A 47,149-nucleotide genomic window follows, 5' to 3' on the forward strand; every position below is an offset into this window, starting at 1 on the left:
TAGGACAGCTGGTTTGCGATCTCGGACGTGTCCAGCCCATCCGCCAGCAGCCGCAATACTTCTACTTCTCTGGGTGCCAAGCCGGTAAACATGATTCCGCGCGGCCCCAGGACGTGCCGCTGCAGTTTGCCGACCTGGTCCAGGAGACGGCCGAGCAGATCCGGAGGTACGCTGCCTTCACCGGCAGCGGCGGCCGTGATCACTGCCACCAGGCGGTCCGGTGTCGCTTCGCTGCGACGGACCAGGCCAACCACCCCGGTTTCAACTGCCTTGACGAGGTCGCCGTCGTCGAGGTGGCCCGCCACGAGGACGGCGCGGGACAAACCGCGCCGCTGCACAATGCGGAGCAGCGTCAGTGCGTCGTCGTCCACCGAGTCCGTTACGACGACGACCACCTGCGCCGGCTCAGCGTCGTTCGCCCTGACCACCCGCACTTCGGGGCGCGCCCGCAGCTCGCTGGCCACGCCCGCCTCGGAGATCGGGTCACGCGCGTGGACCCGGACAGTTATTGGTTCCATGAATCCTCCCATCGAGAATGCGGGGCTGACTGGGTGGGGCACGGTCTGCCGTACTTGCCTGTTCCATCCCGCTAGATCGACCATAGCGGGCGGTGCTCTTCGTGCAGTCAACACAGGCTCAACGGGCAGCAGCAATGCCCGCAAGTCCGGCCGACGGTGGTGCTGTGCCCCCGCGCGTCCCCCATAACCTCAGAGTACGGATGAGGACCTTTCGCCGTTGGACGCAGAGTAGGTCCGCAAGGAGGAGCCATGAGCACCACTGCAACACTGGATTCGCCGCTGGTCAGCCTTGAGCCCGGTGCCAGGGCGACTGTTCCGCTTCACATCCGCAACGACGGCGAAATCGTCGAGGAGTACAGGCTCCAAGTTGTGGGGCCGAGCGGCTCCTGGACGGAAGTGGTGCCCGGAATCGTGTCCCTCTACCCGGGCCAAGACGCCACCGCCTCCGTGGAGTTCCGGCCGCCGCGGTCCTCCGAAGTCCCGGCCGGGGAATTCCCCTACGCGGTGCAGGTGCTGCCGACCGAGCATCCGGAGGACGCGGTTTCTCCTGAGGGCATTTTCCAGCTTCTTCCGTTCCACGAGACGGCGGCTGAACTGCTGCCCCGGCAGTCCCGGGGGTGTTTCGGCGCCCGGCACCGGGTCGCCGTAGACAACTATGGAAATGTGCCCATCACCGTCACCCTCACCGGTTCCGATCCAGGCGATTTGCTACATATTTCCATGCGTGAGCCGACTCTGACCATTGCTGCCGGAACTGTCGAATTCCCCCGTGTTCGAGTGCGCGCGCGAAGAACGATCTGGCGCGGGATGCCTGCCGTGCACTCTTTCACGGTGGCTGCCAAACCGGCGGACGGCCCCCCTGTTGTGCTGGATGGAACCCACTTGCAGGAGCCTGTCCTGCCGCGGTGGATCGTCAAAGCCGTGCTCATCCTTATGCTTTTCGTCTTGATCCTGGTGGCCCTGTCGTTTGTGCTCCGCGATCCTCCCGGGGTAACCCGGGCTGCCGGGGTGAACGACCCCGTAGCATCGGCCAGCCAGACATCCGCTGCGCCGGTTCGGCTGTAGGCGCCCTATGCCTACTGGGCCAGCTCTCCGCGCAGGAGACACCGCGCTCTGCCCTTTGTTCGACGGCCCCAAACCGCATGCCGGCGGACCCGTCACCCCGGCCGCGGCCGTGGTGACCGTTCTCATCGGGGGGATGCCGGCCGCAGTCGCCAATTCCATTCCCGGTGGCATCGTCTGCGTTTCCCCTGCACCGAACGGCATCGCCAGCGGCAGCCTGACCGTGATGATCGGCGGCTTTCCCGCCGCTCGTGTGGGCGACCTGAGCCTGCACGGGACACCCATTGCTCCGGGTCCGGGGTGCCCCACCGTCATCATCGGCGGATGAGCACGGCCGCTGACGGACCCAGCCCGGCGGAGAACCGGACTAGGAAGAACATGGCGAAGCAGTCGGAGACGGGGTCACCCCTTGAGTCTCTGCCGGCCCCGCTCCGAGTGTCGGCGTCGTCTGAGGCACGGCGCATTCCTTCGGCTCGAGTCCTGCGGCCGTTACACAGGAAGCCGGACTCCCGCCAGATTCCACTGGTGCACACGTCACACACCCCGAGGGACTCCCGTCAGGTTCCAAGGTTGGGCACGTCACACATGGTGCCTGCGTTCCGTTGGGCTCGGCCGCCGGACACGTCACACAAGATCCAGGGGGTCCGTCGGGTAAGGCCGCCGGACAGGTCACGCACGGCGCAGGAGACCCGTCGGGCCCCGGCGGCGGACACGTCACACAGGTTGCCGGTGTTCCATTCGGCGCTGCCGACGAACACGTCACGCATGGCGGCGGCGGCGTGCCTGGTACCGCCGTTGGGGACGTGCAGGCTGGTGTCGGGGACTGCGTAGTCTCAGTGGGGGTCGGAGTGGGCGTCTGAGTGGACTCTGTCGGTGTCGGAGTGGACGACTCACTGGACCCAGTCGGCGGCGGACTAGGCGACTCACTGGACCCAGTCGGCGGCGGACTAGGCGACTCACTGGACCCAGTCGGCGGCGGACTGGGCGCAGTGGCGGAACCGGAGGACTGAGCGGTCTGCTGAGCAAAGGGATCAAGCGGCCCTGTGGGCGGGCCACAGCCCGCAACGCCAAATTGGAGCAGGATGAGCAACCCGATGCAAGCAGCGCATCCACGACGAGTACCCATATTGTGTCCCGCTCCGCTCGTAGACGGTTCGCCTGCTGAAATCCCTGCGCGAAAGGGGTCTGGCCCACTACGCATCCAGCTTGCGGTTCGCACCCGACTGAAGCACGCCTCGGCGGGGCACACTTTCGGGCAGACTTGACGGCCGTAATGTTTGAGACCGCGGACGGCTTGAGCCGCTGCCTGGTCGGGCCGCACAGTAGGTGACTGGTCCGCCGTCGGGCGTAAGCTCGTGCCATGGCGAGATACTTCGATGTGCACCCCGAGAACCCCCAAGCGCGTTCCATCCTCCAGGCGGTAGAGATCGTGCGCTCAGGCGGCCTGATCGTTTACCCCACAGATTCCTGCTATGCCCTCGGCGCGCAGCTGGGAAGCAAGGAGGCGCTGGACCGAATCAGGAGCATCCGCCAACTCGATAACAAACACCACTTCACGCTCGTCTGCAAGGACTTCGCGCAGTTGGGCCAGTTCGTCCAGATCGACAACGATGTCTTCCGCAGGATCAAGGCCGTCACCCCCGGCAGCTACACCTTCATCCTGCCCGCCACCCGGGAGGTCCCCAAGCGGCTGCTGCACCCGAAGAAGAAGACAGTCGGCGTGCGCATCCCGGACAACCACGTGGTCCAGGCACTTCTCGCCGAGCTCGGCGAACCCCTGCTGTCCAGCACGCTGCTGCTACCGGACGAGGAAGAGCCTCTTACGCAGGGGTGGGAGATCAAGGAGCGCCTGGACCACGTAGTGGATGCCGTGATCGATTCCGGCGACTGCGGTGCTGAGCCAACCACGGTGATCGATTTCTCCAGCGGCGTCGCGGAAGTCGTCCGGCGCGGCATGGGCGATCCTTCCCGCTTCGAGTAGCGGAAGACGCCCGGCGGCGACGGCACAGCGTACATTGCGGGCCGGGTCCGCTGCGGGCTGGGTGCGGTGCCGGCTAATCGTGGCGAGCTAGGCGGATTCCGCCGCGCTCGTCTGCCGGTTCCGCAGCCACCGACGGACGAGGTCGATGGCGGCGACGAGCCCGGCCAGGGGCGAGAGCACCGCTGCGGCATAGACGAACATCATCCAGGTCAGGGTGGTCACCGGGGCCTGGCGGGTGCTCAGGAGCGACAGTCCGCCGAAGAGGCCCAGGATCCAGAACAGGATGACCCCGGACAGCACTGCAGCTGCGGGGAAGTACTCGTTCGTGACGACTTTCTTCAAGGTTTCCATGGGCCCTCCTCACACCCGGCGGTGGGACTGCCCGCCAGGGTCATTCCAAGTATGGGGCCCGGCACGACGGAATTTCCCGAGAATCCCGGCCACGTGACCAAGCTAACTCCTCGTCCCGGCGGTGGCAGCCTTTTGTGCCCTTCAAATTGGCGCTGCCGGCCCGCCGGGGACGGGGATGCGGGGCGTCAGACCGCGGCCCGGACGCGCTGGAGGAAGGAATCAAGCACCCGTCCGGCATTCTCATGCATGCGCCGCGACTCCGCCGCCGGAAGCTGCCGGCTCTTGGGCGCGTTCAACCGCTCACCCAGGTAGAGCAGCGCCGCCAATACCTCGGAGAGTTCGGAATTACTTTCCGCACGCTGGCGCAGGAGCCGCAGATGAGCCTCCTGCAGGGCCGGGCCCGGGGTGCAGCCAAGATCGCGGTCAAAGAGCCTGCGGCAACGGTCATACGCCGCCAGGCCTTCCGCCGGCAGGCCGGCCTGTTCATAGGCTGTCACCAGAACCGTCCAGGCCCGCTCGTTCAAGGGTTCCGCCCGAATGGCAGCCTGAACCAGGTTGACGGCCTCGTCCGGTTTGTCCAGCAGGGCCGCCGTTTCGGCCGCGAGGATCTGCAGCGCCACTTTCTCGGCTGCATGGCGTGCGCGAGCCTCTTCCGCCCAGTCAGAGGCGAGCTCGAACCCGAGCAGTGGCTCGGCGGAAATCTCCAGGGCCTCGAGCATCAAAGGGTACGCCTCATCCGGAGCCAGCTCACCGGCGTCGCGGACCAGTCCACGGAACCGGAACAAATCCAGATCCACGAGGGTGGGGTCCAGGACGTAACCGCTGTTGGCCGTGCGGAGCGGACCGGTCTTGGTCTGGCCTGGCTGTATGGCACGCCGGATACCGCTGATATAGCTCTCGAGCGTCGCCACGGAGCCATCACTCGCGCCGGCGCCCCAGAGAAGATCGATCAGGCGGGTCTTGGACACGGGCGTGCCAAGGTTCAGCAGAAGAATTTCCAGTATGTGCCGGGGTTTGCATCCCCCCATGTCGGCGGCCGTCAACGCCACGCCGTCCCGGCGCACTTCGAATGATCCGAATAGGCGGACCGAAATGGAGGGTGTAATTTCCGTTGGGCTATCCACGATGTTCTCCGATTTCCCCAGGTAAAACGAACTCAATCGTCTGCGAAGAGCCGGATCAACATCGAAACCAGGCCGTACTGAGACACTGTTCCCTCCGGCTTTCCAATGACACCGTGACACGCCCGGCCGGGCGCAACAAGGCATGCCGCTACCCGATCTTTCGCCCAAAGAAAGACGGGTACAGGCGTCAGTACCGTTGAGTAAGGACGTGGAGCGGCGGGCAGGTATTTGCGGCGCCAAACAAGTAATTCCGCGGGCGGCCGCAATTTGGACCCAAGTAGTTAAGCAGGGCAGGAATTCGGCCTCGGCGGGACTATTTCAGCGGGTAAAATCGCCCTCTCTGGGCGGGATTTTCCCTACTGGTTGTCGGTCATCTCCGCGGGCACCGCCACCAGCCTGAGGTCCGAGCCGTCACGGAGCACGGCAAGTTCCAAGGGCTCCCCGATCGCTTCGGCGAACAGCAGTTTCTGCAGGCTCTCGGCGTTGGACACGTACATCTGTCCGACCTTCAGGAGGATGTCGCCGGCCCGGAGCCCGGCGCGCTCGGCCGGCGACCCCGGCAGGACTTCGACCACAAGCAGGCCCTCCCTGCGGCCTGTCCGGACGACGGCGCTTGGCTGCAGCTGGATCGGCGTGTTAACCAGACCCAGGTACGCCCGGCGGACACGGCCGTCCTTGAGCAGCGAAGCAATGATCCGCCGGGACGTGGCGTTGATTGGAACCGCCAGGCCGAGCCCGACTCCGGCCACGGCGGTATTGATGCCGACGATCCGGCCGCGGGCGTCCGCCAGCGCCCCGCCTGAACTGCCGGGGTTGAGGGCCGCGTCGGTCTGGATGACGTCCTCGATCACGCGCCGGCTCCGCCCGGACCAGACGGGGATGGAACGGCCAAGCCCGCTTACCACGCCGGCGGTGACGGAGCCTGCGAGCCCGAGCGGATTGCCCACGGCGATAACCAGCTGGCCGACCCGAAGGGATTCGGCGTCGCCCATTTCCGCCGGCGCCGCCGTGGGCGCCCTGCCATGGACCACGGCAAGATCGGAGAGCGGGTCGGCGCCCACCACGTCAACAGCCGTGCTGGTGCCGTCGGCGAAGACGGCATGGCCGGACTGGGCGCCGCCCACCACGTGGGCATTCGTGAGCAGATACCCGTCCGAGGTGAACAGCACGGCCGAACCCGCACCGACCCTGAGCCTGCCGTTGCGCCCGTTGCCGGTCATTTCGAGCGCTGCGACGTGCTGTGTGACAGCCTCGGCCACGCGGATGACCGTTGCGGAATAGGAATCCAGGGGGTCTTCGGACACCTCGGATCCGGATACCCTGCTGATGGACGCGGCCACTGTGCACCTCCTGCAAACCGGTACTCATCCAAGTCAACCACCGCCGCCCCGGCAGTAGTCCTGGAGTGCCTACGCCGTCAGAGAAATACGCCGGATGAAGCGGCTGCGGAGCAACAGTTCAGCCCGGCGCGGATCCACGGCTAGGCTCGGACGTAGATCCGCCCGACAGCCCAGGAGAACCTACGTGACACCAGCGTCCGCTTCCCCCGCTCCGCTGCCCCCGCCGGGCCTTACCTGGGGCATCAAGCGCAGCTTCATGGATTACATCTCGGGACTGCCTGACGGTGCCGTCTCCGCGGCCGACGGCGCCACGGTGACCGCGTCCGGGGAGTTCTGTTTCGCCCCCGCCGGCTCCGAGTACGACCCCGCCAGCGGCACGGGCGTGCTGCGCTTCCGCGGCGATGTCCGCGTTGCCGGACACCACGGAATGATGTTCGTCCGGCTGCTGGATCCGTGGGTCGAGTTCACGACCGGGCACGGGGTCCTGTCCATCAGCACGGGCGACGGCGGCGGGACGGACCGCTTGGATGTCGGCACCCTGCGTACGGCCGCGCCCCGCAACATGGAAGGGTTCCTGGTCTGGGAACGCGTCGAGGTGGCCGTATCCCAGGCCGGTTCGGAACTGTTCGACGGCCAGTACGCCGACGGCCAGGCGATGGACCCACTCGTCATCCGGGTGCCTGCGTAAGCCGGACGACGCCCGGGGATACGTGGCTCCTGCACTGGGCACCGGTCCGTCCGTCTGCAAGGATGTCAACTGTCGCGGCGCCGTCGGGGGCCGAAGTTCGTCAAAGGAGACCTCCATGGTTGAACCCGCCCTGATCGATCAAGAGGCCCGCCGGCATGTGCTCCAGGCGTTGGCGCCGGGCACAGGAATCGGGTGGGACGGGCCGGACCGGGCGGTCTTCGAAGAGCGCTTCGACCGCCATTTCCCGGCCCTGTTCCGGTTGTTCCACGATCTCTACGGCGCACGGCACGATTGGTTGGATCAGCTCACGGAACTCGTAATGCAGTCCGCCCGGTCGTGGGCCGAGAGGCCGGCGGAGCTCAAGAGCCTCGACGCCGAACGGGAACACAACACCGGCTGGTTCCAGGCCAACACCATGCTCGGCGGCGTCTGCTATGTCGACCGGTACGCCGAGGACCTGGCGGGTGTCCGCGCCCGGATCCCCTATTTCAAGGAACTGGGCCTCACCTATCTGCACTTGATGCCGTTGTTCCTGGCCCCCGAACCGCACTCCGACGGCGGCTACGCCGTCTCCAGTTACCGCGACGTCAATCCTAAGCTCGGCACCATGGCCCAGCTGCGTGAGCTTGCCGCCGAGCTGCGGGCGAACGGCATCAGCCTCGTCGTCGATTTCATCTTCAACCACACCTCCGACGAACACGAGTGGGCCCGGAAGGCGGCCGCGGGCGACCCGTCGTACAGCGACTACTACTGGATCTTCCCGGACCGGTCGATGCCGGACGCGTTCGAGCAAACTGTGCGCGAAATCTTTCCGGACGACCACCCTGGTTCTTTTGTCGATTTGCCGGACGGACGGTGGGTCTGGACCACCTTCCACACGTTCCAATGGGACCTCAACTACTCCAACCCGGACGTCTTCCGGGCCATGGCCGGCGAAATGTTGTTCCTGGCCAACCAGGGCGTGGACATTCTCCGGATGGACGCCGTGGCCTTCATTTGGAAGCAGCTCGGCACGCCCTGTGAGAATCTGCCCGAAGCCCACACGCTGCTGCAGGCGTTCAATGCCGTGTGCCGGCTGGCCGCGCCGTCGCTGCTGTTCAAATCCGAGGCGATCGTCCACCCCGATGAGGTGGCCCGGTACATCGACCCCGCCGAGTGCCAGCTCTCCTACAATCCCCTGCAGATGGCCCTGATCTGGGAGGCGTTGGCCACCCGCGACGTTTCGCTCCTCAACCAGGCCTTGGAGCGTCGTCACAATATCCCGGACGGCACGTCCTGGGTCAACTACGTCCGCAGCCACGACGACATCGGTTGGACGTTTGCGGATGAGGACGCCGCCGAGCTGGGCATCAATGCCTTCGAGCACCGGCGGTTCCTCAATTCCTTCTACGTGAACCGTTTCCCGGGAAGCTTCGCCCGCGGCGTGCCCTTTCAGGACAACCCCCGCACCGGCGATTGCCGGATTTCTGGCACCACGGCGTCGCTGTGCGGGTTGGAGAGTGGAACAGCTGCGGCGGTGAACCGGATCCTGCTGGCCCATTCGGTGGCTTTCAGCACCGGGGGCATTCCGCTGCTGTATCTCGGTGACGAAGTGGGACAGTCCAACGACTACCAGTACGCCGTCGAGGAAGGCCACGGAACGGACAGCCGCTGGGTGCACCGGCCGCACTACCCGGCCGACGACTACGCGCAGCGTGCGGACCAGGAAACCCCCGCCGGGGCGGTCTACGCCGGGCTGCGCCGGATGATTTCCGTACGGTCCGTGACGCCGGAACTGGCCGGCACCCTGCTGGTCGGGTTCGCCACGAACAACCCGGGTGTCCTGGGGTACCAGCGTCCGGGAGATGGAGCGCTGGTCCTCGCGCTGGCCAACTTCACCGACAGCCCGCAGCAGGTAGCGGCTGTGACGTTTTCCGGCTTCGCGGCCGGCGCCGTGGACATCCTGACCGGCGCCCGGCTGCGCCTCGACGCGGGGCTTGTCCTGCAGGCCCAGCAGTTCCTCTGGCTCCGGGTAACGCCCCGGCCGTGAGGTCCTGGTCCGCGGCTCATCGGCCTGACGGGCCGGGACCTAGCCGTGGTGGTCAAAAGTTGCGGCGTAGCGAAGGAATGTCGTGTCCGGCCGCACACTGGTTGAGGAGAGCGTGCGGCCGGAATCTATGGACGAACGGCCCCGTGATGGCCGGCGGCCGACCTTCTTCGGCCTATTTCCACTGTCCCGCATCCGGCTGAGAATGGACTGAGAGCATCCTATTCCGGGGGGACCGTGCGCGCCCGCGGACCGCTCCGGCCGCCGCCGGGGGTGTGGGCCCGGGCGGGAGACCACGGCAATGCCGCCGTGATGGTTGTCCGGATCCGCGTATTGACGCATTCTTGGAGCATGGCAGTGGGCAAACGAGCCTCATCCAGCCGTTCCGGCAGGGGCGAGATCCGTTGGGGCGTGCGGAAGCAGTCGACGGCGGTCGCCGTCGGGGTCGTTGCCGTGGCACTGCTGCTCGGCGGTGTGGTCCTCCTTATCCTGCTGCAGGCATCCCTGGCGCGATCGAGCGACGCCGCAGCCCAGCAGAAGGCGCTGGACGTGGTCGCCGAAATGGAGGATATGGACGTCGCGGATGCCCGCGCCTACATCGTTGATACAGCGCATGCCGGCCAGTTCGTCCAGGTGTTGGATACCGCCGGGTACGTATTGGCCAGCTCGGATCCCGAGGTCGCCAACGCCCCGCTCTCAGCCCAGCGGCCCGGCCCGGGCCAGACCATGACGCAAGACGTCTCGAGCCTGCCGAGCATCGGGGACACCGACGATTACCACATCGTCACCGTGGGAGCACGGACCGGCACGCTGAGCTATACGGTGGTGGTGGCCCAGGCCTCACAGATACAGGCCGACACCCTTTCCACGGTCGCGTGGTTCATGCTGGGAGCCACGCCGCTGCTTCTGGTCACCGTGGCAGCGTCCGTGTGGCTCCTGGTGGGGCGTTCCCTCCGCCAGGTGGAGCGGATCCGTGGCCAGGTGGCCCGGATCAACGCCGAGCGGCTGGATGGGCGCGTTGATGTGCCGCCCACCAACGACGAAATCCAGGCCTTGGCGCTGACCATGAACACGATGCTGGACCGGCTGCAGGCCTCGGACAGTGAACAGCGCAGGTTCGTCTCGGACGCCAGCCACGAGCTGCGCAGCCCGCTGGCCACGCTGAGGGCCGGAATCGAGATCGCCGCTGCGGACCCGACCGGGGCGATGTGGCTGCAGATGAAGGATGTCCTCGCCGAGGAGACGTCCCGCATGAGCTTCCTCGTGGAGGACCTGCTGACGCTGGCCAAAGCCAATGATGGCGGCCCGAAGGTGGAGCAGAAGGACGTCGATCTTGACGACGTACTGGACCAGGAGATCCGCCGGCTGCGGTCCACCAGCCGGAACCAGATCACAGTGGAGCTCGTTCCGGCACGGATCCGCGGCGACGCCCACCGGCTGGCGCAGGTCCTCCGGAACGTCCTGGACAACGCCGACCGCCATGCCCTGTCCCGGGTTGCCGTGAACCTGCACACCGCCGGGGACCGGGTCGTCATCACGGTCGACAACGACGGCGACCCCATTCCGGAGGCGGACCGGGAGCGGATCTTCGAACGATTTGTCCGGCTCGACGGCAGCCGCTCCCGGGAGGGCGGTGGCAGCGGACTTGGCCTGGCCATCGCAGCGGGAATTGTGGCAGCCCATCATGGGAGCATCCGGCCGACGGACGGACCAGCAGGTTACTGCAGGTTTGAGATGGCCTTTCCCCTTCCGGAACCTACGCAGACTGCGGAGCCGGTGGACGTCATTCCTCGCGAATCCCGGCGGCACGGGGTCCAGGGATCGGGTCGGCGCTGAGCAGGTAGCCCATGCCGCGCACGGTGGTCAGGGTGTGGATTCCGAACGGGACATCGATCTTGCGCCGAAGGTAGCCGATGTAGACCTCCACAACGTTGTTCGCGCCCTCGAAAGCCGGATCCCAGACGTTTTGCAGGATCTCCGCCTTTGAGACGATCTGGTCGTGCCGTCGCATCAGGTAGTGCAGGAGCCCGTACTCCCTGGCCGTGAGGCTGATGAGGGTATCGCCGCGGCGCACACTGTGGCTGACGGGGTCCAGCGACAAGGTGCCAAGAGTCATGATGACGGGCCGGGCTGGTGCTCCGCGCCGGATCAGCGCCCTGATCCGGGCCACCAGGACCAAGAAGCTGAACGGCTTGGTGAGGTAGTCATCAGCGCCCAGGTCGAAGGCATCGGTCTGGTCGTATTCGCCGTCTTTGGCCGTGAGCATCAGAACCGGGGTCCAGACTTTGCGTTGCCGCAATTCCTTCAAGACGTCATAGCCGTTCATCCGCGGCAGCATGAGGTCCAGAAGGATGGCATCGTACGCGTTCTCCAGCGCCGCAGAGAGTCCCCGCACGCCGTCGTGGGCGACGTCGACCACGAACCCCTCATTCTTCAGTCCGCGGCGCACTGTTTCCGCCAGGGCATGCTCATCCTCGACCATCAGAATCCGCAATCCGGCCCCCTCCCTTTGAGCCAGTATGGCCCTTGATGGGCCGGGCTGGAAGGAATCCGGTGCGTCTAGTGAGAGGGTGGTGCTAATTGCCGTCCGGTTAGGCCTGCGGGGCCGGCCCGAACAGCCAGCCCGAGACATCGCTGCGCAGGATCACATGGGGTCCTCCGGTGGAACTGACACTCCCGTTGGGGACGTAGTAGCCGCGCCCGGCCCCGGGACCGCCGGCGGCGCGGTCGATCGCGTCGGTGAGGCGCCGGGTCAGGTGCCCACTGGGGCCCAGGGACCGCAGTTCATTGAGTTCGTCCTGCGTGAGCCGTCCCAGCACTGCAGCGATATCGGCCATGGTGAATCCCTCCCGACGAATGGTGCGGATGGTGCCCAAGGTGGATGGTCCCTAAAGAATCAGGCTAGGGCACGCAAATTAACAGCACGTGACGCCCCGGTGACCAGTGGCGAACGAAGCGTGCAGGGCAGCGCCGCGGGCGGGCGCCTCCGGGTGTCGCGAGAGTCACTGCCACGACTCCCCCGGTCCCCAGCATTTACACGGCGTCATGCTGTACCGTTCAATCCCGGAGATCCGGAGATCCGGATCTCCGGAGAGACACTGAATCACACCCCCAGCAACTGAAATGAGTACCACCAGGTGGCAACCGATTATGACGAAGTACGCTCCGACGTCGCGGAATCCCGCAACGCTTCCCTGGAGGCGCTCCGTTCGGCGAATGCGCCTGACGCCCGCAGCGTTGTCCGCGAACTCGACGAGGCCGATACCTCCGAAGGCGTGGAGCTTCCGGGAGCAGATCTTTCCGGCGAGGAACTGACCGTCACGGTCATTCCGCAAAAAGAGGATGAGTTCACCTGCTATTCCTGTTTCCTGGTGCGGCACCGGTCCCAACTGGCCAAGGAGAAGGCCGGCCACGCGTACTGCGCCGACTGCCTCAGCTAGCCCCCGGCAGGAGGCCCAGCCAGGCAGGAGAATTCGAACCTGGCAGGTGAAGTTCCGGCACGCTGCGCTACAGTGTCGGCCGTCCGCCGACTACACTGCTGTCACATGCTTCACAATAGTGTCAGGAGGTAGCCGGACATGACCCGCCGGGGCCAGGTCGGCTACGCTCCTTGATTGACGATGCGGCGAGTGCCGGCACGTGGCCGGAGGCTGAGTATGCGTAAGTCCAACAGCAGGTTGGCGGACCCTGCTGCTGCGTCGTCGTCGGCCCCCGCAAATTCCCCGGGACGTTCCCACGCTGGGGCGGCTGAGCCGGCAGATGGACCGACGGGCCCGCGGACGCGGATCGGGATGCCCGCCCGCCCGCGGAGCCTGCAGCGTGAATGGTCCAGGGCCTTCACGCTGGTACTCGTGGCCCTGGTCGCCGGGGCCGCGGTAACCCTCGTCGGCGTCCGTGTTGTCACGGACCATATGCAGCACGCCGCCGCGCAGCACCGCGACGAGTCGGAGGCCGTCGCCGAACTGCGGGCCGGCCTTGATGCCCACGAACAAGCCGGGCTCCAACTGTTGTCCGCAGGGGCAGTGGATCCATCCGCCTTTTTGCAGCAGCAAAAGGACGTCTCCGCCCAGTTCGATGCCGCCGCCGGGATCCTGCCGGTGGCGTACGGCATGCGGGACGCAGTCCGCGAGGCCCGGACCGCGTGGCAGGAGGGACTGTCCGCGCACGGTCTCTGGGGAAGCCAGGTGGCCAGTCTCCACGGCAACCGCGTGGCGGAGGCGCCGGCGTTTGCCGCATCGGGCGCGAGGGCCCGCGCGTTGCTGGCTAACGTCCGTCGCGCCTCGCTTGACGCGCTCGACGACGGCGTCGCTCACGGTGCCGAGCTCCAGCAGATGGTGTCGACCGGCCGCATAGCCCTTTTTGCGCTGGCCGTGGGCGGCGTGTTCCTATTCCGCCGACGGATGACCAGGTACCTGATGCGCCCGGTGGAGGGGCTGTACCGTGGGGTCGTGAAGCTGCAATCCGGCGACTACAGCCACCGGATCAGCGTTGTCCGCGACGACGAACTCGGCCAGTTGGCCGAGGCCTTCAATTCCATGGCCGCCACGGTGCATGACAGTCACCTGGAACTGACCTTCCGCGCCACGCACGACCCCCTCACGGGGCTGGCCAACCGGGCGGTTCTCGCCGAACGCCTCGCCGCCGTGTTTGGCCCCGGGGCTCCTCACCCGGAAGGCAAGGAAGGCTTTGGCGCCGGGCGCAGCGACCACCGCGAAGGCCTGTTGATCATCGACGTCGACGACTTCAAGGACGTCAATGATTCCCTGGGCCATGAGGGCGGCGACGCGTTGCTTATTCAGCTAGCCCAACGCCTCCGGGGCTGCGTGCGCGCCCATGACCTCGTCGCCCGGCTGGGCGGGGACGAATTCGCGATCGTCGTGATGGATGACTGCGGCACGGCGACGGACGACGTCGCCGGGCGTATCCAGGACGCGCTGCGCGACACCTTCAGCATCGATGAGGTCCGGCTCAAGGTATCCGTCAGCATGGGCGCCGCCCAGCGCGGCGCCGGGACTGCAGATCCAGCCGAGCTGATGCGGCAGGCCGACTTCGCCATGTACATGGCCAAACACGGCGGCAAGGGCCGCTACCAGCTCTTTGATGCCCGGGGCTACGACGAAATGACCTTCCGTGCCGCCCTCCGGGCGGACCTTGCCACAGCCGTGCAGGCCGGGCAGTTGCGCCTCGACTACCAGCCCGTGGTTAACCTGGGCACCGGTGAGATCGCCGGAGTGGAGGCCCTGGTCCGCTGGGAACACCCGACCCTGGGCCGGCTGGGACCGGCCGACTTCATCCCCCTGGCCGAGGAAACCGGCGAGATCGGTTCCATCGGCTGCTGGGTGCTGGACACCGCAAGCCGTCACGTCGCCGGCTGGCGCCGCTCCCCTGGCACGGCCGGGGACCTCTGGGTCTCGGTCAATCTCTCCACGCTTCAGTTGTCCAGCGACCGGAACCTGGCAGCCCTTGAGCGCATCCTGGCCCACCCCGCTTCGCAGGCCGACAAAGTGATCCTCGAGGTCACCGAATCCGCCCTGGCCACGAGCGCCGATGGCGGAGTCGCCGCCCTTAACCGGCTGAAGAGCTTCGGCGTACGAATCGCAATCGACGACTTCGGGACCGGGTTCTCTTCGCTCAGCACGCTCGCGGTGCTACCTGCGGACATTCTCAAGATCGACCGCGCCTTCCTGTCCGGGTTGCCTGGGGACGCCCCGGCCACAGCGATGCTTGAGGGGATCCTGGAAGTGGCCCGGAAACTGGACCTGGCCGTCATCGCCGAAGGCATCGAGGACAGCGGGCAGCTGGATCTCCTGCGCTCCCTCGGTTGCGACATGGGGCAGGGCTTCCTCCTTGCCAGTCCCAGCCCGTCCCCTGTTCTCGAGGCGCTGCTGGCCTCGGGGGCTCTTCTGCAGCCACCGGCCGGCCTGGACGCGCCGGCGAACGGCGTATGAGCCTGAGTTAGCGTTGCCCTTCAAGGGCAGGGAAGTCCAGCGAGGGCTCGTCCGCGGTGGCGAGTGTCAGGACGGCCTCCTCGACGGTTTCGTGGTCCTCAAGTTCGCGTTCAACGCGGCGCAAGGCCACGGCCACGTCGTGTTCGCGGAGGTCCCCCAGTATGTCCACTGCCGCCACGACGTAAAGCTTGCGCGGGCCGACGTACTCGAGATGCAGATAGGTGATGCGCTCGATTTCGGGGTGCTCCAGGAGTCGGCGGGCCATGCTGCCCTCGATATCGCTGGTCACTGCCTGACCCACCAGGAAGCGCCGGTTCCGCTCGATCAGTACGACGGCGACGCCGGCCAGCAGGATACCCACGAGAATGGACCCCACGGCGTCCGGCACTGAAGATCCCGTGACCTGGTGCAGGAAAATCCCGGCGAAGGCGATGAGGAGGCCGATCAGCGCAGCCCCGTCCTCGGCAAAGACCGCGCGCAGCGTGGGATCGGAGCTCTTAAGGACCTGTTCGAGGGTGTTCCGGTCCAGCTCGCGCGCCGCCTTCCGGGTCTGCCGGAACGCCTGGATGAAGGACACGCCCTCAAGGACGAACGCGACCGTCAGCACCACGTAGGCGATCGCATAGTCTCCTGCCGGCTCCGGGGTGAGCAACTGCTGGATGCCGTGCATCACCGACACCACCGCCCCGGCCGTAAACAGGCCAAAGGCGGCGATCATGGACCACACGTAGGCCTCGCGCCCGTACCCCATTGGGTGGGCCTTGTCCCGTTTCCTCGCGGCCTTCCGTTCGGCGATCAGCAGGAAGACCTGGTTGCCGGTGTCGGCCCAGGAGTGGGCAGCCTCTGCAGCCATGGACGCCGAGCCGGAGATGAGCGCGGCCACGGTTTTGGCCACCGCGACCAGAACGTTCGCTGCAAAGGCGATGAGCACTGTCAGCGATGCGGTCCAGGACTTCTTGCTGTCAAGCTTCACGCAATCTTCCCTCCCGTGGCTGTGGAATGCATGCCAGTGACTACGCTATCTCCCGCGCCCGGCGTTCACGGTGATCTGGTCCCATTCCTGCCTAGTAGGAGCACAATGAAACTAGTACGTTCATCCGCTCTTTTTCCACAAGCTGCTCGGAGTGGTGCGCTATGAATGCTCGCCGGACGCTGTCACCGCCGACTTCACCGCGCCGACGAAGCCCGGAACCTACCCGTACACCTGCACGTTCCATCCGGGCATGCACGGGGTGTTGATCGTCAATGAGCGCCCAAAGCCCCGAACAGTCAGTGCGAGTCTATGGATCCGGCATGACGTTGCGCGTCCTCACGGCCGCCGCCTTGTTCATTGACGCCGCCGTCCACATCCATCTGGCCCCGGGCTACCAGGCGGGGAACCCCGCGGGTATCGGCCAAGGCAATCTTTTCCTGCTGGAATCGGCCGCGGCTGTGCTGTCCGGGTTGTACGTATTGCTGCGCGGCAGCAGGGCCGCCTACGCCGTCGCGTTCGTCGTTGCGTTCAGTGCCTTTGCCGCAGTGGTGGCGTACCGCTACGTGAATATCCCCGCGTTCGGGCCATTTCCGGCCATGTACGAGCCCATCTGGTTTTTCGAGAAGTCCCTCAGCGCCGTCGCCGAAGGCGCCGGAGCCGTTCTGGCCGCCGTCGGCTTCGCCCGGGCCGGGCGGCGCACCACGTCCCCGCAGTAAGCAAGCCGGTACAGCAGACTTGCTAGCATGTGGGCGGGGTGGTTCAGGCTGAAGCCGATGACACAGGGCACGCGACAAAAGGGTACGACGTCTACAGGCACGGCCTCCACTGGCCCGCCTTCAGTCCCGCTGACAGTCTCGTCGACAGGCACTGAGTCCGATGCCGCAGGGCAGTCTGGCCTGGCATCAGCGGCCGCCCGCCGTGCCGTTGCGGATGCCGGGACCGCTGTCGCCGCCTATCTTGTGGCCTGGGCCTCGCTCGGCTCGACAGTCCTCACTGGCCCGGCTCCCTGGTTCCTGGCTCTGGCGGCGGGCGCAGCGGTGATCGTAAGGGCAGCTGGCTCCGTTCTGCGGCGGACACCCCGGTTTTCCACCCCCGCGGACCGCGTTACCCTGGCCAGGGCCGCCATCGTGGCGTGCTGCGCCGCAGAGACTGTGGTTGGCTTCATGGCCGGAGCCGCGGCAAGCTCTCTGGTGGTTCTCCTGGGCACGGCAGCGTTCCTGCTCGATGCCGTGGATGGCCGGGTAGCACGGTGGACGGGGTCAGCGACGGCCGAGGGTTCACGGCTGGACTCGGACACGGACGCCGCGCTTGTTCTAGTGCTGTCCTGCGCGGCGGCGGGAACGTTCGGCCTGTGGCCCCTGGGCATCGGGCTGATGTACTACGCGTTCCTCGCAGCAGCCTGGTTCCGGCCGTCCCTGAAGAATCCGCTGCCGTCCAGCACCGTACGCAGGATCATCGGAGCCACCCAGCCCGCGGCCCTGTTGTTCGCCCTGTTGCCGGGCGTCCCTCCGGCCCTGGGAGCCATGGTCCTGGGCGCCGCGCTTGGGCTGCTGGCCTTTTCATTCGGGCGGGACGTCGTCGAGCTGGAACGGCTCCGCCGGGCGGCCCTCAACGCGGCGGCCAGCTCCCCCGCCTCATGCGCCGACACCCCGGCGGGCACTTAACGCGGTGCGGGTCTCGGCGCCAGGTTCACCGCCGCAGGGCCCTGTATGACTGCGCCGTCCGCGGCAAACCGCGAGCCGTGACAGGGGCAGTCCCAGGTCGAGTCGTCCGCGTTGAACGCGACAGTGCAGCCCAGATGCGTGCAAATGGCCGAGGCGGCGAGGAGCTCCCCGGCAGGGCCGGCGTAGACGGCGGTCATTTCGCCGTCGATCTCCACTACGGCACCTTCGCCCGGACGCAGCCCGGCGACGGTCGGTTGGTCCGGCTGCGATTGGTCCGGGTGGCCGCTCTTCCCGACGGCCTGGCCGGTCGCCGGAATGCGGTTGGTGTCGAAGACCGCCGCCCAGGGGTTGTGCCGCCCCGTGAGCGTGTCGGCCAGGACCAGCGCGGCGGCGGTGCCGTTGGTCAGGCCCCACTTGCGCAGCCCGGTGATCACATGAACGTGCCCCGCCGTCGGGGTCAAAGTCCCGGCATAGGGCAACCCGTCGACGGGCATGGTGTCCTGCGTGGACCAGCGGAAGCTGGTCTCCCTGGTTCCGAGGCGCTCACGGGAGAATACCGCGAGGCGGCGGTACCGGACGGCAGCATCGGCGGTCTCGGCGGCCCGGTGGCCCTCGCCGCCGGTGAGAACGTAACGGGAACCGTCGACGTCGATCGCCAGGATTGAGCGCATCGGCTCGTCGACACTGATGAAGGTCCCGTCCAGGGGCGCCGCAGGTGCCAGGCAGGCAACGATGTACGAGCGGTGCAGGTAGCAGCGCTCGGCAAAGAGACCTCCGTCGCCGACGGGGACGTTGGTGGCAATGATCACCTCGCGTGCCCGGACCGTGCCGCGCCCGGTCTCGACGACGGCGGGCACACCATCGCGCACCGAGGTGACGCGCGAGTCCTCGAGCACGTGGCTTCCGCCCCCGTCCACTGCGCGGGCGAGGCCCTGCAGGTACTTGACCGCGTGAAGCTGCGCCTGGCCGTCGAACCGGACTGCGCCCCGGACAGCGAACGGCAGCGGCGTGTCAGAGGTAAAGACTGAAGGAAGGCCGAGCCGTGCGGCCAGGGCGGCCTCGTCGCGGACGCGGGTGAGTGCGTCGTCGGATTCTGCGTAGGTGTAGTTGGACACCCTGCGGAAGTTGCAGTCGATGCCCTCCTCTGCCACGACGCGCGCAATGTGCTCGATGGCGGCCTGGTTTGCCTGCCCGTACCTGCCTGCGACGTCGGGTCCATGCAGGTCAGCAAGTTCGGTGTAGACCAGCCGGTGCAGGGAGGTGACCTTCCCGGTGGTGTGCCCCGTGACGCCGGTGCCAATGCGCGCGGCCTCGAGGACCGCGACGGTGTGGCCGGCACGTTTGAGGGCCAGCGCCGCAGTCAGCCCGGCGATCCCTCCCCCAACTACGGCCACGTCGACCTCGAGATCCGAGTCCAGGCAGGGATAGCCAGTGCCGCCGGCCGTGGCGACCCAGAGCGAAACCTGTCGTCCTTCGAGCCGTTCACCCACGGCGGTGCCTCCCCTGAACTTCCGGAATCAGAGGCCCTCGACTGCTTCCAGCCGGCCGGAACGAACCGCGTCGGCGAACGCCTGGTAGTCCTTTTCGTTCTGGTCCGCGTACCGCTCGGAGAAGTCGGTGATCGACACGTCGAATTTGTCGCTCTTGCCGAGGTAGGCGGCGATTGCGATCGGGTCCCCGGACCGGGCGTGGGCACGGGCGAGGGTCCACCCGCATGCGTTGGCATAGAAATTCATGCCGAGCGGTTTCATGCCTTCCACAATGGCTGAGCCCTTCATGTCACGCAGTTGGCGCCAATACAGGTACCGGTTGTCCTGCACGCCCTTGGTCCACCCCAGGAAGATGTCACTCGCGGCCTGCATCATCCGCTGGCCCTGCACCACTCGCTCGCCCGGCTGCTTGAACCTGCTCTTCGGCAAGTGGTCCTCGAGCACCGACCTTGTGGCCTCCTTGACCTGGAGGAACAGCGGATCCTGCTCATCCCGGCCCTGGAGCAAGGCGATGAACGCCCGCGTGCCGACACTGCCGACGCCCACCACCTTGCGGGCGACATCGATGACTTCGAAGCGCTCCAGCAAGATACGTCGGTCGTCTGGCAGGGTCGCCCGGTAGGAACGGAGCTGCTCACGAACCGCCTTCTGAATCCCATCCGCAGACATGCCGAATGATTCACCCAGCTCCCGTGCGGGAATGACGATCGGCGGCTGGCTGACGATCCGGTACTCCCCGTCCACCCGCTCGGCGAGCTTGGAGAGTGCCTGCAGGCTGTCGCGGGTGTGGGCCTTGGCGACGTTCTGTTTCGCCACCTTTTCCATCCCGTGGGCTGCCTTCTTGAGGGCCTTGCCCTTTTGAGTTGCGACGGCCAGCTCGAGGGTTTCCATTAGCTGTTCCTCGGACAGGCGGGCGTACCAGATGTCCAGGGTGCCCATCTGCGCGAACTCTGCCATCGCCTCCCGGTACGCCCGTACGGCAGCGAGGGTGACATCATGCGTCTCTTCCTTGGTGTACTCGTTGTTGCGGGCCGCGATAGTGAAGCTCGCCGCCATCCGTTTGACGTCGTACTCGAAGGGGCCGGGCAGTGTCTCGTCGAAATCGTTGAGGTCGAACAGCAGGGTTCGCTCAGGAGATGCGAAGACACCGAAGTTGGACAGATGGGCGTCCCCGCACAGTTGGGACACCAGGCCGGCCCTGGGAGTGTCTTTCAGATCGGTTGCCATGATCTTGGCTGCGCCCCGGTAGAACGTAAACGGTGAGACCAGCATCCGGCCGTGACGCACCGGCACGAGGTCCTGTTCCCGGGTGAGGTTCTGTTCCTCGAGCAGCGCGACCGGATCGGGCCGGTCGGAAGCAGGCTTCCACCCGGTGTGGCTGGAGACGGGCGTCTTTTCCCGGCGGCCCTTGCCCTTCGCAGCACGTTCCTCGACGCTCGGATGCTTGACTTTTTTGGTCTCGGCCATGATCGGCGACCTCCCTATTAGGTCCGGAACCGCCACCGGCACTGCTTGCCTGGGTCAGTCCCCGCCGAGCGCGCCAATGCGCCTCGGCTCAAGCTACTGCGATTCTGGCCCCGAACCGGCCCATCGTCAACGCACCGCCGAACGAGCCTGCAGCGCAGGCACAAAAACACGATCTGTTCTTGTGCCAGGCGGCTTACCATCGATTCATGCTGTTCGGGTGATGCCACCCCGGGTCGTGGCGGGTTACGTTCATGACGAGTCGGGCCGATCCGCTCACGTCGCGTCAGTCGGCGCACACCCCCGCTAACAGTTGGAGAAATGATCATGGCCGAACAAGATACCCCCGTCCTCGACGCCCTCGCCGACATCACTGCCGTCTCGCTCGAACGCTCCACGCTCGAGCCTCGCGAGTTGATGCTGGCCCGGATCGCGGTACTCGTCGCCGTCGAAGCCCCTGCCGCCTCATACCTCCTCAACGCCGGCACGGCGGTGGACGTCGGCATCACGGCGGAGGATGTCCAAGGAATCCTCATCGCCGTTGCGCCCATTGTCGGCACCCCCCGTGTTGTGGCGGCGGCCGGCAACATCGCCGCTGCGCTCGGCTTCGCGATAGCAGTAGCCGAGGCTGAGCTCGAAGCCGAGCTAGAGGCAGCCGAGGCCGACGCCCAGCCCAAGGACTGACCCGCCAGGTGGTGATAGCCGCCGTAATGTCTGACTCTGGCTGCCTCCCGGCGTAGACTCCTCGCAAATAAGCGGACTGGCGTGCCGGCCCCCGCACTGCGCGCTCGCCGGCGTCGCTGGTCCCTGCGACGCATCGGTCACGATGCCCGGATCCAGGGGTGCCACTGTGAATAAGAACCGTCTGGAGGCCTTCAGCGACGGCGTGCTGGCCATCATCATTACCATCATGGTGCTGGAGCTTCATGTCCCGGCGGAACCCACATGGTCGGCGTTGCTCCACGAGCTTCCAACGGTGCTGAGTTATCTGCTGAGCTTTGTGTATGTGGGGATCTACTGGAACAACCACCACCACATGCTGCATTTGGCCGGGCGGATCAACGGTGGAGTTCTCTGGGCAAATCTGCACCTGCTGTTCTGGCTCTCCCTCATCCCGTTTACCACCCGATGGATGAACGACGCCGGCCTGGCACAGGTCCCCGTCCTGGTCTACGGACTGAATCTGCTGTTCGCGGCCATTGCCTACTACATCCTAAAAACGGCGCTGATCAGCCAGCAGGGACGCGGTGGTGCCCTGGATCAGGCCATGGGACAGGACTGGAAAGGCAAGGGATCGCCTCTCTTGTACATCGTGGGGATGGGGCTGACCTTTGTGAATCCGCTCCTGGGGATCGCCGCTTACACGGTGGTCGCCGCGATCTGGCTGATCCCTGACCGGCGTGTGGAGCGGTTTGTCGCGCACACGTGAGTCTCAAGGCGCACGTGAGTCTCGAGGCGGCTACTGCCGGACGCGTTGGGCCAGCGAGGCGCTCAGGAACCGCAGATGCGCCGGGGTGGGCCGTACCACGTTCGCCGCGTAGCCGGAGTGCTTGCCAAGGTACTTCTTGATGTAGGGACACACAGGAACGATTGTGAGGCCCGCGGCGACAGTTTCATCGAGTGCCTGTGCGGCCAGCATCCCGGCCAGCCCGCGGCCGCCATATTCCTCGTTGATCTCCGTGTGGTAGAAGATCCGCTGGTCTGCCGCGATGTCATCCACGTAAGCGGCCTGTCCGATCAGTGCGTCGGCGTCGAACACTTCGAAGCGGCTGCGTTCCGAGTTGTGTCGGATCGTGATCGTGGTCAATATGGTCTCCTTGAGCGGGGCGGATTGGCCCGGCAGGCGGGCTTGTGGATGCAGGACCTGCCGGTGTGGACAGTTCAGCCGCGTGGCCGGATGCGGGCATTCGGCAGGGCCGGAGCCGGGAGGGCCGCAGCCTGCCCGGGCGGAAACGGGCCGAACCGCAGGTCCGTGCCTGCCCCCGCGGCCGAGGCCGGGCCAGAACCGTCCGGGGCACCGATTTCCGCCTGCCATTGGTCCCGGAACGCGACGATCTCGTCGTGGCTGCGTCCGACGAAGTTCCACCACATCACGATCTTTTCGCCCAGCGGCTCGCCGCCGATCAGGAGGACACGGGCACCGTCACTGCCCGCGGCCAGGGTCAGGGACGCATGACCGGCCGGAAGGTACGCCAGGTGGTCCTTGGCGACGGCGTGTCCGTCCAGGACAAGGTTGCCCGAGTCCACCAGGAGGCCATGTTCAAAGGACACGTCGGATTCGAGGGTCAGTTCCGCCCCTGCCTCGAGCAGGATCTCCGCGCCCAGCAGGGGCGTGTGGGTTGCGACTGGCGAGGCGGACCCGGCGAGCGTGCCCAGGAAGACGCGCATGGTCCAGCCGATTCCGGTGACCGGTTCGGGGCGATAGTGCTCGAACGTGGGTGCCATGTGGCGTGCGGCGTCCGGGAGCGCCACCCACAGCTGCGCGCCGTGCAGGACCGCTGTGTCGGGGGTGGAAAATTCCGAGTGGCTGATGCCACGGCCAGCGGTCATGAGGTTCACTTCGCCCGGGCGCACCGTTGCGTGGAAGCCTGCCGAGTCCCGGTGTTCAATCTCCCCCGTGAACAGCCAGCTGACGGTCTGCAGCCCGGTGTGCGGGTGGCGCGGGACCTGCATGCCGCCGGAATCGCTGACCGGGTCCGGGCCATAGTGGTCCAGGAAGCACCAGGCGCCGATCAGACTGCGCTGGCGCTGCGGCAGGGTGCGCCGCACGTCCATCGCGCGTGGGCCGCCCAACGGGACCTGCCGCGGAACCAGTATCTCGACGCCGACGCATGTCATGTCTGTTTCACAGAGGATTTCCTGCGGCGCAACTTCGGTATTGCTCATGATGACAGCCTAGCTTCGCACGGTCCGCAGGTCAGCCGCCATGACATGCCCGGCGCCTGGCCGCTCGGCTTCAGATCCACGCGGAGCGGCGCAACGGGGGTTCATCACCGCCCGGGCGCTGGACCAGGATCTGGTTCACGCCGGTGAGGCCGGCCTCGAAGCCAAGGGCGCTCGCGGCCATGTAGAGCCGCCAGATCCGGGCCCGTCCCGCGCCCGCGGAGCGGACGGCCTCGTCCCAGTGCTCCTCCAGGTTCCGCACCCAGGCCCGGAGCGTCAGGGCATAGTGGCGCCGCAACGCCTCAACGTCCAGGACTTCCAGGCTTGCTGATTCGAGCGCCTCGACCATGTCCGAAAGGCTGAGCATCTCGCCGTCGGGGAAGACATAGCGGGGAATGAACGAGTCCGGGTCCGGTGATGTAGGTCCGGCGTTCCAGGAGATCGCGTGGTTGAGCAGCCGGCCGCCCGGGCGGAGCAGCCGGTGCAGCCGGGACGAATAGTGCTCGATCTGTTCGCGCCCTACGTGCTCTGACATGCCGATGGAGCTGATCGCGTCGAACGGCCCGTCGTCCACATCGCGGTAGTCCTGCACCCGGATGTCCACCCGCTCCGTCAGCCCGGCGTCCGCGGCCCTTTTGCGGGCCAGTGCCGCCTGCTCGACTGAGAGCGTGACGCCGACGACGTCGGCCCCGAAGTGTTGGGCGGCGTGCAGCGCGAAGCTGCCCCAGCCGCACCCCACATCCAGCACGCGCATACCCGGCTTGAGGCCCAGCTTGCGGCAGACCAGGTCGAGCTTGGCGGCCTGGGCGGCTTCAAGCCCGGCTTCGTCCGATTCCCAGACGGCGCAGGAGTAAACCATGGACAGGCCCAGGACGAGCGCGTAGAAGTCGTTCCCGACGTCGTAGTGGTGTGAGATGGCCGCGGCGTCGCGCCCCTTGGAGTGACGCCTGCCGTACCGGCCCACGCGGGCTTCCTCCGGCGGTGGTGCCGGGTTGGGCCCGAGCGCGCCGAGACGGACGGCAGCCTTGAGCAGCGCGAACCCTTCGCGGGGAGACGGCGGCCGGAACGGTCCGGGCTCGGCGAATTTTCCGGCCGAGCTGAGGGCGGCGAAGGCGGCGAAGATGTCGCCGGGTGCGTCGATTTCACCGGCCACATAGGCACGGCTCAGTCCGAGCTGCCCGGGGGACCACAGCATCCGGCGAAGTGCCCTCCGGGATCGGAATACGACAAGGGGAGCATTTTCCGGGCCCGCTTCCGAGCCGTCCCACGCCCTCAGCCTCAGGGGAATCCCGTCGGTGCCAAGGATGATCGCCAGTGCGTCGGCCAGCCGTGAAGCCGCATTCGTGGATGTCCCCATGTCCAGTGCCTCGATTCTCGTGACTCGTCTCCAATGCCGTGGGCTGCGCCCGGCAGTTCCAAACATAAGGGCGGAACATGGCCCTCAACCAGAGCTTAGGTCCCCATTCCTTGCCCACCGCGCTTTTCCCATCGTGGCGGGGCGGCCCTGCCGGCTCTGGCGCTTGGGGATGCGGTTGCCTATGGTGGGTCCTATGTCTGAGTCTTTCTCGTCCCTCGTGGACACGTTCAAGAATGTGGGTGTTTCCCGGGCGTACGGCCCCGCCATGAACATCGCAGGGGAAGAGGTCATCCCCGTCGCGGTGGTTACTTTCGGCTTCGGCGGAGGCAGCAGCACCGAAGACGCCCAGACCGGCGGGGGAAGTGGCGGCGGGGGCGGCGGCTTCGTCTTACCCCTGGGTGTCTATGCCAAGAGCCCGGCCGGCCAGATGACTTTCCGGCCCAACACCGTGGTGGTGCTTGCGGCGCTGGCCCCGTTGGTGTGCGCCGTCGGCATTTCGATCCGCGGCATTCTTCGCGCCGTCCGCTCCCGCCGGTAGCACCGTGGCCTAAAGGCCAAGGATTCCCCAAGCCGGGCAGTGCATCGTTTGGTTTGGGCAGCCTGGGTCTCGGGCAGCTCTGTGGACGGGCCTCGGATGGACATGATCGGCCATGAACTTATTCAGAACTGCATGCGCAGCTTCCTTGGGCGGGGCACTCCTCATGACAGGATGCGCTGCACCTGTCGCCACGCCGGGACCGACGACCACAGTGACGGCGACTCCCCCGCCATCGGTGGTGGTCTTCGATCCGCAGACCAGCGGCAAGGTTCTGGCCGAGCGGATCAAGGCCCGCGCCAAACCCAAGGAGCCCGGCATCACGATCTCTGATGTGGAGTGCAAGAACTTCCCGAACATCAAGGTGAACACGCATACGGACTGCCAGATGGTGGTCAACGGGGTCAAACGGGGGTATCGGGCCACGTTCACCCAGCGTGACGGTCACTACGAAATCAAGGCCCAGGAACTCACCTGGTAGCAGGCGGGGCGTACGACATGACGGGTTCCCGGTCGTCGTCTGCTTCCACCCAGGCCGCGAAGTCCTTCAGTGACATGAAGCAGTAGTAATCGCAGTAGCGCAGGTTCTTCTTCTCCGACTTGCTCATGCCGGTTATTCGATGCGGGCGCCGTCATGGATGGGATGACTACGGTCTAGGGGGCCTGGGCCAGCCGCTCGCCTTGGCTCTTGCCGGCGTCGGCGATGGCGATGGCCAGTTCGGAGAACACTTCCTCCGGTGTACCGGACGCAGCCAGTTCGGTGAAGTGCGCGTATTCGGGCATCGATCGGTAGGCGGCCCTCAACGAGTGGAGCTCACCGAGCGTTTCCATGTCCGTGCCGCGCGCCAACACTCTTTGATGCGCCTGTTCAGGGTCGATCACGAGGTGGACCACCACGTCAGGCTTTGGAAACTTCGTCAGAAGGAAGGGAAGCAGCCGGCCACGGGGAAGGCCCCGCGCCTGGCGTAGCGCAAGCTGGCAGTGCAAGTGGCGGTCCATGATGACCAGGCCCGGATGCCTGTGCGCCCTGGCGTGGGAAACCACCACATTCGCCGTGCGGATCGCTGTCTCTACGGCATCGGCCAGCCGCGGGTGAAGTTGTATGCCGAACTGTGCGCTCAGCAGTGACATCCTGCGCCGGCCTGCGTAGTTTCTAAGCAGCAGCGCCTTCTTGCCCGCCCGCCGTTCGGCGGCAACCGTTGCCTGTGCGGCGGTGGTTTTCCCCGATCCGTCAATTCCCGTCAAGACAATCAGCAATCCGGCTCCTTCTGGTGGTGGCGGTGTTCGTGCCCGGGTGAGCCACCCGGTGCCTTTCCCGATGACAGGGCGGCGTCGAGGGTAAAGGCGGACGGTCGTGTGAAAAGTCCAAGGCCCGGGACTTAGCGGGCTCCTGGGTGCGCCGCAGCCTCCGCTTACTACTACCAACGGTAGAGGTCGCTAAATCGTCCCCGACGGGCAATACGGGTCCGGATCGTCGGCCCTTTCTCGGGTTGATCCCAGCTGATCATCGGCGAGTAGCTGCAGAATTTGTGGCAGGTCAGCTTTGGTCGCGTGCCGGAGGCTGAAGGTTTCAGAGCCGACGCCGGCAGTCATTAAAGCGGGGACAGCGGAGGAACGGGAGGTCATGACCCCAGCATTCCATGAAGGTCCAGGGGCTTGCGACTAATGCTCTCTGTGGTGCCAGTCCCGCCGCAGGGATTCAAACAGTTCCTCCTAGCACACCGATGGAGCGGCCAACTGTTGGGTGTAGTGCTGCCTGTCCCAGGGCTCCGATCACCCTGGCGGCGCGGCTTTTTGTGAGCGGGTTCCGTCGCAGCTCGCAGCACCTCCGCTAGAGTCGCCACATGGAGCCCATCCGTCGATTCTCATCTGCCCTTTACTCGGCTGCCCTCGAGCCGTGGTCGTTTCTCGACCTCGCTGGCAAAAGTCCGCTCTTCGCATCACCCTTTGGCGACGTCTTTTTCCAGGCAGACAACGGCTTCTGGTTCCTTGATGTGCTTGCGGGTGAACTGCGTCATCAATGGTCGAACCAGGATGAGCTGAACGCCGAACTGAAATCTCGTTCAGGGCAGGATGAGTACTTGATGATCACTTTGGCCGGCCAAGCTGAGAGCTCCGGTCTGCAACCGGGCGAGTGTGAGGTTTACAGCTTCCGCGTCCCGCCCGTGCTGGGAGGTTCGACCGACGTCAGTAATATCGAAGTCAGTGACTTCGTCGTGGCTTTGGACATCGCCGGACAAATCCACAAACAAGTTCTGATGCTCCCGCCAGGCACACCCATAAGCGGCATCTCTCTGTCCTAACTATTGGCCTCGTCCAACCGGGATTTGGGCTGTCCGCTCGGTCAGCCTTGCCGACACACCGAGAGCGACGTCCTCCGCCGAAGGTGCCCCTTTGTGTCTGGGATGCGCCGGTGATCTAGGCTGATCTGAATTTCACGCAGGCATCCAGACCGGTGGCTCCCATTGCCGTCTCGGAAGTTCTGGGCGTCAGCGAGGCCTCGGCGCCGCTGGCCCGGGCCAGTTGGTGCACGATGGACAGGCCGAGGCCGCTGCCCTCGCCGCTCTGCGTGCCGCGCCAGAAGCGGCTAAAGGCCCGCTGCAAACGGTCCGTCTCGTCAAGGGAGGCAGCCACCATGCGTCGGCCCGCTTCCGGGTCGATGGGGATCGTGTCGACAGCATTCTCGAGCCTCAGCCGCAGCCCCGTCAGGGGGGTACGGAGTTGATGGGAGGCATCGGAGGCAAATCCCCGTTGTTGCTCGAGCAGGTCTTTCAGCCGGTCCGCCATCCGGTTGAAGGAACCGGCGAGGGCTTTGAGCTCGGGCGCACCTCCTTCGTCGGTACGGGTGTCCAGATTGCCATCGGCGAGTAGCTCTGTGGCGGTCCGAAGCCTCTGGAGTCTTCTGGTTACGGCGCCCGCCAAGAAGTATGCCAGGATGCCGGCGAGCAATACCGTGGTGCCGGCGACGGTCCAGATGGTAGGCAGCTGGCCGTTTACCTTCTCGGTCACCACCGACGCAGGGAACGTCGGCCGCACGACGCCGGAGATCGTCTCACCGCTGAGGACAGGGACGGCGACGTAGAGCAGATCGAGGCCCAATGTCTGGGAATACCGCTGGCCGGCGTTGATCTGTCCGGTCAGCGCCGCGGCTATTTCCGGGTGTGAGCTGTAGGTTGATCCGGTGGCCGCCTGATCGTCATCGGAGGTCGCCAAGGCCGTCCCGCCCGGCGTCGATAATCACCACACGGGCGCCGCCCGCCTCCCCGTATCGCCGCACGTCAGCGGCTACTTCCGCGGGTAGGGGGCCACCAGCTCTTAACGCGTCGCCGGCCCGGCCGGCAAGCAGAAATGCGTCGCGTTCAAGGGAGGTGGTGAGGCGCTCACGTTCACCGCGGACCAGATAGTTCCCCAGCGGAATGTCCTGCACCAGGACCACGAGCAACGTGATGAACATGAACGCGCCGATCAGCCTCCATCTCATCCAGGCACTCCCAGCCTGAACCCGACGCCCCGGACGGCCTCGATCCAGCGTGGATCACCGAGCTTCTTGCGGATCCCGGCTATGTGGGCATCCACGGTTTTCGTGGTGCCGTACCAGTCGCCGTCCCACACAGCGCGAAGGATTTCGCGACGCTAGAACACCGCACCAGGCTCGGCTGCAAGGAAGTACAGGAGTTCGAACTCTTTTGCCGTCAGAGAGACCTCCACTCCGTCGAGGACCACGCGACGGGACCGCTGGTCAATGCTCAGGCCGCCGATTGTCCTGCTGATGTCCGTCTCGGGACGGCCGTCCGGGAGCCGCTCTTCGGAGCGGCGGGCCACTGCCCGGATCCTGGCGATGAGTTCCCGCATGCCGAAAGGCTTGACCAGATAGTCGTCGGCGCCCAGTTCCAACGCCAGCACCCGGTCGATCTCTTCATCCCGTGCACTGACAACGATGATCGGGGCCCGAGCCTGGCGACGACAAGCGCTCAGGCAACGATGACTGAAGCCATATCCCACAGCCGGGGCCGGGCTGCCGTCAGTCTGAAGTGGACGGCCTGTCGAACCCAGCGCATCATGCAGTCCGAGAGACCCCTGACCGCACCAGTCAGGCCGAGGCCCGGTACTACAGCGGCGCTTGTTGGCTGGGTGCCCCGTCCCGATAGATGTGGCGCAACCGGGACGCGACAGCGAAAATCCAGGCCATCACCGTCACCAGAATGACGCGCTGCACCAGGCCCTTCCACTCGAACAAACCGCTGTCGGGCTGCTGGCTTAACTTGAGCAGGCCAATCCCGAGAGTCAGGACAACGCCGGCGGCCAGTGTCCACCCCGCCATGGGGCGCCAGGACCGGTCGCCACGGAAGCGCCGGTAGAAAACGAAACAACTAACCGGCGCTAGCGTGAAGAAGAGCGCCCCGAAGATTCTATGCACGACACCCTGCGCGGTGGCCTGGCTGAACATCGCCGACGGATCGGTGGTGAACAGTCCTGACACCATCAGGCTGACTCCCATGCACTCCACCAGCACCGGCCCGGCCCGGGAAGCAGCCCCGGTGCTGAAGTGGGCGGCGAGGCCGCGACCGAACACCACCACCAAGGCACCGGTCAGCACGAAGTTGAGCATCTGGACCCAGCCGTAGGGCCCAAGCGACAGTTCGCTGACGAACATGGAGTTCGGCGTGTAGCCCGGGCACAGCCACCCGTAGACGGTGAAAACGGAGACAAAAAGGACTGCCCCCACCATCCCCGCCACAGCGGCCAGTCCGACGCGCCGGCGTCGGACCGCTGCGTGGCCCTGGACAGAACTCGAGATCACAAGCTGAAGCCTAGTGCGTCAAGGCGGAGACCTCGACGCCCACATGGTTACTGACCTCCCCGACGGCTGCGGCGCCGGGCGTGAATGAGCGTGCGCGGAGGCACACCCAACCGCTCCTATCGCGAGGCGAGCCGGTCCGCGTTGTTGCTCATGCGTTCGAGGACGCTGACAGCCATGGCATACTCATCCGCTCCGATGCCTGCCGTGAGCTCACGGCGGGCAGCTTCCACCAGCCCGGTTGCCTCCGAATGCAGAGCGGAGCCGGCCTCGGTCAGGGCGAGGCGACCATCCAGCAGGAGCACCAGCCCCCGCCGAACCAACGCGGCCAGGTCCCGCTCCTGCCCTCCGCCGCCGTCCGCTGCGTTGAAAGGCCGCAGGATATCCCGCATTTCCGCCGGCGTGACGGGGGCGGAGCCCAACGTGTTGAGGACCTGCCACTGCGTTCTGGACAGATGGACACCGGCCAGCGTGGAATCGAGCTGTGCCTGCAGCGACGCATCCAGGCGCCGGACCCAGTAGCCAATGGGCATGTTCACCTTGCCATCGTCGCAGGAGCCTCATGCCCGGGCAAGGTCGCGGGCGGAGCCCGACTCCGGATTTCAGGGCTTCATCCCCGCTAGGGTCGCCTCGTGGTTGAAGTTCCCCCTATGGGCCAGGTCTGAAAATCCGTTGGCTCCGCGTGCTGTGCGTTGGGGCTCCCTGCCCTGTCCGGCCTGCCGGCCCCTTGCGCGGGTTTTGGATACCGACGGCGGAAACAATGCCCCCGAGGATGAGCAGCACGGCCGTCACGGTCACTATCCGGTGAAATCCGTCGAGATCAAGTTTGCCGCCCACGACGAGGCCTACCAGCGCGATGCCGATCAGACCGGCAACTCTGCTGACAGAGTTATTCACTGCCGAGCCGATGCCGGCCTGCTGTTCCGAAACCGAACCGAGAATGGCGGCAGTGAGCGGTGCGACGGTCGCCGAGAGCCCGACTGCGAACAGGAGGATCCCAGGCATCAGCTGGGTCCAATAGTTCACCGGGATTTCAGACGCGAGCATCAAGAGGTAGCCAGCTCCGGCGAGAGCCGGTCCGAATGCCATGAACCACCGCGGGCCGAACCGCCCGGCCAGTGAGCCAAACCATGACGCCAGGAGGATGTTGACGATGCTGACGGGAAGCAAAGCCAGAGCAGCCACCGTCGCCGGAAACCCGGCAACCTGCTGCAGGAAAAGCACGATGATGAATCCCCCGATCGACAGCGCAGCGTAGACGAAGGCCGTCGCCACATTGCCGACGGCAAAGTTTCGGACGGAGAAGAGGCTGAGCGGCAGGAGCGGCCGCTGTGCGGTCTGTTCCCGCCAAATGAACCCGGCGAGGCACAGGATGCCGAGGACGAAGGGCATCAGAATGAGCGGGCTCCCCCATCCATAGTTGCCTTGTTCGATCAGCGCGTAGACCGGCCCCGCCAGCCCGAGCACGCAGAGTACGGCGCCCGGGTAGTCGATGCGCACCCCCTCCTTGCGAACATCCCTGGCCCGCAGCTCGCCCAACAGATGCAGGGTCACAGCAATGGGCAGGACGTTGATTCCGAAGACCCAACGCCAGCCCACCGAATCGACGAGCACCCCGCCGAGCAGGGGGCCCGCGATGAAAGCCACGGTTGTACCAGCCGTCCACTGGCCGATCGCCTTCGCCCGGGGGGCCTCGTCGAAGTTGGACGTGATCAGGGCCAGGGAACTGGGCACCAGCAAGGCGCCCGCGACGCCTTGGAGCGCCCTGGCCAAGACCAGCACGTCCGCTGTGGGTGCCAGTGCACACATCACTGACGTGGTGCCGAACCCGATGAGGCCTGCCCGGAGAACCACGACGCGTCCGAGCAAATCAGAGAGCGAGCCGGCGACCAGGATGAGTGAACCCAGGGTGATCAGGTAGGCATCGACTACCCATTGCTGCGTTGTTAGTCCGCCGCCCAGTTCACGGGAAATGGCGGGCAGCGCTACGTTGATGACGCTGCTGTCGAGGAACGACACGAAGGACGCGAGAATCGCGATCCACAGCACGAGCCTCTGCGTACGCGTCGACGGTAGGGAACTCACTCTCCCAGTTAACACCCGCGGTTGCCGGACCCAAGCCGGGACACACTCACGCAAGGCAGTACCAGACGACGGCGGCTGTTGGGTCGGTACCCGGCCCGCGCCCCGAGCTGGTGATCGTTCGATGAACATTGGATGTCCTTCAGCTTCCGGCTGTCGCCGGGGACCTAAAATGGGGGGCGGGAGTCTCCGCCTCAACGATCGAACCGGCCAACCCTGGTAACCCCAAGGGACGAAACCACAGCAGAATGCGCCCAGGCTCGCGTGGCCACGCGAAGCATCAACGATGGAGAGCTGCGATGTCGTTTGAGGATGGGATGAATAGGACGCAAGCGGAGGTGGCCCGAGCGGATGTCGCCGGCAGAGCCGCCAAAGAGTCCGTCCCGGGCATCTATGAGTCGGCCCGCCGCGCCGCCGCGGACCGGATGGAACGCATCCTGGGACATGCCAGCACGCGGCTGCTCAAGCGATCCGTGCCGACCAGTCTTGCCGCCGTCACCACAGGCACCGATTGGAGCACATGGCATTTCGTGGCCCAGTCCCTTGGCTGGCCCCTGGAAAACGAGGACGACGGCGCTGCCTTCCTGACTGTCGACGGCCGCATCTGCTTTTACCGCCAGTCCACGACCTTCGGCGGGGACGAATTCCTAAGCGTCGACACCGTTCTGAGCACGTTCGAAGGCGGCAGCGACACGAAAAGGCTGGTCAACCCCAAAGGCCTGGTCCCGGCGTCGGGACGTGTGATCTCGCTGCCGGCCCGCAAACCGGGCAAGGAGCCGGCCTGGATGACCTCCCCCCAGCGCCTTGTCGAATTCAGCGGCAACCACGCCATCGCCCGCTGGCCCCGGACCGCTTTGGACAACCTGGTGAACACTGACTTTGACCGCAAGGGCAAGGCGTGGATCACCTACTCCCGCTGGGACCACCACCAGAGCATTCCGCTGAAGGAGTGGGTCACCGCGACCACCGCTGGACTCCTCGCCCCCGGATCCCCCGCAAGCAAGGAGGCCTAAGGGGCAAGGTCTGGTCTCGGTCCCGCCATTGCCATATCGTTGGGGCACCGATAAGAGTCGACCGGCGGAACTCCGCATCGGAGGTACAAGATGGGAATCATCTCGTCTGGTTTTCATGGAAAACGGCGCACCGGCAATCCAGCGTTACCACCCGGCCAATACGAGACAGCAAGCTTTCCCGTGCTGACGGCAGGCCCTGCACCCTATATCGCCAACGCTGACTGGGAGTTCTTCATTAGAACGGAGACGGGGCAGCGCCGTGCTTGGTCCTGGGAGGAGTTCTTGGCGCTGCCCCAGGTTGATATCCAGACCGATATTCATTGTGTGACCAGCTGGTCCAAGCTGGGTACCTCGTGGCGCGGGGTGTCCCTGGACACCTTGTTCGAGGACGTGGAAACAACATCCGAGTTCACTACAGCTCACTCCTATGGCGGCTATACCACCAATGTCCCGTTGCAGGACCTGCTGGACGGCCAGGCATGGGTGGCCTGGGAATTCGGCGGTGAGCCATTGGAACGGGCCCACGGCGGCCCTGCCCGCCTGCTGGTGCCCCACTTGTACTTTTGGAAGAGCGCGAAATGGATCAATGGCATCGAGCTGATGCCGCACGATGTTGCCGGCTTCTGGGAATCTAACGGGTACCACATCAACGGCGACCCGTGGCGCGAGGAGCGCTACTCATGAGGCAGGACGCATGAGCACCTTGTGGCGCGTCGCCGAGGTTGTCAGCGGCGTTCCCGAAACGGAATCGTCCAGAACCATCGGGCTGCGCGTGGACGGTCTGAACGGCAACCTTGCCGGCCAGCACATCGATATCCGGCTCACGGCGGACGACGGTTACACGGCGGTGCGGTCCTACTCCGTGGCCACCGCCGGCATGGACGAGATCCTGGAGATCACGGTCGACGAATTGGCCAATGGGGAGGTCTCCCCTTATCTGGTCAGAGACCTGATGGTTGGAGACCAGTTGGAGATCCGGGGCCCCGTCGGCGGCTGGTTCGTCTGGCGTCCGACCGACCCGAACCCGGTTCAGCTGATCGCCGGCGGATCCGGTATCGTGCCGCTCATGTCCATGATCCGCGCGCACGAGGCATCCGAGAATCCTTCACAGTTCCGGTTGCTGTACTCGCTCAAATCGCCCGAAACAGGGTTCTATCGGGAGGAGCTGCTCACCTTGGGCCAGGAATCCCCCAAGCTGACCGTCGACCATTTCTATACACGCAAAGTTCCGGCGGGCTGGCCAAGCGCACCGAAGCGACTCACCGCTGAAACACTGCTGGCAAACATCCTGCCCGCGGACGCTGCCCCCGACATTTTCATCTGTGGTCAGACGATGTTTGTCGAAACGGCCACAGAGTGGATGGTGCAGGCGGGCTATCCGACCGGCTCGATCAAAACCGAACGCTTCGGCGGAACGGGAGGAATACGGTGACTGGCAACAACGGCTCCGCTTCCCCGGGTGCTGAGGACCCGCGCTTCGAGGACCCGGACATCGCCGGAACCGCGGGCAATCCAGTACCACACCTTGACGGGAACGCGGCAGCAGGACCGTTATGGGAATTGTTCCGCATTGACATCATTGCAGCGATCGGTCGGTGCAAGAACTGTGGCGCGGTCAGGGTCTTCGGGGAAGCAGCGGTCTACGCCGACGCCCCGGGAATAGTTGTGCGCTGCAGTTCCTGCGGGGGCGTCCTGCTGCGTCTCGTAGAGACTCCGACCAAATTCTGGCTCGATGTCAGTGGACTCAGCTACCTTCAGATCGACCGGGAGGGCTAGGCACGGGTCTGGTATCCGCACTCCTGCCGTGCTCAAGACTGCAGGACGCGGGCTCCGAGGATAGTTCATGCAGTTACCTCACGAATCAGCACCAGTCAGTCGCCAACAATTTGAAGGCGACGACCTGGCACAGCCACCAAGACGACCGGATGAAGATCGAGTATGGGCTCATTCTGCCGGAACTCCCGGGGCTGCGGTTAGGCTTGCAGACATGGCGATCATCCACCAGGCAGAATTGCAGCCGACGAAACTTGAACTTCTCGAAAAGTGGCTGCCCAGCCAGCCGTGGTTCAAGGAGCCCGGCACGGCAGGGTTGCGCAAAGTGGGTTCCTATCGGTTCGACGACCCCGCCGGCGAGGTCGGCATAGAAACGATCATCGTGTCTGTGGGCAGCTCCACCGTTCAAGTTCCTCTCACGTACAGGGCCCAGCCCCTGGCCGGCGCGGAACCATGGCTGGTCGGAACGATGCAGCATTCGGTTCTCGGAACGAGGTGGGTTTACGATGCCTGCGCCGATCCCATCTACGTGGCGGCATTGGCGGCGAGCATCATGCTGGGCCGGCCGCAAGCTGAGCAATACCTCCAAAAAGGGGGGAAACAAGAACGCCTGGCCCAATCGGTCTTCGTGCAAACCACCGGACCGAAACTCGATGCAGTTCCTGAGGTCTCTTCGGCCACACCGTGCGACACCGACGCCGGCACGGTAGTCGAGTCTGCCGGCCTCCACTTGCTCGTTATCCGGCGGCTGGACCTTAACGGGCAACCCGCCGGCCGGCTCACGCTGACCGGCAGCTGGGAAGGACAAAAGGACAACGTCAAACTCGCCGTCATAAGCGAAGCCTGACACTTTCGTGAGCTAGGTGCGGTCCACTCCATCGTTCTCTCCGGGATGGTTTCTGCCTTCCGGCTGTTCATGGCCGTTCCCGTGCTGTTCCCGCAGCTCCCGCCCGCGGCGGATGTCTTCTTCCTCGCGGGCCTGGAGCTTGTCGCTCTGTTTCGTGTCCCGTGGTGGCAGCTGAATGGTCTCTTCGGCCTCGATGCCGGCCTGGAGCTGCCGTCCACGCTCCATCTCGGCGTCGAACTCGGCACCGAACAGCAGAGACATGTTCAGGATCCAGAGCCACAGCAGCGAGATGATGACGCCGCCGATCGCACCATAGGTCTTCTCGTAGCTGTTGAAGTTGGCCACGTAGAAGGCGAAGGCCAGGGACGCAAGCAGGAAAATCACCAAGGCGATTGCGGATCCCAGGCTCATCCAGCGGAACTTGGGCTGCTTTACGTTCGGGGTGGCGTAGTAGAGGATGGCGATCGCGAGGATCACGAGCAAGAAGATCACGGGCCACTTGAGAATATTCCACGCCGTCAGGACGGCCCCGCCGAGGCCGATCGCGTTGCCGACGGCCTCGGCCACCGGCCCGCTCAGCACGAGCATTGCTGAGAGCACGAGGACGATCAGAACGGTGGCAATCGTGACGCCCAGCATCGTGCCCCGAAGTTTAATAAAGGGCCGGCCCTCGTCGATTTCGTAGATCCTGTTCATTGCCCGGCCAAACGCACCGACGTAGCCGGACGCGGACCAGAGGGCGGTGAGGATGCCGATAACCAGGGTGAGTCCGGCAGCGGAGGAGCTGCTGAGTTGCTCGACCGGCTGGCGGATCGCGTCCACCGTGTCACCGGGCGCGAATCCCTGGACGATCTCCAGAAGGGCGGATGTGGTCTTCTCGGCCTGCCCGAAAATGCCCAGCAAAGACACCAGGGCCAACAGCGCCGGGAAAATGGAGAGCACCGAGTAGTAGGTCAGGGCTGCGGCGAGATCCGGGCACTGGTCCTTCGTGAATTCACGCAGGGTCTTCTTGGCGATGTACTTCCAGGAAGGCTTGGTGACGTCGGCGGGGCTGTCCGGTTTGCGGGAGTCGTCCGGAGCGGGCGCAGTACGGGCCTTGGCAGTGCTGCTCTCGTCCGTTTCGGCGTCGGTCATGGAGTCATTTTCTGCCTTGGCAGGGTTCTTGGCCATGGAAAATCCTTCTTGGGGTTAAGCGAAGTGGCCGGCCGCCCAGCGCATCAGCGAGGGCAGCCGGCCGAATTCAGATGTGGCCTCAGGCCTGCTGAACGTTGCCCTTGGCTTCTGCGGTCCGATCCTTCACGTCCGCCACAGCCGTCTGACCGTCCGCCTTGAGATGATCGGTGGCGTCCGCGGCAGTGGCCTTGACGTTCTCCATGGCTTCCTGGGCGGGTTCCTTGAGTCCCTCGGCCACGTGCTTGGCGGCGTCCGTCAGTTCCGTCGTGAGTGGCTCGGCGGCGGACTTGAGGGCATCAGCAGCTTCACGCTCCTTCTGGCTGGCCGGGATCAGGGAGGACACCAGCAGTCCGGCGCCAAAGGCGATCAGCCCGGCAGCCAGCGGGTTCCCCTGGGTCTTGGCCTTCAGCTGTGTCGGCGCGGCCGCGACTGCGGAACCCGCGTCACTCACGTGCGCGCCCGCGCTTCCGGTGGCGGAGTGGACGTGGTCGGCGGTGTGGTCGGCGGCTCCCATGACTTTCTCCTTCACTCCGAAGACGGCATCTTTGACTCTGTCGGTTTGCCGCTGGACGATGTGCGACGGCGTGACCTTGTCAGCGACGGCATCCACGTTTGTGCCCAGGCGGGCGCGGGTTGCTTCAATATCTGCTCGGATGACATCCGGATTTTCACTCATCGTGTTTCCTCGCTGGATCTAAGAGTTGGGTTTAAGTGTCGGCGGGATTTCCTGCAGGGTCTCGGCGGTCCTCGGCATGCCCTTGATCGCGTTAAGTTCCTTGCGGCCCATGGTTGCCAGGACGGCGGCGGCAATTGCCCAGATGACTGCGACAACAACACCGGACCAACCCAGCCCCATCAGGTTCCCCAGCGCCCACCAGAGCGCCAAAGACAGGAACAGGAGCACAAAGTGGCCCGCGACGCCGGCGCCGGCCAGCATGCCGGTGCCTTTGCCGGCCCGGGTGGCGGACTGCTTGAGTTCGACCTTGGCTAGTTCCACTTCCTGCCGCATCAGGGTGGACATGTCCCGGGTGACTTCACCCAGCAGGTCACCTAGGGAAGACGTTTCCGCCTTCGCGTGGGCGGCGGTGGGAGGCATTTCGCTGCTCATCGACGGCCGCCGTCGAACGGGTCATCGCGGAACGGATCAGCCGACCGAAGGGGCTCGCCGACCATGGGCTCTGTGGCCCTGCGGCCCGGCCCGGCGTCATGGAGTGGATCGGCAGTGCCCAACTCGGAGTCCAGGGGATTCGGAGGGTAGGTGTCCGCGAAGCCCGCCGTCGTGGTTTGCGGAGCCGGCATCTGCACCGGCGGCGGCGGAACCGCTACGCCGGTATCGGGGATCCGGCCGGCGGCGGACGTTCCGGTAGCGGTGGTGCCCGTGGTTTCGGGGGCTCCGGCGCTCAGGCTGCGGCTGAGACGCCCGGCCAGTACACCGGCTCCGGCCGCGAGCAGGAGGAACGTGCCCGGGCGCTGGCGTGCAAAGGTTTTGACCTCGGTCAGCAGCGAACCCGGATCCCGGTCATCGAGCCATGACGCAACAGCGGCGGACCGCTCGGCGGCTTGGCGGACGACGTCGGTGGCCACGCCCGGCTGCTCGGAAGCAGCAGCCATGGAATGCAGTTCGCCAGCGACGGCTCTGAGGCCTTCGGCAACCTTCTGCTGCTGGGTTCCGGCCTGCTCAGTGAGATCTGACTTGGCCTGGTGCAGCAGGTCCCGGGCATTGGTCTTGACCTCGGCGGCGACGTGGACTGCTTCCGTCTTGGCCGTCTCGGCGACGTTTTGGGCCGCATCTGTTGCGTGGCGCTTTACGTCCGCCGCTTCTTCCCTCGCTGTCTCCTGTTTTGAGACAGCACGTTCCGTACCGTGAGCGGGCACCACGCCAACTTGAGGGGGCGCCACGCCATCTTGAGGGGGCACCACGCCATCGCCGGTGTACTGGTCCGTGGATGCTTGGGGTGTTGCCTGGGCCCATGGGTTCTGTGTCATCGTTGCTCTCTTTCAGGAGGGGTCCGCGTGGGATCGTGATCGTGTCTAGCGGTACCGGATGAAATTAGTAAGCACGGTTACTAACTAGATAGTAAGCACACTTCCTATGCTGATCGCAAGGCCTTGCCGAATTTCAAACGGGGGCTTATCGCGAAAAGCGCGCAGAGTGCGGTCTTGTGCGTGAAAGTAGTAAGCATACTTGCCAAATAGATGCACGGCGTGCTTACTGTGGAGGTGGACGCCGGCTTAGTTGGCGCCGTCCCTGACACCGCGATTTCGTCGCCACCCCAATCAGGAAGGCTCTCTTAGTGATCCTCGCCCCTGAGCCCCACGCCCGGGACGCTTACCGGCTTCTGACCGCAGCGGCCCGTCTGGTCCAACGCCTCCACGACGATGCGCTGGCACCGTTGGGACTGACGCGTGCCGCTGTCATCGCCTTGGAAGCCGTGGCACCCCGGCCCATGTACCAGGAACAGCTCGCCGCAAAGGTTCATGTTCAAAGCCAGACACTCGGGCGCGTTCTTGCGCGCCTGGAGGAGGGAGGGCTGGTCACTAGGACACGCAACCCCGCCGACCGGCGCCAATTTCAGGTCCAGATTTCCGAGGCCGGAAACGCCGCCCTGCAAGCGGCCTCCGAGGCTGAGCGTGCGGCCGTGCCTGCGGACTTCGACGGGTGGGAGACCCTGTCGGAACAACTCGCCCGGTTTGTGGATTTCTTCCAGACTCCACGAACGGGAATTCCAGGCTCCAGCGCCCCCTCGGCGCCCAAGCCTGGCCCCGAAGCTTCATTGAACTAGCCTCCCGCGGCTGGATCCCGCTCGGCCTGCCGCCCCTGGTACGCACGGCCAGCGCCCGCTTCGATTGCAGGCAAGACGGGCGACGGGACAGCCGCAGCAGCAGGCAGCGAGACCGGGTATTGCACGACAGTACGCATGCTGATTAAATCGCGGTTACGGCCGCATTCCACGACCGGTCTACCGAAAGGAAGTACAGTAATGGGAATTCTCGCGTTCCTCATTCTCGGCCTTATCGCAGGAGCTATCGCCAAGGCGGTCCTTCCCGGCCGGCAGGGAGGCGGCTGGGTGATCACACTCGTTGTTGGCGTCGTAGGCGCAATCCTCGGCGGCTGGATAGGTTCGTTGATCTTCGGCGGAGGCCTCGCTGACTTCTTTGACCTGCGGACCTGGCTCCTCGCCATCCTCGGGGCCGTTATTGTGCTCCTGGTCTATGGGGCCCTTGCCGGCCGCCGAAGCAGGGCATAGCAGGCTCGGGCCGCAAAGTCCTCCCGCTAAGGCGTTCTTGGGCTCCGTAGACTGCTGCTGGCTGGTTCTGTAAGACCCCGGCAACAGGGTCTTACAGAACCGCAACGCCGGCTGGCCGGCGCCACCCCCGCCGCTCCGCGCCGCAGCCACCTCGGGAACCAGAGCAAGGAGATAGACATGGAAAACTTGTTCCGCCGCACCGGCATCGACGTGCCCGAACCAGTCCGGCGCTTCCTGCAGGGCGAGACAGATGCCTGGCTAAGAGTCGAGGAGTACCGGGACGGAAACACCTTGGTCGTCCGAACCGATATTCCCGGCATCGACCCCGACAAGGACATCGATATCACCGTCACCGACGGCACCTTGCAGATTGCTGCCCGGCGCACGGAACCCGCCCACAAGGATCAACCGGGTTACCGGAGCGAAGTTCGCTACGGCGAATTTTCGCGTAGCGTCCCGCTGCCCCGCGGCGCGAACCCTGAGGCTGTTGAGGCAAGCTACATCGACGGTGTCCTCGAAATCCGCGCCCAGCTTCCGGAGCAGTCCGAAACGTCCGCCACGAAAGTCCACGTCTCCCGCGGTGGAGCCCAGTCACCGGAAGCACCCGAAACTACGTGACCTGACCCGCACGACAGAGCGGAAGCAACCCGATGACAATCAAGGTCAACAACGCGGGTCTACGTCATGCCCGGCAGCTGATCAAGGACGCGAGGCTTGCCCGGGATACCCGGGACGACTGGAGCGAGCATGCCCCCGACGCCGACCAGGAAAACGCGTTCATCGACAAGTACGGCTACACAGAGTACGGCTCGTGGCATCTGGGCGAAGACACGGAAGAAACACACGACACCAAGGGACGTTGCAGCTTTCCCTTTGGAGATTTTCGGCGGCTGCACCGCTGCGCGATTCTTGCCATCGAGAGCCGAGCCGCCCAGAACGACCACAACGACATCGCCAAAGCAGCTAAGTCCCTCCTCGACGAACTCGACAAGAACTAGACCCGGGCTCGTCTGGCCTTCGGGCGGCTCTGGCGGGGCTCTCCCCCGGGCCCTCCGATCCAGCTATGGCCTCTTGCCTGTGGCAGTGCCAGTATGTTGGGCATCAGGCTCAATCAAGACACCCCGGCCCGGGCAGAAGGGACGCACGGTCATGACCTACATCAACAACTTCGGCGATGTGGGACAAGGCGACGTCGCTGTGGCCGGCGGCAAGGGTGTCGGACTGGGCGGCCTCACGCAGGCCGGGCTGCCGGTTCCTCCGGGGTTTGTGCTGAACACCGCAGCCTATGAGGATTTTGTGGCCGCCAACCACCTCGAGGCGGGCATCCGTGAGCTGGCCTCGCTGTCGCCGCAGGCTGCGCCACAGGACTACGAGGACGCCTCGAAGCGGATCCGCGCCCTATTCGCCGGCGGCACCGTGCCCGCAGGGATCGCAACAGAACTCAGCGCTGCTTACAGTCGCCTCGGCAACGGGGATTCCGCTGTGGCGGTGCGCTCCTCCGCCACGGCCGAGGACCTCGCCTCGGCCAGCTTCGCCGGGCAACAGGAAACCTACCTCAACATCCGCGGAGCGGAGGCTTTGGCCGCGGCCGTGACCGATTGCTGGGCTTCCCTGTGGACGGCGCGTGCCATGGCATACCGGGCCCGTGAGGGCATCGGCCCGGACGCGGTGCGCCTCGCGGTGGTGGTCCAGCAGATGGTCGAGGCCGAGGCTGCCGGGGTCATGTTCACCGCCAATCCGGCGAACGGGCGCCGCGACCAGATCGTGATCAGTGCCGCGTGGGGTCTGGGTGAGTCCGTGGTCAGCGGTACGGTGACCACGGATGACGTGGTCGTCGAAGCCGGTACGGGCTGGGTGCTGTCGCGCCGTACCGCTGACAAGGAGGTCATGACTGTCTATGCGGACCACGGCACGCGGGAGCAGCCGGTGCCGGCGGCGCGGCGTCGTCAGCCCGTCCTGGACAACCAGGCGGCGGCCGTACTGGCCGGCTATGGGACACGGATTACTGATCATTTCGGGACGCCGCAGGACATCGAGTGGGCACGGGCCGGCGGCGAGTTCTTCATCCTGCAATCCCGGCCGATCACGGCGTTGCCTGAACCAGCGGCTGACACCCCGGACGTCTGGACGGTGCCCTACCCGAAGGGGCTGTACTTCCGGGCCAGCATCGTGGAACAGTTGCCCGACCCGCTCTCGCCGCTGTTTGCCGACCTCATTGACGGCTCGGTGGCCCGTTCGCTGCGAGCCCTGATGGCCGAGGCCGTCGGCAAGAACGTCATCCGCGACGACGACGTGGGACTGCCCACCATTAACGGCTATGCCTATTACTTCTACCGCACCTCGGGAATGTGGCGGGTGATGGGCAAATCGCTGACCGCCGTACGGGCGCTGGTCCGCGGCAAGGCGCACATGGGTGTGGCCGGCTGGCGGGAATTTTCGCATCCGCGCTACGAGCAGGTGATCAAGGACTGGTCGGCCACGCCCGTCGAGGAGCTCTCCGGAGGGGAACTGTTCGAGGGTGTGCAGGCGTTGCTGGACGCAGGCACCGTGTACTACACGGCCGTGCAGTCAATCATTCCCATCGCCGCGACAAGCGAAATCTCCTTCCGGACGTACTACGACAGGTTCGTACGGCGCAACGGAGATCCCCCCGCCCAGACGTTCCTCCTCGGCTACGACAGCGAACCCATCCGGGCGGAGAAGTCGCTGTACGACCTCGCAGCCTGGGCCCGGGAAGTTCCGGAGCTGGCTCCGACGCTGCTCAACGAACCCACAGCGGCACTGGTGGAGTCGCAGCGCACCGGGATCCCGCCGGCAGGTGTGGACCAGGCGCTCTGGCAGCAATGGCATTCCCGCTTCCAGGACCACCTCGGCCGGTTTGGCCATGCGGTCTACAACTTGGACTTCGTCAGCCCGGTGCCGGCCGACGATCCCTCAGCCCTGCTGGAGACGGTGAAGTTCTACCTGCGGGGACAGGGCAATGACCCACACGCGCGACAACGGCTGTCGGCCGAGCGCCGGGAGGACCAAACCAACCAAGCGGTCACCCGGCTCGGGCCGAAGCGCAAGGCCGCGTTCCTCCGGTTGCTCCGGTGGGCTCAGAACGCCGCCCCGATCCGCGAGGACGCCCTGGCCGACGTCGGCCTGGCGTGGCCGCTGCTGCGGCGGATGCTGCTCGAACTGGGTCGACGGCTGGTTGACTCCGCCGTCATCGCCGAGCCTGCCGATGTGTTCTGGCTGCGCCGCCAGGAGCTGCAAAGCGCCGTCGATTTCGGCCTCGCCGCGCCGGGCGCACCAGCGGCAGTAGCAATTACCGGAGCGGATCGGCCCGTCCGCGCCGACGCCGTCGAGAAGCGCAAGATGCTCTGGCGAGGCCAAGCCAGGGCCGCCGCCCCGCAACTGCTCCCGGAAAGCCGGTGGATGGAGGGGGCCTTCGGGAAAATGATGCCCGCAGGCTCTCAGGACCAGCTGGGCGACATCATCAAAGGCATCGGCGCCAGCGCGGGCCGGGTCACCGCGCCGGCCCGCGTCCTGAGGGGGCCCCAGGATTTTTCCCTGATGGTGCCCGGAGACGTCCTGGTCGCCCGCATCACCACCCCCGCATGGACCTCGCTGTTCGCGATGGCCTCCGCCGTGGTCACCGACGTCGGCGGACCATTGAGCCACAGTTCGATCGTGGCCCGGGAGTACGGCATCCCGGCCGTGCTCGGCACCGGGGTGGCCACCCAGCGGCTCACCAGCGGCCAGCGGATCCGCGTGGACGGCGACGCCGGCACTGTCACGATGGAGGATCCGGCCGTTACGCAGGGGCCATGACCGGCGGCCTTCAGAACGCTCCTGCCGCCGGCTAGTGCTCGCTCAGCCTCGGTAGCTGTCCCCCATCAGCCATCCTGCCTGCCTACAGCGGCCCGAGTTCTGCCGACCGCGGTGGATTTGCGCCCTTCCGGGAGCACGTGATCGCCGCCGCGCGGTTGGCGTACGAGGCGAGTGCGTGCAGCTGATCCAGGGCCAGGGTCTGCAGTTTTTGTCTTCCCTCCGCCCCGAGCGCTTCGAGTTGGGCGAGTCCGGAAATAAGCCCTGCCATGAAGGAGTCGCCGGCCCCCACGGTATCTGCCACTTGGATGGGTTCAGCTGCCATCTCCACCCGCCCCTTCCCGGAGAGGATGATCGGTCCGGCCGCTCCGCGCGTCAGTGCCACGACCGCCGGTCCCAGTTCCAGCCAGGCCTGCAGGGATTCCTCCGGGGTCCGGTCCGGGTAGAGCCAGCTCAAGTCTTCGTCGCTCGCTTTGACAATGTCGCTGGCTGCTACGAACATTTCCGCCTGCCGGCGTGCGGCAGCCGCATCGGGGCTGATTGCAGGCCGGCAGTTGGGATCGTAACTGACCGTAGCGTGCTCCCGGGCGGCCTGTACCAGGACAAGGGTGGCCTGCTCCCCCGGCGGGAGCACCGTGGCGATTGATCCCGTGTGGACGTGGGTGGACCCTTTGACGGCGGCGAGGGCTGGCAGGGATGCCCCATTAATTGCCCACGTGATCTTGAAGGTGTATTCGGCGGCACCGTCGGAACCCAGAGTGGCGAGGGCCGTTGATGTGAGTGCGGTTCCGCCGTTGATCACCTGGACGCCGTTCGCCTGCAGATGCTCTTCGAGCATGAGCCCGTGCGGGTCGGCGCCATAGTGGGTCACCAGGTTCGTCCGGAGGTCGAGGCGCGCAGCTCCTACTGCCACGTTGAGGGGGCTGCCGCCGGGGTGGGCCTGGATTCCGGCAGGCCCGCGGGGGTCGCTGATGATGTCGACGAGTGATTCGCCGATGACCGTCAGCCTGCTGTCCCCCGCAGCGGGGAGGCGTGCGGGCGAGGCGTCCGTGGCGTACATCAGCGGCCCGGGTACACGACGGCTTTGAGCTGTCCGGCCTGCTTGCCCGCTTTGAGTGCTTCCTCGGAATCGGCGAGGGCGAACTTGCCGGTGACCAGGATGTCCAGGTCCACCTTCCCGTCCGCGATCAGCTGGATGGCCAGCGGCCATGTGTTGGTGTAGCGGAAGACGCCGGAGAGCCAGATTTCGCGGTTCTGGATGTAGGAGACGGGGAGTTCGACGTCGTCGGCCCCGAGTCCCACCAGGATGACCCGGCCGGCCGGTCCTACGGCTTTGATTCCGGAACGGACGGCCTGCGGGGCCCCGGAGGCGTCGATGAACGCATCGACGTCGAGCCCTTCGACACGGTCCGTCAAGGCGTTCAGGGCATGGGTGGCGCCGTGTTCCAGGGCGAACGCCAGCCGGTCTTCGGCGATGTCCGAGACGTAGATTTCGGTGGCGCCGAAGGCGCGGGCTGCTTGAGCGGCGATGATGCCGATGGGGCCAGCCCCGGCGATCAGGACCCGGCTGCCGGGCTTGATCTGGGCGCGTTCGCAGGCCCAAAGGCCGACGGAGAGCGGCTCGATGAGGGCTGCCGCCTCGTCGCTGACGCTGTCCGGGATGTCGTAGGCGAAGTCGCTCTGGATCTTCACGTATTCGGCGAAGGCTCCGTCGATCGGCGGGGTGGCGTAGAACTCGATGTCGGGGCACAGGTTGTAGCGTCCGGCTTTGCACTGCTTGCATTTGCGGCAGGGCCGCTGGGGTTCGACGGCGACCCGCTGGCCCACACGTGACGGGTCGACGGCGCTTCCGACGGCGGCGATCCGTCCGGAAAGCTCGTGGCCGAGGATCAGCGGATGGTCCACGACGTAGTCCCCGATCCGGCCGTGCTCGTAATAGTGGACGTCGCTGCCGCAGACGCCGACGGCGGAGACCTGCACCAGGACCTGATCCGCGTCCAGCTGCGGGACCGGCAGGGTTTCCATGGCCATGTCGCCCTGGCGTTGGAGGACTGCGGCGCGCATGGTGGCGGGCACGTCCGGATGTCCGGCGGTGCGGGACTGCGTGGTTGATGTTGTCATCGAAGGAATCCTTTACTAATCGAAGAGGTGGCCGGCTATTTGACGGCGCCGAGGGAGAGGCCCTGGACGAGTTTGTCCTGGGCGGCGAAGCCTGCGAACAGCACCGGCAGGGAGATCACGACGGCGGCGGCGCAGACTTTGGCGAGGAACAGGCCCTGGCCGGAGACGAAGCCTGTGAGGAAAACCGGGGCGGTGCCGGCCACGACGCCGGTGAGGACCCGGGCCAGGAGGAGTTCGTTCCAGCTGAAGATAAAGCAGATCAGGGCGGTGGCCGCGATGCCCGGCATTGCCACGGGGGCGATGACCTTCCGAAGCGTGAGCAGCAGGGTGGCGCCGTCGATCTGGGCGGCTTCGAGCATTTCGACCGGCACTTCGGCGAGGAAGGAGCGCATCATCCATACGGCGATGGGCAGGTTCATCGAGGTGTACATCAGCACCAGGAACCAGATGTTGTCCAGCGCGCCGGCGGTCTTGGCGAAGAGGTAGAGCGGCAGGACAGCGGCGACGACGGGCATCATCTTCGTGGAGAGGAAGAAGAACATGACGTCGGTCCACTTTTTCACCGGCCGGATGGACAGGGCGTACGCGGCCGGAATGGCCAGCAGCAGAACCAGGACGGTGGAGAAGATCGAGGCGGTGGCGGAGTTGATCAGCGACGGCCACGGGCTGACGCCGGATGTGGCTCCGAAGAACTCCTTGTAGGCGTCCAGGTTAAGGTCGGCGGCAATGGAGGGCGGGTTCGTCGCGGCGTCGATTTCCGAGTGGAACGATGTCAGGATCATCCACAGGACCGGTACTGCGAACAGCAGGGCCAGGAGCCAGGCTGCGATCCCGGCGGCCGTGTTGTTGCGGGTGGGGTCCATGCGCGACTTGCCTC

The 47,149-nt window shown here is 65.7% G+C and carries 53 protein-coding genes (1 of these 53 running past the window's edge); 25 read left to right on the forward strand and 28 right to left on the reverse strand.

The genetic code is table 11. The features are described 5' to 3' along the window. Positions 1 to 518, reverse strand: the 5' portion of a protein-coding gene (locus tag LQV16_RS01380; RefSeq protein ID WP_229992151.1) for a response regulator transcription factor. It extends 106 nt beyond the left edge of the window; the window shows 518 of its 624 coding nt (coding positions 1-518); the start codon lies at positions 516 to 518; the stop codon falls past the left edge of the window. 249 nt (positions 519 to 767) lie between these two features. Between LQV16_RS01380 and LQV16_RS01385 the strand changes: the two genes are divergently transcribed. The 3 genes from LQV16_RS01385 to LQV16_RS01395 all read left to right on the forward strand — a co-directional run bounded on the left by LQV16_RS01385 (position 768) and on the right by LQV16_RS01395 (position 3,561). Continuing rightward, the gene (locus tag LQV16_RS01385; RefSeq protein ID WP_229992152.1) at positions 768 to 1,583 is read left to right on the forward strand and encodes a hypothetical protein; all 816 of its coding nucleotides are present in this window, start codon (positions 768 to 770) and stop codon (positions 1,581 to 1,583) included. Between the two features lie 7 nt (positions 1,584 to 1,590). Beyond that, a complete protein-coding gene (locus LQV16_RS01390; RefSeq protein WP_229992153.1) occupies positions 1,591 to 1,908 on the forward strand; it encodes a PAAR domain-containing protein in 318 nt (105 codons plus the stop codon). Positions 1,909 to 2,940: 1,032 nt separating this feature from the next. Next, positions 2,941 to 3,561 carry an L-threonylcarbamoyladenylate synthase gene (locus LQV16_RS01395; RefSeq protein ID WP_229992154.1) on the forward strand — a complete coding sequence of 207 codons (621 nt, stop codon included), beginning with the start codon at positions 2,941 to 2,943 and terminating at the stop codon, positions 3,559 to 3,561. An 87-nt stretch (positions 3,562 to 3,648) separates the two neighbouring features. Here the strand turns inward: LQV16_RS01395 and LQV16_RS01400 are convergent, their stop codons facing one another. The 3 genes from LQV16_RS01400 to LQV16_RS01410 all read right to left on the reverse strand — a co-directional run bounded on the left by LQV16_RS01400 (position 3,649) and on the right by LQV16_RS01410 (position 6,376). Further along, positions 3,649 to 3,912, reverse strand: coding sequence for a hypothetical protein (locus tag LQV16_RS01400; RefSeq protein WP_229992155.1), 264 nt, complete (start codon positions 3,910 to 3,912; stop codon positions 3,649 to 3,651). A 185-nt stretch (positions 3,913 to 4,097) separates the two neighbouring features. After that, entirely contained in the window at positions 4,098 to 5,036 is a 939-nt protein-coding gene (locus tag LQV16_RS01405) for a BTAD domain-containing putative transcriptional regulator (protein WP_229992156.1), read from the reverse strand. A 356-nt stretch (positions 5,037 to 5,392) separates the two neighbouring features. Beyond that, positions 5,393 to 6,376: a trypsin-like peptidase domain-containing protein gene (locus LQV16_RS01410; RefSeq protein ID WP_229992157.1), complete on the reverse strand. Its 984-nt coding sequence runs from the start codon at positions 6,374 to 6,376 to the stop codon at positions 5,393 to 5,395. Positions 6,377 to 6,560: 184 nt separating this feature from the next. Between LQV16_RS01410 and LQV16_RS01415 the strand changes: the two genes are divergently transcribed. The 3 genes from LQV16_RS01415 (at position 6,561) to LQV16_RS01425 (ending at position 10,926) form a co-directional block, all read left to right on the forward strand. Further along, entirely contained in the window at positions 6,561 to 7,064 is a 504-nt protein-coding gene (locus LQV16_RS01415) for an HtaA domain-containing protein (protein ID WP_229992158.1), read from the forward strand. A 115-nt stretch (positions 7,065 to 7,179) separates the two neighbouring features. Then, positions 7,180 to 9,093, forward strand: coding sequence for an alpha-amylase family protein (locus LQV16_RS01420; RefSeq protein ID WP_229992159.1), 1,914 nt, complete (start codon positions 7,180 to 7,182; stop codon positions 9,091 to 9,093). A gap of 348 nt (positions 9,094 to 9,441) precedes the next feature. Beyond that, a complete protein-coding gene (locus LQV16_RS01425) occupies positions 9,442 to 10,926 on the forward strand; it encodes an ATP-binding protein (protein WP_229992160.1) in 1,485 nt (494 codons plus the stop codon). On the opposite strand, the gene LQV16_RS01430 is transcribed toward LQV16_RS01425, so the two are convergent. Beyond that, entirely contained in the window at positions 10,874 to 11,584 is a 711-nt protein-coding gene (locus tag LQV16_RS01430) for a response regulator transcription factor (RefSeq protein WP_229992161.1), read from the reverse strand. The two genes, LQV16_RS01425 and LQV16_RS01430, sit on opposite strands and share 53 nt — an antisense overlap. A gap of 97 nt (positions 11,585 to 11,681) precedes the next feature. Next, positions 11,682 to 11,927 (reverse strand): hypothetical protein, encoded by a 246-nt coding sequence (locus LQV16_RS01435; RefSeq protein ID WP_229992162.1) that lies wholly within the window; start codon positions 11,925 to 11,927, stop codon positions 11,682 to 11,684. Positions 11,928 to 12,227: 300 nt separating this feature from the next. Here LQV16_RS01435 and LQV16_RS01440 point away from each other — a divergent pair, with 300 nt between their 5' ends. Next, a complete protein-coding gene (locus tag LQV16_RS01440; protein ID WP_028276793.1) occupies positions 12,228 to 12,530 on the forward strand; it encodes a DUF4193 domain-containing protein in 303 nt (100 codons plus the stop codon). 351 nt (positions 12,531 to 12,881) lie between these two features. Further along, positions 12,882 to 15,038, forward strand: a complete 2,157-nt coding sequence (locus tag LQV16_RS01445; protein WP_229992163.1) for a bifunctional diguanylate cyclase/phosphodiesterase — start codon at positions 12,882 to 12,884, stop codon at positions 15,036 to 15,038. 7 nt (positions 15,039 to 15,045) lie between these two features. On the opposite strand, the gene LQV16_RS01450 is transcribed toward LQV16_RS01445, so the two are convergent. Further along, a complete protein-coding gene (locus LQV16_RS01450) occupies positions 15,046 to 16,011 on the reverse strand; it encodes a cation diffusion facilitator family transporter (RefSeq protein WP_229992164.1) in 966 nt (321 codons plus the stop codon). Positions 16,012 to 16,331: 320 nt separating this feature from the next. Between LQV16_RS01450 and LQV16_RS01455 the strand changes: the two genes are divergently transcribed. Further along, on the forward strand, positions 16,332 to 16,727 hold the full coding sequence (locus LQV16_RS01455; protein ID WP_229992165.1) for a hypothetical protein: 396 nt from the start codon (positions 16,332 to 16,334) through the stop codon (positions 16,725 to 16,727). A 57-nt stretch (positions 16,728 to 16,784) separates the two neighbouring features. Then, positions 16,785 to 17,675 carry a CDP-alcohol phosphatidyltransferase family protein gene (locus LQV16_RS01460; RefSeq protein WP_229992166.1) on the forward strand — a complete coding sequence of 297 codons (891 nt, stop codon included), beginning with the start codon at positions 16,785 to 16,787 and terminating at the stop codon, positions 17,673 to 17,675. Here LQV16_RS01460 and LQV16_RS01465 read toward each other — a convergent pair. Both LQV16_RS01465 and LQV16_RS01470 read right to left on the reverse strand, forming a co-directional pair. Further along, a complete protein-coding gene (locus LQV16_RS01465) occupies positions 17,672 to 19,165 on the reverse strand; it encodes an FAD-dependent oxidoreductase (RefSeq protein ID WP_229992167.1) in 1,494 nt (497 codons plus the stop codon). The two genes, LQV16_RS01460 and LQV16_RS01465, sit on opposite strands and share 4 nt — an antisense overlap. A 27-nt stretch (positions 19,166 to 19,192) precedes the next feature. Beyond that, the gene (locus LQV16_RS01470) at positions 19,193 to 20,632 is read right to left on the reverse strand and encodes a DUF2252 domain-containing protein (protein WP_229992168.1); all 1,440 of its coding nucleotides are present in this window, start codon (positions 20,630 to 20,632) and stop codon (positions 19,193 to 19,195) included. A gap of 324 nt (positions 20,633 to 20,956) precedes the next feature. Between LQV16_RS01470 and LQV16_RS01475 the strand changes: the two genes are divergently transcribed. Together LQV16_RS01475 and LQV16_RS01480 are read left to right on the forward strand one after the other, a co-directional pair. Beyond that, entirely contained in the window at positions 20,957 to 21,313 is a 357-nt protein-coding gene (locus tag LQV16_RS01475) for a carboxymuconolactone decarboxylase family protein (protein WP_229992169.1), read from the forward strand. Positions 21,314 to 21,479: 166 nt separating this feature from the next. Beyond that, a complete protein-coding gene (locus tag LQV16_RS01480; protein WP_229992170.1) occupies positions 21,480 to 22,058 on the forward strand; it encodes a TMEM175 family protein in 579 nt (192 codons plus the stop codon). Positions 22,059 to 22,088: 30 nt separating this feature from the next. Here LQV16_RS01480 and LQV16_RS01485 read toward each other — a convergent pair whose 3' ends face one another. The 3 genes from LQV16_RS01485 to LQV16_RS01495 form a co-directional block, all read right to left on the reverse strand. Beyond that, entirely contained in the window at positions 22,089 to 22,436 is a 348-nt protein-coding gene (locus LQV16_RS01485; RefSeq protein WP_229992171.1) for a GNAT family N-acetyltransferase, read from the reverse strand. Between the two features lie 74 nt (positions 22,437 to 22,510). Further along, positions 22,511 to 23,515 (reverse strand): pirin family protein, encoded by a 1,005-nt coding sequence (locus tag LQV16_RS01490; protein WP_229992172.1) that lies wholly within the window; start codon positions 23,513 to 23,515, stop codon positions 22,511 to 22,513. A gap of 70 nt (positions 23,516 to 23,585) precedes the next feature. Further along, complete coding sequence (locus LQV16_RS01495; RefSeq protein ID WP_229992173.1) at positions 23,586 to 24,869, reverse strand: cyclopropane-fatty-acyl-phospholipid synthase family protein; 1,284 nt, start codon at positions 24,867 to 24,869, stop codon at positions 23,586 to 23,588. 193 nt (positions 24,870 to 25,062) lie between these two features. On the opposite strand from LQV16_RS01495, the gene LQV16_RS01500 reads away from it, so the two are divergent. Both LQV16_RS01500 and LQV16_RS01505 read left to right on the forward strand, forming a co-directional pair. Beyond that, positions 25,063 to 25,407, forward strand: a complete 345-nt coding sequence (locus LQV16_RS01500) for a hypothetical protein (protein WP_229992174.1) — start codon at positions 25,063 to 25,065, stop codon at positions 25,405 to 25,407. A 163-nt stretch (positions 25,408 to 25,570) separates the two neighbouring features. Continuing rightward, entirely contained in the window at positions 25,571 to 25,885 is a 315-nt protein-coding gene (locus tag LQV16_RS01505; RefSeq protein ID WP_229992175.1) for a hypothetical protein, read from the forward strand. Here the strand turns inward: LQV16_RS01505 and LQV16_RS01510 are convergent. Together LQV16_RS01510 and LQV16_RS01515 are read right to left on the reverse strand one after the other, a co-directional pair. After that, a complete protein-coding gene (locus LQV16_RS01510; protein WP_229992176.1) occupies positions 25,875 to 26,012 on the reverse strand; it encodes a hypothetical protein in 138 nt (45 codons plus the stop codon). The two genes, LQV16_RS01505 and LQV16_RS01510, sit on opposite strands and share 11 nt — an antisense overlap. 46 nt (positions 26,013 to 26,058) lie before the next feature. Further along, on the reverse strand, positions 26,059 to 26,661 hold the full coding sequence (locus tag LQV16_RS01515; RefSeq protein WP_229992177.1) for an AAA family ATPase: 603 nt from the start codon (positions 26,659 to 26,661) through the stop codon (positions 26,059 to 26,061). 587 nt (positions 26,662 to 27,248) lie between these two features. Between LQV16_RS01515 and LQV16_RS01520 the strand changes: the two genes are divergently transcribed. Further along, on the forward strand, positions 27,249 to 27,707 hold the full coding sequence (locus LQV16_RS01520; protein ID WP_229992178.1) for a T6SS immunity protein Tdi1 domain-containing protein: 459 nt from the start codon (positions 27,249 to 27,251) through the stop codon (positions 27,705 to 27,707). Positions 27,708 to 27,822: 115 nt separating this feature from the next. Here the strand turns inward: LQV16_RS01520 and LQV16_RS01525 are convergent, their stop codons facing one another. The 7 genes from LQV16_RS01525 to LQV16_RS01555 all read right to left on the reverse strand — a co-directional run bounded on the left by LQV16_RS01525 (position 27,823) and on the right by LQV16_RS01555 (position 32,287). After that, on the reverse strand, positions 27,823 to 28,617 hold the full coding sequence (locus LQV16_RS01525) for a HAMP domain-containing protein (RefSeq protein ID WP_229992179.1): 795 nt from the start codon (positions 28,615 to 28,617) through the stop codon (positions 27,823 to 27,825). Next, positions 28,601 to 28,885, reverse strand: a complete 285-nt coding sequence (locus LQV16_RS01530; RefSeq protein ID WP_229992180.1) for a hypothetical protein — start codon at positions 28,883 to 28,885, stop codon at positions 28,601 to 28,603. The genes LQV16_RS01525 and LQV16_RS01530 overlap by 17 nt, the downstream gene beginning before the upstream one ends. Beyond that, complete coding sequence (locus tag LQV16_RS01535) at positions 28,882 to 29,028, reverse strand: winged helix-turn-helix domain-containing protein (protein ID WP_290369308.1); 147 nt, start codon at positions 29,026 to 29,028, stop codon at positions 28,882 to 28,884. The genes LQV16_RS01530 and LQV16_RS01535 overlap by 4 nt, the downstream gene beginning before the upstream one ends. A gap of 9 nt (positions 29,029 to 29,037) precedes the next feature. Beyond that, on the reverse strand, positions 29,038 to 29,406 hold the full coding sequence (locus tag LQV16_RS01540) for a response regulator transcription factor (RefSeq protein WP_290369307.1): 369 nt from the start codon (positions 29,404 to 29,406) through the stop codon (positions 29,038 to 29,040). Between the two features lie 106 nt (positions 29,407 to 29,512). Beyond that, positions 29,513 to 30,205 (reverse strand): DUF998 domain-containing protein, encoded by a 693-nt coding sequence (locus LQV16_RS01545; RefSeq protein WP_229992183.1) that lies wholly within the window; start codon positions 30,203 to 30,205, stop codon positions 29,513 to 29,515. A 116-nt stretch (positions 30,206 to 30,321) separates the two neighbouring features. Then, positions 30,322 to 30,735, reverse strand: coding sequence for a MarR family transcriptional regulator (locus LQV16_RS01550; protein ID WP_229992205.1), 414 nt, complete (start codon positions 30,733 to 30,735; stop codon positions 30,322 to 30,324). A 115-nt stretch (positions 30,736 to 30,850) separates the two neighbouring features. Then, the gene (locus LQV16_RS01555; protein WP_229992184.1) at positions 30,851 to 32,287 is read right to left on the reverse strand and encodes an MFS transporter; all 1,437 of its coding nucleotides are present in this window, start codon (positions 32,285 to 32,287) and stop codon (positions 30,851 to 30,853) included. Positions 32,288 to 32,601: 314 nt separating this feature from the next. On the opposite strand from LQV16_RS01555, the gene LQV16_RS01560 reads away from it, so the two are divergent. The 5 genes from LQV16_RS01560 to LQV16_RS01580 all read left to right on the forward strand — a co-directional run bounded on the left by LQV16_RS01560 (position 32,602) and on the right by LQV16_RS01580 (position 35,917). After that, positions 32,602 to 33,297 (forward strand): hypothetical protein, encoded by a 696-nt coding sequence (locus LQV16_RS01560; protein ID WP_229992185.1) that lies wholly within the window; start codon positions 32,602 to 32,604, stop codon positions 33,295 to 33,297. A 90-nt stretch (positions 33,298 to 33,387) separates the two neighbouring features. After that, positions 33,388 to 33,981 (forward strand): sulfite oxidase-like oxidoreductase, encoded by a 594-nt coding sequence (locus LQV16_RS01565; protein ID WP_229992186.1) that lies wholly within the window; start codon positions 33,388 to 33,390, stop codon positions 33,979 to 33,981. A 10-nt stretch (positions 33,982 to 33,991) separates the two neighbouring features. Further along, positions 33,992 to 34,729: a ferredoxin reductase gene (locus tag LQV16_RS01570; RefSeq protein WP_229992187.1), complete on the forward strand. Its 738-nt coding sequence runs from the start codon at positions 33,992 to 33,994 to the stop codon at positions 34,727 to 34,729. After that, the gene (locus LQV16_RS01575) at positions 34,726 to 35,073 is read left to right on the forward strand and encodes a DUF6510 family protein (RefSeq protein ID WP_229992188.1); all 348 of its coding nucleotides are present in this window, start codon (positions 34,726 to 34,728) and stop codon (positions 35,071 to 35,073) included. Before LQV16_RS01570 ends, LQV16_RS01575 begins: the two co-directional genes overlap by 4 nt. A gap of 211 nt (positions 35,074 to 35,284) precedes the next feature. Further along, a complete protein-coding gene (locus tag LQV16_RS01580; RefSeq protein WP_229992189.1) occupies positions 35,285 to 35,917 on the forward strand; it encodes a hypothetical protein in 633 nt (210 codons plus the stop codon). A 12-nt stretch (positions 35,918 to 35,929) separates the two neighbouring features. Here LQV16_RS01580 and LQV16_RS01585 read toward each other — a convergent pair whose 3' ends face one another. From LQV16_RS01585 to LQV16_RS01600, 4 genes are all read right to left on the reverse strand, one after another. Next, on the reverse strand, positions 35,930 to 37,087 hold the full coding sequence (locus tag LQV16_RS01585) for a YihY/virulence factor BrkB family protein (RefSeq protein WP_229992190.1): 1,158 nt from the start codon (positions 37,085 to 37,087) through the stop codon (positions 35,930 to 35,932). Positions 37,088 to 37,169: 82 nt separating this feature from the next. Next, positions 37,170 to 37,766: a DUF3618 domain-containing protein gene (locus LQV16_RS01590; protein ID WP_229992191.1), complete on the reverse strand. Its 597-nt coding sequence runs from the start codon at positions 37,764 to 37,766 to the stop codon at positions 37,170 to 37,172. A gap of 18 nt (positions 37,767 to 37,784) precedes the next feature. After that, the gene (locus LQV16_RS01595; protein WP_229992192.1) at positions 37,785 to 38,198 is read right to left on the reverse strand and encodes a phage holin family protein; all 414 of its coding nucleotides are present in this window, start codon (positions 38,196 to 38,198) and stop codon (positions 37,785 to 37,787) included. Continuing rightward, on the reverse strand, positions 38,195 to 39,076 hold the full coding sequence (locus tag LQV16_RS01600; RefSeq protein WP_229992193.1) for a hypothetical protein: 882 nt from the start codon (positions 39,074 to 39,076) through the stop codon (positions 38,195 to 38,197). Before LQV16_RS01600 ends, LQV16_RS01595 begins: the two co-directional genes overlap by 4 nt. Positions 39,077 to 39,384: 308 nt before the next feature. Here LQV16_RS01600 and LQV16_RS01605 point away from each other — a divergent pair, with 308 nt between their 5' ends. The 5 genes from LQV16_RS01605 to LQV16_RS01625 all read left to right on the forward strand — a co-directional run bounded on the left by LQV16_RS01605 (position 39,385) and on the right by LQV16_RS01625 (position 44,154). After that, on the forward strand, positions 39,385 to 39,873 hold the full coding sequence (locus tag LQV16_RS01605; protein WP_229992194.1) for a MarR family transcriptional regulator: 489 nt from the start codon (positions 39,385 to 39,387) through the stop codon (positions 39,871 to 39,873). A 198-nt stretch (positions 39,874 to 40,071) separates the two neighbouring features. Next, entirely contained in the window at positions 40,072 to 40,338 is a 267-nt protein-coding gene (locus tag LQV16_RS01610; protein ID WP_229992195.1) for a GlsB/YeaQ/YmgE family stress response membrane protein, read from the forward strand. A gap of 177 nt (positions 40,339 to 40,515) precedes the next feature. After that, on the forward strand, positions 40,516 to 40,956 hold the full coding sequence (locus LQV16_RS01615; RefSeq protein ID WP_229992196.1) for an Hsp20/alpha crystallin family protein: 441 nt from the start codon (positions 40,516 to 40,518) through the stop codon (positions 40,954 to 40,956). Positions 40,957 to 40,988: 32 nt separating this feature from the next. Beyond that, on the forward strand, positions 40,989 to 41,336 hold the full coding sequence (locus LQV16_RS01620; protein ID WP_229992197.1) for a hypothetical protein: 348 nt from the start codon (positions 40,989 to 40,991) through the stop codon (positions 41,334 to 41,336). 151 nt (positions 41,337 to 41,487) lie between these two features. Further along, positions 41,488 to 44,154, forward strand: a complete 2,667-nt coding sequence (locus LQV16_RS01625; protein ID WP_229992198.1) for a PEP/pyruvate-binding domain-containing protein — start codon at positions 41,488 to 41,490, stop codon at positions 44,152 to 44,154. Between the two features lie 82 nt (positions 44,155 to 44,236). Here the strand turns inward: LQV16_RS01625 and LQV16_RS01630 are convergent, their stop codons facing one another. From LQV16_RS01630 to LQV16_RS01640, 3 genes are all read right to left on the reverse strand, one after another. Then, complete coding sequence (locus LQV16_RS01630; RefSeq protein WP_229992199.1) at positions 44,237 to 45,211, reverse strand: carbohydrate kinase; 975 nt, start codon at positions 45,209 to 45,211, stop codon at positions 44,237 to 44,239. Beyond that, positions 45,211 to 46,272 (reverse strand): NAD(P)-dependent alcohol dehydrogenase, encoded by a 1,062-nt coding sequence (locus LQV16_RS01635; RefSeq protein WP_229992200.1) that lies wholly within the window; start codon positions 46,270 to 46,272, stop codon positions 45,211 to 45,213. The genes LQV16_RS01630 and LQV16_RS01635 overlap by 1 nt, the downstream gene beginning before the upstream one ends. Before the next feature lie 35 nt (positions 46,273 to 46,307). Further along, the coding region (locus tag LQV16_RS01640; RefSeq protein WP_229992201.1) for a carbohydrate ABC transporter permease at positions 46,308 to 47,149 on the reverse strand (842 nt) is incomplete at its 5' end.

Origin of the sequence: Arthrobacter sp. Bi26, assembly GCF_918697925.1 — a bacterium.
In the GTDB taxonomy this organism is placed as follows: Bacteria; Actinomycetota; Actinomycetes; order Actinomycetales; family Micrococcaceae; genus Arthrobacter.

Excerpts from the sequence above, each read along its gene's own strand:
- LQV16_RS01510 (WP_229992176.1), bottom strand. The coding sequence starts at position 26,012 with ATGAGCAAGTCGGAGAAGAAGAACCTGCGCTACTGCGATTACTACTGC.
- LQV16_RS01570 (WP_229992187.1), top strand. The coding sequence starts at position 33,992 with ATGAGCACCTTGTGGCGCGTCGCCGAGGTTGTCAGCGGCGTTCCCGAA.
- LQV16_RS01615 (WP_229992196.1), top strand. The coding sequence starts at position 40,516 with ATGGAAAACTTGTTCCGCCGCACCGGCATCGACGTGCCCGAACCAGTC.
- LQV16_RS01495 (WP_229992173.1), bottom strand. The coding sequence starts at position 24,869 with ATGGGGACATCCACGAATGCGGCTTCACGGCTGGCCGACGCACTGGCG.
- LQV16_RS01395 (WP_229992154.1), top strand. The coding sequence starts at position 2,941 with ATGGCGAGATACTTCGATGTGCACCCCGAGAACCCCCAAGCGCGTTCC.
- LQV16_RS01385 (WP_229992152.1), top strand. The coding sequence starts at position 768 with ATGAGCACCACTGCAACACTGGATTCGCCGCTGGTCAGCCTTGAGCCC.
- LQV16_RS01585 (WP_229992190.1), bottom strand. The coding sequence starts at position 37,087 with ATGGCCAAGAACCCTGCCAAGGCAGAAAATGACTCCATGACCGACGCC.
- LQV16_RS01455 (WP_229992165.1), top strand. The coding sequence starts at position 16,332 with ATGACGTTGCGCGTCCTCACGGCCGCCGCCTTGTTCATTGACGCCGCC.
- LQV16_RS01475 (WP_229992169.1), top strand. The coding sequence starts at position 20,957 with ATGGCCGAACAAGATACCCCCGTCCTCGACGCCCTCGCCGACATCACT.
- LQV16_RS01550 (WP_229992205.1), bottom strand. The coding sequence starts at position 30,735 with ATGCCCATTGGCTACTGGGTCCGGCGCCTGGATGCGTCGCTGCAGGCA.
- LQV16_RS01490 (WP_229992172.1), bottom strand. The coding sequence starts at position 23,515 with ATGAGCAATACCGAAGTTGCGCCGCAGGAAATCCTCTGTGAAACAGAC.
- LQV16_RS01500 (WP_229992174.1), top strand. The coding sequence starts at position 25,063 with ATGTCTGAGTCTTTCTCGTCCCTCGTGGACACGTTCAAGAATGTGGGT.
- LQV16_RS01445 (WP_229992163.1), top strand. The coding sequence starts at position 12,882 with ATGCCCGCCCGCCCGCGGAGCCTGCAGCGTGAATGGTCCAGGGCCTTC.
- LQV16_RS01425 (WP_229992160.1), top strand. The coding sequence starts at position 9,442 with ATGGCAGTGGGCAAACGAGCCTCATCCAGCCGTTCCGGCAGGGGCGAG.
- LQV16_RS01630 (WP_229992199.1), bottom strand. The coding sequence starts at position 45,211 with ATGTACGCCACGGACGCCTCGCCCGCACGCCTCCCCGCTGCGGGGGAC.
- LQV16_RS01595 (WP_229992192.1), bottom strand. The coding sequence starts at position 38,198 with ATGAGCAGCGAAATGCCTCCCACCGCCGCCCACGCGAAGGCGGAAACG.
- LQV16_RS01610 (WP_229992195.1), top strand. The coding sequence starts at position 40,072 with ATGGGAATTCTCGCGTTCCTCATTCTCGGCCTTATCGCAGGAGCTATC.
- LQV16_RS01580 (WP_229992189.1), top strand. The coding sequence starts at position 35,285 with ATGGCGATCATCCACCAGGCAGAATTGCAGCCGACGAAACTTGAACTT.
- LQV16_RS01400 (WP_229992155.1), bottom strand. The coding sequence starts at position 3,912 with ATGGAAACCTTGAAGAAAGTCGTCACGAACGAGTACTTCCCCGCAGCT.
- LQV16_RS01560 (WP_229992185.1), top strand. The coding sequence starts at position 32,602 with ATGAATAGGACGCAAGCGGAGGTGGCCCGAGCGGATGTCGCCGGCAGA.
- LQV16_RS01620 (WP_229992197.1), top strand. The coding sequence starts at position 40,989 with ATGACAATCAAGGTCAACAACGCGGGTCTACGTCATGCCCGGCAGCTG.
- LQV16_RS01435 (WP_229992162.1), bottom strand. The coding sequence starts at position 11,927 with ATGGCCGATATCGCTGCAGTGCTGGGACGGCTCACGCAGGACGAACTC.
- LQV16_RS01590 (WP_229992191.1), bottom strand. The coding sequence starts at position 37,766 with ATGAGTGAAAATCCGGATGTCATCCGAGCAGATATTGAAGCAACCCGC.
- LQV16_RS01530 (WP_229992180.1), bottom strand. The coding sequence starts at position 28,885 with ATGAGATGGAGGCTGATCGGCGCGTTCATGTTCATCACGTTGCTCGTG.
- LQV16_RS01600 (WP_229992193.1), bottom strand. The coding sequence starts at position 39,076 with ATGACACAGAACCCATGGGCCCAGGCAACACCCCAAGCATCCACGGAC.
- LQV16_RS01520 (WP_229992178.1), top strand. The coding sequence starts at position 27,249 with ATGGAGCCCATCCGTCGATTCTCATCTGCCCTTTACTCGGCTGCCCTC.
- LQV16_RS01565 (WP_229992186.1), top strand. The coding sequence starts at position 33,388 with ATGGGAATCATCTCGTCTGGTTTTCATGGAAAACGGCGCACCGGCAAT.
- LQV16_RS01390 (WP_229992153.1), top strand. The coding sequence starts at position 1,591 with ATGCCTACTGGGCCAGCTCTCCGCGCAGGAGACACCGCGCTCTGCCCT.
- LQV16_RS01635 (WP_229992200.1), bottom strand. The coding sequence starts at position 46,272 with ATGACAACATCAACCACGCAGTCCCGCACCGCCGGACATCCGGACGTG.
- LQV16_RS01420 (WP_229992159.1), top strand. The coding sequence starts at position 7,180 with ATGGTTGAACCCGCCCTGATCGATCAAGAGGCCCGCCGGCATGTGCTC.
- LQV16_RS01625 (WP_229992198.1), top strand. The coding sequence starts at position 41,488 with ATGACCTACATCAACAACTTCGGCGATGTGGGACAAGGCGACGTCGCT.
- LQV16_RS01460 (WP_229992166.1), top strand. The coding sequence starts at position 16,785 with ATGACACAGGGCACGCGACAAAAGGGTACGACGTCTACAGGCACGGCC.
- LQV16_RS01505 (WP_229992175.1), top strand. The coding sequence starts at position 25,571 with ATGACAGGATGCGCTGCACCTGTCGCCACGCCGGGACCGACGACCACA.
- LQV16_RS01470 (WP_229992168.1), bottom strand. The coding sequence starts at position 20,632 with ATGGCCGAGACCAAAAAAGTCAAGCATCCGAGCGTCGAGGAACGTGCT.